At 53.9% G+C, this 57,671-nt stretch carries 48 protein-coding genes, 1 tRNA gene and 6 pseudogenes (2 of these 55 running past the window's edge); 31 read left to right on the top strand and 24 right to left on the bottom strand.

Annotated features, from left to right (window positions below):
* The 3 genes from B3511_RS02840 to B3511_RS02830 all read left to right on the top strand — a co-directional run.
* Nucleotides 1-399, top strand: the final stretch of a protein-coding gene (locus B3511_RS02840) for an MFS transporter (protein WP_286775673.1). The gene continues 912 nt to the left of window position 1, outside the view; only the last 399 of its 1,311 coding nucleotides appear in the window; its start codon lies beyond the left edge, outside the window; its stop codon occupies nt 397-399.
* Between the two features lie 142 nt (nt 400-541).
* Nucleotides 542-1,945: a hexose-6-phosphate:phosphate antiporter gene (uhpT, locus tag B3511_RS02835; protein WP_286775672.1), complete on the top strand. Its 1,404-nt coding sequence runs from the start codon at nt 542-544 to the stop codon at nt 1,943-1,945.
* Between the two features lie 374 nt (nt 1,946-2,319).
* Nucleotides 2,320-2,802 (top strand): Hcp family type VI secretion system effector, encoded by a 483-nt coding sequence (locus B3511_RS02830; RefSeq protein ID WP_286775671.1) that lies wholly within the window; start codon nt 2,320-2,322, stop codon nt 2,800-2,802.
* 24 nt (nt 2,803-2,826) lie between these two features.
* Here the strand turns inward: B3511_RS02830 and B3511_RS02825 are convergent, their stop codons facing one another.
* Together B3511_RS02825 and B3511_RS02820 are read right to left on the bottom strand one after the other, a co-directional pair.
* Nucleotides 2,827-3,144, bottom strand: a complete 318-nt coding sequence (locus tag B3511_RS02825; RefSeq protein WP_414671870.1) for a DUF1493 family protein — start codon at nt 3,142-3,144, stop codon at nt 2,827-2,829.
* Nucleotides 3,144-3,596: an STM2901 family protein gene (locus tag B3511_RS02820; protein ID WP_286775669.1), complete on the bottom strand. Its 453-nt coding sequence runs from the start codon at nt 3,594-3,596 to the stop codon at nt 3,144-3,146. Before B3511_RS02820 ends, B3511_RS02825 begins: the two co-directional genes overlap by 1 nt.
* Nucleotides 3,597-3,885: 289 nt before the next feature.
* On the opposite strand from B3511_RS02820, the gene B3511_RS02815 reads away from it, so the two are divergent.
* The 4 genes from B3511_RS02815 (at nt 3,886) to B3511_RS02800 (ending at nt 6,225) form a co-directional block, all read left to right on the top strand.
* Nucleotides 3,886-4,338: a DUF1198 domain-containing protein gene (locus tag B3511_RS02815; RefSeq protein WP_040077773.1), complete on the top strand. Its 453-nt coding sequence runs from the start codon at nt 3,886-3,888 to the stop codon at nt 4,336-4,338.
* A 132-nt stretch (nt 4,339-4,470) separates the two neighbouring features.
* Complete coding sequence (nepI, locus tag B3511_RS02810) at nt 4,471-5,655, top strand: purine ribonucleoside efflux pump NepI (RefSeq protein ID WP_207292697.1); 1,185 nt, start codon at nt 4,471-4,473, stop codon at nt 5,653-5,655.
* 56 nt (nt 5,656-5,711) lie between these two features.
* Nucleotides 5,712-5,987: a type II toxin-antitoxin system Phd/YefM family antitoxin gene (locus tag B3511_RS02805; RefSeq protein ID WP_233803349.1), complete on the top strand. Its 276-nt coding sequence runs from the start codon at nt 5,712-5,714 to the stop codon at nt 5,985-5,987.
* Entirely contained in the window at nt 5,959-6,225 is a 267-nt protein-coding gene (locus B3511_RS02800; RefSeq protein WP_286775668.1) for a Txe/YoeB family addiction module toxin, read from the top strand. The genes B3511_RS02805 and B3511_RS02800 overlap by 29 nt, the downstream gene beginning before the upstream one ends.
* 183 nt (nt 6,226-6,408) lie before the next feature.
* Here B3511_RS02800 and B3511_RS02795 read toward each other — a convergent pair whose 3' ends face one another.
* From B3511_RS02795 to B3511_RS02770, 6 genes are all read right to left on the bottom strand, one after another.
* Complete coding sequence (locus B3511_RS02795; protein ID WP_207292700.1) at nt 6,409-7,314, bottom strand: EamA family transporter; 906 nt, start codon at nt 7,312-7,314, stop codon at nt 6,409-6,411.
* A gap of 526 nt (nt 7,315-7,840) precedes the next feature.
* Entirely contained in the window at nt 7,841-9,220 is a 1,380-nt protein-coding gene (locus tag B3511_RS02790) for a carbohydrate porin (RefSeq protein WP_046886332.1), read from the bottom strand.
* A 139-nt stretch (nt 9,221-9,359) separates the two neighbouring features.
* A complete protein-coding gene (locus B3511_RS02785) occupies nt 9,360-9,662 on the bottom strand; it encodes a PTS lactose/cellobiose transporter subunit IIA (protein WP_040077777.1) in 303 nt (100 codons plus the stop codon).
* A gap of 6 nt (nt 9,663-9,668) precedes the next feature.
* Complete coding sequence (locus B3511_RS02780) at nt 9,669-11,057, bottom strand: glycoside hydrolase family 1 protein (protein WP_286775667.1); 1,389 nt, start codon at nt 11,055-11,057, stop codon at nt 9,669-9,671.
* 17 nt (nt 11,058-11,074) lie between these two features.
* Nucleotides 11,075-12,400, bottom strand: coding sequence for a PTS sugar transporter subunit IIC (locus tag B3511_RS02775; RefSeq protein ID WP_040077779.1), 1,326 nt, complete (start codon nt 12,398-12,400; stop codon nt 11,075-11,077).
* A 12-nt stretch (nt 12,401-12,412) separates the two neighbouring features.
* Nucleotides 12,413-12,727, bottom strand: a complete 315-nt coding sequence (locus B3511_RS02770; RefSeq protein WP_040077780.1) for a PTS sugar transporter subunit IIB — start codon at nt 12,725-12,727, stop codon at nt 12,413-12,415.
* A 292-nt stretch (nt 12,728-13,019) separates the two neighbouring features.
* On the opposite strand from B3511_RS02770, the gene B3511_RS02765 reads away from it, so the two are divergent.
* The gene (locus B3511_RS02765) at nt 13,020-13,973 is read left to right on the top strand and encodes a LacI family DNA-binding transcriptional regulator (protein ID WP_040077783.1); all 954 of its coding nucleotides are present in this window, start codon (nt 13,020-13,022) and stop codon (nt 13,971-13,973) included.
* 27 nt (nt 13,974-14,000) lie between these two features.
* On the opposite strand, the gene B3511_RS02760 is transcribed toward B3511_RS02765, so the two are convergent.
* Nucleotides 14,001-14,297, bottom strand: a complete 297-nt coding sequence (locus B3511_RS02760) for a YicS family protein (RefSeq protein ID WP_040077784.1) — start codon at nt 14,295-14,297, stop codon at nt 14,001-14,003.
* Between the two features lie 221 nt (nt 14,298-14,518).
* Between B3511_RS02760 and B3511_RS02755 the strand changes: the two genes are divergently transcribed.
* Complete coding sequence (locus B3511_RS02755) at nt 14,519-14,935, top strand: GNAT family N-acetyltransferase (protein ID WP_286775666.1); 417 nt, start codon at nt 14,519-14,521, stop codon at nt 14,933-14,935.
* Here B3511_RS02755 and B3511_RS02750 read toward each other — a convergent pair.
* Nucleotides 14,932-15,579: a TetR/AcrR family transcriptional regulator gene (locus B3511_RS02750; protein ID WP_040077788.1), complete on the bottom strand. Its 648-nt coding sequence runs from the start codon at nt 15,577-15,579 to the stop codon at nt 14,932-14,934. The two genes, B3511_RS02755 and B3511_RS02750, sit on opposite strands and share 4 nt — an antisense overlap.
* 78 nt (nt 15,580-15,657) lie before the next feature.
* Between B3511_RS02750 and B3511_RS02745 the strand changes: the two genes are divergently transcribed.
* From B3511_RS02745 to B3511_RS02720, 6 genes are all read left to right on the top strand, one after another.
* Nucleotides 15,658-17,145, top strand: coding sequence for an MDR family MFS transporter (locus B3511_RS02745; RefSeq protein WP_040077789.1), 1,488 nt, complete (start codon nt 15,658-15,660; stop codon nt 17,143-17,145).
* 93 nt (nt 17,146-17,238) lie between these two features.
* Nucleotides 17,239-17,376 carry a hypothetical protein gene (locus tag B3511_RS02740; RefSeq protein WP_412098722.1) on the top strand — a complete coding sequence of 46 codons (138 nt, stop codon included), beginning with the start codon at nt 17,239-17,241 and terminating at the stop codon, nt 17,374-17,376.
* Nucleotides 17,377-17,494: 118 nt separating this feature from the next.
* Nucleotides 17,495-18,295, top strand: coding sequence for a lipoprotein NlpA (gene nlpA, locus B3511_RS02735; protein WP_414671868.1), 801 nt, complete (start codon nt 17,495-17,497; stop codon nt 18,293-18,295).
* Nucleotides 18,296-18,646: 351 nt separating this feature from the next.
* Nucleotides 18,647-20,284 carry a ShlB/FhaC/HecB family hemolysin secretion/activation protein gene (locus tag B3511_RS02730; RefSeq protein ID WP_286777518.1) on the top strand — a complete coding sequence of 546 codons (1,638 nt, stop codon included), beginning with the start codon at nt 18,647-18,649 and terminating at the stop codon, nt 20,282-20,284.
* A gap of 14 nt (nt 20,285-20,298) precedes the next feature.
* Nucleotides 20,299-32,544, top strand: coding sequence for a hemagglutinin repeat-containing protein (locus B3511_RS02725; protein WP_286775665.1), 12,246 nt, complete (start codon nt 20,299-20,301; stop codon nt 32,542-32,544).
* Nucleotides 32,545-32,554: 10 nt separating this feature from the next.
* A complete protein-coding gene (locus B3511_RS02720; protein ID WP_207292709.1) occupies nt 32,555-32,806 on the top strand; it encodes a MafI family immunity protein in 252 nt (83 codons plus the stop codon).
* 55 nt (nt 32,807-32,861) lie between these two features.
* Here the strand turns inward: B3511_RS02720 and B3511_RS02715 are convergent, their stop codons facing one another.
* On the bottom strand, nt 32,862-33,047 hold the full coding sequence (locus B3511_RS02715; protein WP_286775663.1) for a SymE family type I addiction module toxin: 186 nt from the start codon (nt 33,045-33,047) through the stop codon (nt 32,862-32,864).
* 251 nt (nt 33,048-33,298) lie between these two features.
* Here B3511_RS02715 and B3511_RS02710 point away from each other — a divergent pair, with 251 nt between their 5' ends.
* From B3511_RS02710 to B3511_RS02700, 3 genes are all read left to right on the top strand, one after another.
* Nucleotides 33,299-33,517, top strand: a complete 219-nt coding sequence (locus tag B3511_RS02710) for a hypothetical protein (protein ID WP_286775662.1) — start codon at nt 33,299-33,301, stop codon at nt 33,515-33,517.
* A 333-nt stretch (nt 33,518-33,850) separates the two neighbouring features.
* Nucleotides 33,851-34,099: a hypothetical protein gene (locus B3511_RS02705; RefSeq protein ID WP_286775661.1), complete on the top strand. Its 249-nt coding sequence runs from the start codon at nt 33,851-33,853 to the stop codon at nt 34,097-34,099.
* 613 nt (nt 34,100-34,712) lie between these two features.
* Nucleotides 34,713-34,943: a hypothetical protein gene (locus B3511_RS02700; RefSeq protein ID WP_286775660.1), complete on the top strand. Its 231-nt coding sequence runs from the start codon at nt 34,713-34,715 to the stop codon at nt 34,941-34,943.
* 79 nt (nt 34,944-35,022) lie between these two features.
* On the opposite strand, the pseudogene B3511_RS02695 reads toward B3511_RS02700, so the two are convergent.
* Nucleotides 35,023-35,742: pseudogene (locus B3511_RS02695) on the bottom strand (IS3 family transposase); the annotation flags it as partial.
* On the opposite strand from B3511_RS02695, the gene B3511_RS02690 reads away from it, so the two are divergent.
* Nucleotides 35,692-35,949 carry a hypothetical protein gene (locus B3511_RS02690; RefSeq protein WP_233803377.1) on the top strand — a complete coding sequence of 86 codons (258 nt, stop codon included), beginning with the start codon at nt 35,692-35,694 and terminating at the stop codon, nt 35,947-35,949. The pseudogene B3511_RS02695 and the gene B3511_RS02690 sit on opposite strands and share 51 nt — an antisense overlap.
* A gap of 41 nt (nt 35,950-35,990) precedes the next feature.
* On the opposite strand, the gene B3511_RS02685 is transcribed toward B3511_RS02690, so the two are convergent.
* From B3511_RS02685 to B3511_RS02670, 4 genes are all read right to left on the bottom strand, one after another.
* Nucleotides 35,991-37,079 (bottom strand): AAA family ATPase, encoded by a 1,089-nt coding sequence (locus tag B3511_RS02685; protein ID WP_286775659.1) that lies wholly within the window; start codon nt 37,077-37,079, stop codon nt 35,991-35,993.
* Nucleotides 37,080-37,224: 145 nt separating this feature from the next.
* Nucleotides 37,225-38,184 carry a YbgA family protein gene (locus B3511_RS02680; RefSeq protein WP_207292712.1) on the bottom strand — a complete coding sequence of 320 codons (960 nt, stop codon included), beginning with the start codon at nt 38,182-38,184 and terminating at the stop codon, nt 37,225-37,227.
* Nucleotides 38,185-38,310: 126 nt separating this feature from the next.
* On the bottom strand, nt 38,311-38,721 hold the full coding sequence (gene uraH, locus B3511_RS02675; protein WP_040077801.1) for a hydroxyisourate hydrolase: 411 nt from the start codon (nt 38,719-38,721) through the stop codon (nt 38,311-38,313).
* 86 nt (nt 38,722-38,807) lie between these two features.
* Nucleotides 38,808-39,533, bottom strand: coding sequence for a MerR family transcriptional regulator (locus tag B3511_RS02670; protein ID WP_286775658.1), 726 nt, complete (start codon nt 39,531-39,533; stop codon nt 38,808-38,810).
* A 111-nt stretch (nt 39,534-39,644) separates the two neighbouring features.
* On the opposite strand from B3511_RS02670, the gene B3511_RS02665 reads away from it, so the two are divergent.
* From B3511_RS02665 to B3511_RS02630, 8 genes are all read left to right on the top strand, one after another.
* Nucleotides 39,645-40,169: a lipocalin family protein gene (locus B3511_RS02665; protein WP_040077803.1), complete on the top strand. Its 525-nt coding sequence runs from the start codon at nt 39,645-39,647 to the stop codon at nt 40,167-40,169.
* Between the two features lie 87 nt (nt 40,170-40,256).
* Nucleotides 40,257-41,258: a class I SAM-dependent methyltransferase gene (locus tag B3511_RS02660; RefSeq protein WP_212478189.1), complete on the top strand. Its 1,002-nt coding sequence runs from the start codon at nt 40,257-40,259 to the stop codon at nt 41,256-41,258.
* 201 nt (nt 41,259-41,459) lie between these two features.
* The gene (locus tag B3511_RS02655) at nt 41,460-42,293 is read left to right on the top strand and encodes a GTPase (RefSeq protein ID WP_080346633.1); all 834 of its coding nucleotides are present in this window, start codon (nt 41,460-41,462) and stop codon (nt 42,291-42,293) included.
* An 11-nt stretch (nt 42,294-42,304) separates the two neighbouring features.
* Entirely contained in the window at nt 42,305-42,841 is a 537-nt protein-coding gene (locus B3511_RS02650; RefSeq protein WP_286775657.1) for a hypothetical protein, read from the top strand.
* A gap of 16 nt (nt 42,842-42,857) precedes the next feature.
* A complete protein-coding gene (locus B3511_RS02645; RefSeq protein WP_286775656.1) occupies nt 42,858-44,687 on the top strand; it encodes a dynamin family protein in 1,830 nt (609 codons plus the stop codon).
* 1 nt (nt 44,688) lies between these two features.
* Entirely contained in the window at nt 44,689-46,338 is a 1,650-nt protein-coding gene (locus B3511_RS02640; RefSeq protein WP_286775655.1) for a GTPase, read from the top strand.
* Complete coding sequence (locus B3511_RS02635) at nt 46,335-46,598, top strand: YkgJ family cysteine cluster protein (protein WP_286775654.1); 264 nt, start codon at nt 46,335-46,337, stop codon at nt 46,596-46,598. Before B3511_RS02640 ends, B3511_RS02635 begins: the two co-directional genes overlap by 4 nt.
* A 46-nt stretch (nt 46,599-46,644) precedes the next feature.
* Entirely contained in the window at nt 46,645-47,085 is a 441-nt protein-coding gene (locus tag B3511_RS02630) for a GNAT family N-acetyltransferase (protein WP_286775653.1), read from the top strand.
* A gap of 14 nt (nt 47,086-47,099) precedes the next feature.
* On the opposite strand, the gene B3511_RS02625 is transcribed toward B3511_RS02630, so the two are convergent.
* The 5 genes and pseudogenes from B3511_RS02625 to B3511_RS02605 all read right to left on the bottom strand — a co-directional run bounded on the left by B3511_RS02625 (nt 47,100) and on the right by B3511_RS02605 (nt 51,476).
* Nucleotides 47,100-47,399: a helix-turn-helix domain-containing protein gene (locus B3511_RS02625; RefSeq protein ID WP_040077811.1), complete on the bottom strand. Its 300-nt coding sequence runs from the start codon at nt 47,397-47,399 to the stop codon at nt 47,100-47,102.
* Complete coding sequence (locus B3511_RS02620) at nt 47,383-47,745, bottom strand: type II toxin-antitoxin system RelE/ParE family toxin (protein ID WP_286775652.1); 363 nt, start codon at nt 47,743-47,745, stop codon at nt 47,383-47,385. Before B3511_RS02620 ends, B3511_RS02625 begins: the two co-directional genes overlap by 17 nt.
* A 423-nt stretch (nt 47,746-48,168) precedes the next feature.
* The gene (locus B3511_RS02615) at nt 48,169-49,794 is read right to left on the bottom strand and encodes a TIR domain-containing anti-phage reverse transcriptase (RefSeq protein ID WP_286775651.1); all 1,626 of its coding nucleotides are present in this window, start codon (nt 49,792-49,794) and stop codon (nt 48,169-48,171) included.
* Nucleotides 49,795-50,326: 532 nt separating this feature from the next.
* Nucleotides 50,327-51,256, bottom strand: a pseudogene (locus tag B3511_RS02610) (DNA primase family protein); the annotation flags it as partial.
* Nucleotides 51,190-51,476 (bottom strand): annotated as a pseudogene (locus B3511_RS02605) (AlpA family transcriptional regulator). The pseudogenes B3511_RS02605 and B3511_RS02610, both read right to left, overlap by 67 nt.
* Nucleotides 51,477-52,021: 545 nt before the next feature.
* On the opposite strand from B3511_RS02605, the pseudogene B3511_RS02600 reads away from it, so the two are divergent.
* The 3 genes and pseudogenes from B3511_RS02600 to B3511_RS02590 all read left to right on the top strand — a co-directional run.
* Nucleotides 52,022-52,730: pseudogene (locus B3511_RS02600) on the top strand (glycoprotein 3); the annotation flags it as partial.
* A gap of 2 nt (nt 52,731-52,732) precedes the next feature.
* Nucleotides 52,733-52,975 (top strand): ogr/Delta-like zinc finger family protein, encoded by a 243-nt coding sequence (locus tag B3511_RS02595; RefSeq protein ID WP_286775649.1) that lies wholly within the window; start codon nt 52,733-52,735, stop codon nt 52,973-52,975.
* Nucleotides 52,976-52,985: 10 nt separating this feature from the next.
* A pseudogene (locus tag B3511_RS02590) lies at nt 52,986-53,552 on the top strand (phage polarity suppression protein).
* A gap of 520 nt (nt 53,553-54,072) precedes the next feature.
* Here the strand turns inward: B3511_RS02590 and B3511_RS02585 are convergent.
* The 3 genes and pseudogenes from B3511_RS02585 to B3511_RS02575 form a co-directional block, all read right to left on the bottom strand.
* A complete protein-coding gene (locus B3511_RS02585) occupies nt 54,073-55,170 on the bottom strand; it encodes a serine/threonine-protein kinase (RefSeq protein WP_286775648.1) in 1,098 nt (365 codons plus the stop codon).
* 27 nt (nt 55,171-55,197) lie between these two features.
* A pseudogene (locus B3511_RS02580) lies at nt 55,198-56,374 on the bottom strand (tyrosine-type recombinase/integrase).
* 159 nt (nt 56,375-56,533) lie between these two features.
* Nucleotides 56,534-56,628 (bottom strand) — tRNA-Sec (locus B3511_RS02575).
* Between the two features lie 291 nt (nt 56,629-56,919).
* On the opposite strand from B3511_RS02575, the gene B3511_RS02570 reads away from it, so the two are divergent.
* Nucleotides 56,920-57,671, top strand: the 5' portion of a protein-coding gene (locus B3511_RS02570) for a glycoside-pentoside-hexuronide family transporter (RefSeq protein ID WP_286775647.1). It continues 640 nt past the right edge of the window; only the first 752 of its 1,392 coding nucleotides appear in the window; the start codon lies at nt 56,920-56,922; its stop codon lies beyond the right edge, outside the window.

The raw sequence follows: 57,671 nt of genomic DNA, 5'->3' as shown, positions 1-57,671 counted from the left end.
TGGGGATCGGACAAACTGTTTAATGGCAACCGCGGACCGATGAACCTGATTTTCGCCGCCGGCATTTTGCTCTCCGTTGGCTCGCTGTGGCTGATGCCTTTTGCCAGCTATGTGATGCAGGCGGCGTGCTTCTTCACCATCGGGTTCTTCGTCTTTGGCCCACAGATGCTGATCGGCATGGCGGCGGCAGAGTGCTCGCACAAAGAGGCGGCAGGTGCGGCGACGGGCTTCGTCGGACTCTTTGCCTACCTCGGCGCATCGCTCTCTGGCTGGCCGCTGGCATGGGTGATCGACCTCTGGCACTGGAGCGGCTTCTTCGCGGTGATCGCCATCGCGGCGGGGATCTCTGCTCTGTTGTTGCTGCCGTTTTTGCACGCGCAGGCTCCGCGCGAAGCGTGACGCGCCTCACCTTTTGGCGCCGAGTGGCGCAAAACTAAGAAATTTTCCCGGTTTCACCTGGACGCTGTCTCAGGCGTCGCGCCCGGCTGATTTTTACAATGCCTGCCATTCGCAGGTATAAAAATCAGCTCAGGAGCAAACCATGCTGGCCTTCCTTAACCAGGTGCGCAAGCCGACCCTGGATCTGCCGCTCGATGTGCGGCGCAAAATGTGGTTCAAACCCTTCATGCAGTCTTACCTGGTGGTCTTTATCGGCTACCTGACCATGTATCTGATCCGCAAGAACTTTAACATCGCGCAGAACGACATGATCTCAACCTACGGGCTGAGCATGACGCAGCTGGGGATGATTGGCCTGGGCTTCTCCATCACCTACGGCGTGGGGAAAACGCTGGTGTCGTACTACGCGGACGGCAAAAACACCAAGCAGTTCCTGCCGTTTATGCTGATCCTCTCCGCCATCTGTATGCTTGGCTTCAGCGCCAGCATGGGTTCAGGCTCCGTCAGCCTGTTCATGATGATCGCCTTTTACGCCCTGAGCGGCTTCTTCCAGAGCACCGGTGGGTCGTGCAGCTACTCGACCATCACCAAATGGACCCCGCGCCGCAAGCGTGGCTCGTACCTCGGCATGTGGAACATCTCCCACAACCTTGGCGGAGCGGGCGCGGCAGGCGTGGCGCTGTTCGGCGCTAACTATCTGTTCGACGGTCACGTCATCGGTATGTTTATCTTCCCGTCGATTATCGCCCTGATCGTCGGCTTTATCGGCCTGCGCTTCGGCAGCGACTCCCCGGAATCCTACGGCCTCGGCAAAGCCGAAGAGCTGTTCGGTGAGGAGATCAGCGAAGAGGATAAAGAGACCGAAGAAAACGAGATGACCAAATGGCAGATCTTTGTTGAGTACGTGCTGAAAAACAAGGTGATCTGGCTGCTCTGCTTCTCGAACATCTTCCTGTACGTGGTGCGTATCGGTATCGACCAGTGGTCAACCGTATACGCCTTCCAGGAGCTGAAACTCTCGAAAGAAGTGGCAATTCAGGGCTTTACCCTGTTTGAAGTGGGTGCGCTGGTCGGCACGCTGCTGTGGGGCTGGCTCTCTGACCTCGCCAATGGGCGTCGTGCGCTGGTGGCCTGCGTTGCGCTGGCGTTGATTATCGCCACGCTCGGCGTATACCAGCACGCCAGCAACCAGTACGTGTACCTCGCCTCCCTGTTCGCGCTCGGCTTCCTGGTGTTTGGTCCGCAGCTGTTGATTGGCGTGGCGGCGGTCGGTTTTGTGCCGAAAAAAGCGATCGGCGCCGCCGATGGGATTAAGGGCACCTTCGCTTACCTGATCGGCGACAGCTTCGCCAAGCTCGGTCTGGGGATGATCGCCGACGGCACACCGGTCTTTGGCCTCACCGGCTGGGCAGGCACCTTCGCCGCGCTGGACGCCGCCGCCATCGGCTGTATCGTCCTGATGGCGATGGTCGCGGTGCTGGAAGAACGTAAGATCCGCCGTGAGAATCGTGCGCAGAAACAGAAACAGAAATTGAAAGCAGCCTGAGTGTGCAGGTGACCTCTTTGCCCGGTGTGATGCCGGGCTTTTTTTCCTTCCCGCTCCCCCTCAGAAAAAAGATTACGGCTCAATTTTTACTCCACCCGCAGCCTGTCGCCAGAGGACCGGTTGTAATACGGTTTTTTCTGAAGCCTTCGTAACTTTACTTATTGATATGGTTAAAAAATGCCTGGTTAATATCTCAAAAAGAGATCGACCAGACGTAAACATGACCTGGCTTGAACTTTAATAGCCGCACAGGGCATACGCTGGGGGAGATAGGCGCCCTAAAAAAAGAACAGGAATGAAGTTTTCAAGCCAACCACTAGCCAGAACGCAACCCGGTGTTTGACTATTACAACTTGCTCAAGGAAAAAATTAACATGGCCATACCCGCTTACTTATGGCTTAAGGACGACGGTGGAGCATTAATCAAAGGCGGAGTTGATGTTCAGCACAAAGAATGCAGTATTGAGGTAAAAGGATTCCATCATAACCTCATGATCCCAACAGATAACGCCACCGGCAAAATAACCGGTACGCGCATCCATTCACCTATGTTGATCATTAAAGATTTTGATTGCTCAAGCCCATACCTCTATAAAGCGGTAGCGACAGGGCAGAGCCTGGTCTCTGCTGAGATAAAATGGTACAGGATTAACTACTCCGGCCAGGAAGAAGAGTACTTTAATATGCTGCTCGAAGGTGTCAGGGTCGTTTCTATCTCACCCGCGATGGCACCAGGCGATAACCCTAACGAAAACCATATGGAAACGGTTGAACTACGTTACGAGAAAATTACCTGGAAGCATAACGACGGGAACATCATCTTTAGCGATGCCTGGAACGAGCGCCAGTCAGTGTAAAAAACCTAAGGGGCAAGCAGCCCCTTAATCATATAACCAGCGCCCGGACTTGGCAGACTCAATAATCATTTCAAGCGTTAGCGGCTTATACTGGCGATCCCGAAACTTTTTTCTAAGTCCAAACTGGAACCAAAACAGCTCTGGCTCAAAATAGTTGTCCAGCACAAAGTTGCTGTACTCAATCCCATAACGATTGAAAAGATCAAGCAGCATGTCCTCAAGATCTTCAGGAACGAGGTTGAAATGTTCCTGGAAGGTCCATTCCTTCTGGGCGGGACGTTTCAGTTCACTGTAGTTATTAGTGATGTAATCTAAAAATTCTTGATCATCAGGCAATAACATTAGAAGTACGTCCATTCGATCCGATCTTTCGGTCGGGCTATCAGGTTGTACTTGTTTCTGGTTTCTTGGGCCACAAGGGCAAATACAATGACTGCCTGGGCATAGCCGACGAACGGAACAGCTCGTCCAACTACTGCCCCAACCTTATTTGTTTGTCTTGTTATACCCATACCGATAGTGGTCTCCACCCTCATACCTCCAGGGAAGCGGACTCCCTTTAATATGCGACGTGCTAGTTTGGAGGCAACACTTGTACGCGAGCCTGACGCACCTAACACCTTACGCTTGGGTATTAGAGGCTGACCTGCAAGGATTGTTGCAGCAGTCTCTACCGTTACGCCCAGATGGTTCGCCAGACCCTCAGCGAATATCAGCAAAAATAGCTCTTGTGGAGTTACATTTGAATTCCCGTGATAGAAATACGTTCCACCTGATTCCTCTATTGTATCCATAGCACCATCCTTAGTTCTGTTTAAGCAAGGTTATAACCGTGATTAATATAAGGATAATGAGGAGGTAATAATTTTTTGAAATTAAGAAAAGTGCCCGCAAACAGTATATTTATCGAGTATGAGGTCGTGATATCGGCACGCTTTCAGGAGACGCTGCTGAAAGGGCTGAAGCGCAGCGATCCACTTTCAGAATGATTTTCCAACAGTTTTCACTGCACTAATAGCGATTTGCGAGCTGTCGAGGCCATGAGTTTCCCGCTATGATAAGCGACTATTCGTAGGAGAACTCATGATCTGGATAATGCTGGCGACCCTCATAGTCGTGTTTGTCATAGGATTTCGTATCCTGACCTCCGATTCTCGCCGCGCCATCAAACGTTTAAGTGAACGTCTGGGCATTTCGCTGGTGACGGTCGAGTCGATGATCGACCAGTTTGGTAAAACGTCCGGAAATGAGTTTATCCGCTACCTCGAGCGCCCGGACGAGGCGCATCTGCAAAACGCGGCCCAGGTGCTGTTGATCTGGCAGGTGTGTATTGTTGATGGCAGTGAACAAAATCTGCTCAGCTGGCACCGCCTGCTGCGTAAAGCCCGTCTCGCCGCACCGCTCACCGATGCGCAGATCCGCCTGGCCCTTGGCTTTATGCGCGAAATGGACCCCGATCCGCAGGAGCTGAACGCCTTCCAGCTGCGCTATAACCAACTTTTCCTGCCGGAAGAGGGTGTGTTTTATCTTCACTGAGGCCTTGCAGGCCGGGGCCAGCACCACCTCATCCGGCAAACCCCGGCAAAAGTTGTCGAAACGTTAAATTCGTCACACTTTTGATGATAAACTGCGCGACTTTTCCGCACATTTTTATCTTCAGGTGACGTCATGACAGAACATATTCAGCCCGCTCCCCACGCTAAAGAGGTCGCCCGGCCCAACTGGTCGGCGGTTTTCTCGGTGGCGTTCTGCGTGGCCTGCCTGATTACCGTTGAGTTTCTGCCGGTCAGCCTGCTGACGCCGATGGCGCAGGATCTGGGTATTTCGGAAGGTGTGGCGGGGCAGTCCGTTACCGTCACCGCCTTTGTGGCGATGTTCGCCAGCCTCTTTATTACCCAGGCGATTGGCACCATCGACCGCCGCAAAGTGGTCATTCTCTTCAGCGTGCTGCTGACGGCATCCTGCCTGCTGGTCTCCTTCGCCAATAGTTTTAGCCTGCTTTTGCTCGGGCGCGCCTGTCTGGGGTTAGGGCTCGGCGGCTTCTGGGCGATGTCCGCTTCGCTCACCATGCGCCTGGTGCCCGCCCGCACGGTGCCTAAAGCGCTGTCGGTGATTTTCGGCGCGGTCTCCATCGCGCTGGTGATTGCCGCGCCGCTGGGCAGTTTTCTCGGCGGGATCATCGGCTGGCGTAACGTCTTTAACGCCGCGGCGGTGATGGGTCTGCTCTGCATTGTCTGGGTATGGAAAGCGCTGCCGTCGCTGCCGGGTGAAGCGGCGCATCACAAACAGAACATGTTTACGCTGTTGAAACGTCCGGGCGTGCTGGCGGGGATGACCGCTATCTTTATGGCCTTCGCCGGGCAGTTTGCCTTCTTCACCTACATCCGCCCGGTGTTTATGACCATGGCCGGCTTTGACGTGGATGGCCTGACGCTGGTGCTGCTGAGCTTCGGTATCGCCAGCTTTGTCGGCACCTCGCTGTCGGCGCAGTTCCTGAAACGCTCCCTCAAGGTGGCGCTGGCCGGTGCGCCGCTGGTGCTGGCGATCAGCGCCGCCGTGCTGATTCTGTGGGGCAGCGACAAGTGGGTCGCCTCGGCGATCGCCATTATCTGGGGCTTCGCCTTTGCGCTGGTGCCGGTAGGCTGGTCGACGTGGATCACCCGCTCGCTGGCCGATCAGGCGGAAAAAGCAGGGTCGATTCAGGTAGCGGTGATCCAGCTGGCGAACACCTGCGGCGCGGCGGTGGGCGGGGTGGCGCTCGACCATCTGGGGCTGACCTCACCGCTGGTGATTTCCGGTACGCTGATGCTGATGACGGCGCTGCTGGTGGCAGCGAAGGTGAGGGCGCGTTGATTGATAAATAGTCACTCCGGCGATATACTTGTACCGTAACTTGTACAGGAGGGAATATGCAGGTTGTGACCTTTACTGAAGCACGAAGCCGACTCAAAGATGTGTTGGACGACGTGAATGACAATGTGGAGACGACAATCATCAGCCGCCGCAACGGCGGGGATGCGGTTGTTATGTCTCTTCAGCACTACAACTCGATGATGGAAACGATCCATTTGATGAGTTCGCCTGCTAATGCCAGCCGACTGATGGAGTCAATCGCACAGGCAAACACGGGTAAAACCACGCAGAGGGATCTGATTGATGACCAGGCTACTGATTTGGACAGATAACGGCTGGGACGATTATCTGTGGTGGCAAGAGCAGGATAAGAAAACGCTTTGCAGAATCAACAAGCTGATTGAAGATGCGAAGCGCCAGCCTTTCAAAGGACTGGGAAAGCCTGAACCGCTCAAAGGGAATCTTTCTGGTTACTGGTCCCGCCGGATAAACGATACTGACCGACTGGTTTACGGCGTGTCGGATAGCGCACTCACTATTTTGATGTGCCGCTATCACTATCATGTGTAATTCAGGTTAATGCCTGAACCCGTCTTCTCGAATTTATCGACGGCGTTGCTGGTGGCAGTGAAGGTGAGGGCGATGTTGTAAATTACCCCTCACCCCGGCCCTCTCCCCATAGGGACGAGGGTGAAAAGATCGCACCGGGCAATCCCCTCGCCCCTTTGGGGAGAGGGTTAGGGTGAGGGGATATCAGGCTGATGTCTGAACCCGCCTTCTGGAATCCATCGAAATCAGCACCACCGACGAGACAATCAGCAGCGTGCCCAGCCAGTCCGGCAGGGTGAAGGCCACGCCCAGTAGGATCACCGACAGCAATGCACTACTCAGCGGTTCGGCGCAGCTCAGGATGCTCGCCTTTGGCCCGCCGATCATCTGTGCCCCTTTCAGATACAGGCTGAACGTCAGCGCCGTACCGATCACCACCAGATAGAAGAACGCCAGCAGCAGGCTACCGTCGAACGCAAAGGTGGTGCCGCGTCCCGCGTAGAACGGCGTCAGCACCAGTCCCGCAATCAACATGCTCCAGCCGACGATCGGCAGCGTACCGTAGCGGGCGATCAGCGTTGACGGGTAGGTGGTATAAAACGCCGCAGCAAAGGCCGAGGCGATGCCGAAGAACAGCGCGGCAGGCGAGATTGAGAGCGACGTCGGGTCGCCGTGCGTCACCAGCAGGAAGGTGCCGACAAGCGACGTGAATATCGCGGATAGCACAAACAGGCCGGGGCGCTTTTTCCGCGCCAGCGCGAACCATGCCACGATAATGGTTGGTGACAGGAACTGCAGCACGGTGGCGGTGGCAGCGTTGGATTTTTCAATCGTCAGCAGGAAGGTGAGCTGCACGGTGAGCGCGCCGACCAGCGAGAAAAATAGCAGGCTGATGGCGTCCTTACGGTTTTTGATGACCGAGAAAATTTTGTCGCCGTGAACGAAGGAGAGCGTCAGCAGGATCACCCCGGTAAACAGCAGGCGAACCATGGTCAGATAAGGTGAAGAGATGTGGCTTTTCTCCATGATGTACTGCGCGCAAACGCCTGAACTTCCCCATAAAACGGCGGCGATCAGGACGTTGAGCATCCCTTTACGTGTGGAACCCATGTTCTCCCCTGGTATGTTGGTTTTTTTGTAGCATAACATGAGGATTGGTGGGTTTGGTGCGGTCTGATGCCCTCACCCCGGCCCTCTCCCACAGGGAGAGGGGGCAAAGACTAAAAACGGCAACTGGCGTTGCCGTTTTGCATTTACCTTGTGCGGTCTGATGCCCTCACCCCAGCCCTCTCCCACGGGGAGAGGGGGCAAAGACTAAAAACGGCAACATGGCGTTGCCGTTTTGCATTTACCTTGTGCGGTCTGGTGCCCTCACCCCGCCCCTCTCCCACGGGGAGAGGGGGCAAAGACTAAAAACGGCAACTGGCGTTGCCGTTTTGCGTTTACCTTGTGCGGTCTGGTGCCCTCACCCCGGCCCTCTCCCACAGGGAGAGGGGGCAAAGACTAAAAACGGCAACATGGCGTTGCCGTTTTGCGTTTACCTTGTGCGGTCTGATGCCCTCACCCCGGCCCTCTCCCACGGGGAGAGGGGGCAAAGACTAAAAACGGCAACTGTCGTTGCCGTTTTGCATTTACTTTAGAACCAGGCTTCCCACATGGCGCCGACGTTGAAATCGTCAAGCGTCTCGTCCTGGGTGCCGTTCACGCGGGCGGTACGTTCGTTATCCACCTTGCCGCCGGTGACGTAGAAGCGCAGCATCGGACGGAACTCTGGGCCCATGGCGATAGACATGTTCTGCGACAGGGTCAGTTTCCAGCCTTTGTTATCGCCGCCGTTGTCGTAATCAACGTGCTGCCAGCCCGCTTCCAGCCAGGTCGAGTGGACGTCGTTCCACCAGTGCATTGGGCGAACAATGGCGTTGTAGTTCTTGCGGTTATCGGTGCCGTCGCGGCTATTATCATAGTCGTGGAAGGCGAGGATGTACTCCACCTGGGTGGCCTGGGTGAATTTATGCAGCCCTTCGAAGCTGGCGTAGACCGTGGTCAGATCCTCGGTCTTGTTGAAGACGCTGTTATCCGAGTTATCAGAGTAACGGGCAATCACTTTGTTCACGCCGCTGTCGTTGGTGTGGCTCAGCACCACGCCACCCTGCCAGGCCTTCAGACGCTCTTCACTGTCGATCGCTTTCGAGTCAAAGCCGTAGTTCGCATACAGCTCCAGGTCGATCGGGCCGAGCTTCATGCCGTGGATTTTAGAGGTTGCCGCGTAGTTACCTTTGTCGCCCGTGCCGGAACCGCCGGTACAGGTGATGCGCGATGGGTTCGCTTCGTCTTCCATCACTTCCGGGCTACAGGACTCCACGGCCGCCACGGTCGCCACGTCAAACTGCACGCCGCCAATGTCGAAGTTCTTCACCCCGGCGCCCTGGCCATCGTGGTTCATCCAGAAGTAGTCGTTGATACCCTGCTGCGGACGCTGGTGGAAGTCACGACCGGCCCAGAAGTAGGCGTTCGGGTTGGACGCCATAATGTTGGTGACGCCCGCATAGGCTTTTTTCAGGTTAACTTCGTCGCCCCAGTGGTCGATCATCACGTTGATGTCCCAGATGGCGCCGTTATCGCCTTTAAAGGCTTTGGAGAGCTGGAATTCACCGCCGTTGCCTTCGTTACCCAGACGACCAATCGCCGACGCACCGTTATAGGAGCCATCCACCGCTACGTATTTTTGATCGGCGGCCTGGAAATGGGCGCCATAGCGGGCATAACCGGTAAATTTAACCCCGAACGGGATAGCCATATCCGGCGACTGCGCCGCACTTTGCGGCTCGGTGACCACGTCGGCTTTTTTTGCCACCGCAGCATCCATTTTTGCCTGACGTTCTGCCAGGGCTTTATCCACCGCTTTGGCCACAATGGCGTCGATTTGCTCTTGAGTGAACTCCTGTGCGAGTACAGAAATTGGGCAAAGCGCGGCGATAACCGCCATTGTTAATGGAAGTTTTTTAATTGTGTTCATGGTTATCTCAATATAGTTTAATTTTATTCAGACAATAACCATCCCGCTCCGATCTGACAGAATATGTCGCTATCATCAGAACAAGTGGATTTCTATTATTAGGTACAGAGGTATTACATTACCGTTTTTTCGCCATAGATTATCTCTGATATAAATGAATAATTTCTTCGGATAATTCACGCGCCAGTAGCGAGTTCATTAAATGATCCTGGGCATGCACCATAATTAACGTCATCGGCTGACGGGCTTCGCCTGCATCCTGCTCAATGAGTTTGGTCTGCATATGGTGCGCCTGGCGCGCGTAGCCATCGGCTTCGCGCAGTAGGCTTTTGGCTTCATCAATATCGCCATTACGTGCGGCGTGCAGCGCTTCAAAGCACAGACTGCGCGACTGACCGGCGTTAACGATAATTTCCATTACGGCTTCTTCTAATGCGATCATGAGTGATTACTCTTTTTCAAAACCATTATTCAGAGAGGTAGCGGCAAACCACTCTCCACTTTTCTTTATCGTGCGTTGCTGCGTCGTTAAATCCAGCTGAATAAAGCCGTAGCGGTTTTTATACGCATTGCACCATGACCAGTTATCGATAAATGTCCACATATGGTAGCCAAGGCAGTTTGCCCCTTCGCTAATGCCTTTATGCAGCCATTTAAGGTGTTCGGAAATAAACTCGATACGATACTGGTCGTTTATTTGTCCGGCTTCGATAAATCGTTGCTCGTTTTCTACGCCCATGCCGTTTTCAGAAATAAAGCAGCGCGGGTTGTCATAATTATCACGCAGATTAACGAGAATATCGTAAATACCCGGTTCATAGATTTCCCAACCGCGATACGGGTTCATCTTCCGACCGGGCATTTCGTAGTTATCAAAGAACCACTCCGGCATAAACGGCGCCTGAGGGTTCACCGCACTGTCACGACACTTCACGCGACGCGGTTGATAGTAGTTAATGCCCAGCAGATCGATACGCCCGTCGGCAATCAGGTTGCTGTCCTCAGGCTGGCAGGCAGGCAGCTGATCGTAAGACTTCAGCAGCGCCACCAGGTCGGCCGGATATTTCCCGCGCAGCACCGGGTCGAGGAAGCTCCGGTTAAACATCAGGTCGGCAATATGCGCCGCTTTCACATCCGCCGGATGCTGTGAACGGGGATATGACGGGGTCAGGTTGAGTACGATCCCAATCTCACCGGCATGGTTTCCGGCGCGGAAGGCGCGCACCGCGTGGGCGTGGGCCAGCACGGTGTGATACGCCACGGTCGCCGCACGACGGAAATCCACCACGTTGGGATAGTGGAAATCGTACAGATAGCCCCCTTCAACCGGCACAATCGGCTCATTGAAGGTAAACCAGTGCAACACCCGGTCGCCAAACAGTTTGAAACAGGTCTGCGCATAGCGGCCATAGGCGGCCACCACATCGCGGTTCTCCCAGCCGCCAATCTCCTGCATCGCCATCGGCATGTCGAAGTGGAACAGGCAGATAAACGGCGTGATGCCCTGCTCAATCAGTTCATCGATCACCTGATTGTAAAACGTGACCGCCTCAGGATTCACTTCACCGATGCCATCAGGGATCAAACGCGCCCAGCTAATCGAGGTGCGAAAGCTGTTGTGGTTCAGCGTTTTCAGCAGCTGAATATCCGCTTTCCAGTTCTGGTAAAAGGTCGATGTCTGTTGCGGCCCTATCCCCTGATGGAAACGGTTTGGTTGCTGGCTAAACCAGTGATCCCAGGTGGTCAATCCCTTGCCGCCGCCCTGGCTCTCCCCTTCGGTTTGCAGCGCGGAGCTTGCGCTACCCCACCAAAAGTTCTCGGGAAATGAGTAGTTCATAATGCTTCCTCTTTAACTTAGTTACTGGCCGGCTCAGCGCCTACAACAGCCGCCTGGGCTTTTTGCTCTTCGTTTTTCACCAACGTACGCTCATAAGCGCGCAGGAAAGGCAGGTACATCAGCGCCGACATCACCATGCACACCACGCACATCACCACCGGGCTCAATGCCCAGTTGGCCGCCCATGAGGCGCCAATCGGTGCCGGCGTGGTCCATGGGGTTAACGACACCACCTGCGCCAGCCAGCCGAGCTTAGTGGCACCGTAGGCCAGACACGCATTCACCAGCGGCACAAACACGAACGGGATAAACAGCATCGGGTTCATGATGATCGGCGCACCGAACAGGATCGGTTCGTTGATGTTAAAGAAGCTTGGTACCACGCCCATTTTGCCAATGGTACGCAGATGGGTGACGCGGCTGCGCAGCAGCAGGAACGCCAGCGGAAGGGTAGAACCGACGCCGCCAATCAGCAGATAGTGATCCCAGAAGCCCTGCAGGTATACGTGCGGCAGGGCAGCCCCTGCGGCCAGCGCGGCCTGGTTTGCAGAGAGGTTTGCCATCCAGAACGGGTTCATGATGCCGGTCACAATCAGCGAGCCGTGGATGCCCGCGAACCAGAAGATCTGGCACAGCAGCACAGAGAGCAGAATGGCAGGCAAGGAGTCAGACGCCGAAACCAGCGGCTCCAGCAGGTGCATAATCGCCTGGGGAATGATCATGCCGGTCTGCGCTTCAATGAACAGGTTCAGCGGGTGCAGCGTACCGATCACCACCATCACCGGGATCAGGATCTCAAACGAACGGGCCACCCCGGTCGGCACCTCTTTTGGCAGGCGGATGGTGACGTTGTTCTGCTTCAGCCACGCATAGACGCGGGTGGAGTAGATGGCGGTGATCAGCGCGGTGAAAATCCCCTGGCCCGACAGATACTGGGTGGAGATTTTGCCATCGGCATAGGGAGCAGCCACCAGCAAGAATGCCATAAACGCCAGCAGGCCAGACATCACCGGGTCGAGGTTAAACTGACGACCCAGGCTCGCGCCGATACCCACCGAGATAAAGAAAGTCATTACGCCCATACTGAGGTTGAAGGGCAGCATCAGCTGTTCGCGGTAGGTCTGGGAGAAATCCAGCCAGCCGCGGGCAAAGCTGTTGGTGGTGTCCGCTGAGAACGGCGGGAAGATAAACACCAGCATAAACGAGCCGATGATCATGAACGGCAGCGCGGCGGTAAAGCCGTCGCGGATGGCAATCACATACTTCTGCTGGCCAAGCTTCGCCGCCAGCGGGGTAATGGACTGCTCAATGACGGCAACCATAGACTGATATAACGAACTCATGAGAACACCTTCTTAGTGTGCCGCTTCAATGAGCGACAGAGCGTAATCCAGCACCTTATCACCACGCTGCATGCCGTAGTCCATCATATCGATGGCCTGCACCGGAATGCCTTGCGTAGCAGCCTTGTCTGACAGCGTCTTTATCATGTATTTCACTTGTGGTCCGAGAAGTACCACCTGGTATTGCGGAAACTGCGTATCAAATTCGGCCACGCCGTACGCATCAATCTTCACCGGCAGACCTCGCTCATCCGCCGCTTCAACCATTTTCCTGACCAGCAGGCTGGTGGACATTCCGGCAGAACAACACAGCATTATCTTGAACATCGACGACCATCCTCTAAATGTAAAAAGTTATTGCGGGTCTGATTGGACATCATGCGGAAACCGGTTTCCATTTATAAAAGACAGAAGTGTGACAGCTATCAATATCCGTTACTTATGGCGCTAATTATCACGATCGGTGTCACACTATTTGGCGTGTTTTGCATCAAAATGAGTGGAAACGGAAAATCGGTTTCCATAGAAAACGGAAACGGATATACTTCTTTTTGGCTAAAATGTGAGCCAATGCGGTAATGGAATTTGCAGGGCGGGGCCGTCCTGTCAGGGGAGAAAGATGTCTACAATCAACGATGTATCACGTCTGGCCGGGGTGTCCAAAGCCACGGTATCACGGGTGTTGAGCGGGTCGCGCGGTGTAAAGGAAGCCAGCCGTCAGGCCGTTTTGAAAGCGGTGGATGAGCTGAACTATCGACCCAATGTGATTGCGCAGTCGCTGCTGAGCCAGTCAACCGGCTGCATCGGCGTGATCTGTGCGCAGGATAATATCAACCAGAGCACCGGTTACCTGTACGCGCTGGAAAAACAGCTTAGTCAGCATCAAAAGCATCTGCTGTTGCGTTTTGCCAACACCAAAGCCGAGGTGATGAACGCGCTTGAAGAGCTTTCGTGTGGGTTGTGCGACGACATTCTCATCATTGGCGCGCGTTTTCCGCTGAGTGTCGATCAGGAAAATGTCATTCTGGTGGACTGCATGCAGGCGGCGGATAACGTCAACAGCATTCAGTTCGATCACGCGTTCGCCGCAGAAACCGCCTGTAATTTCCTCACCAGCCAGGGGCGCCGCCAGATAGCGCTGATCCATCCGCAGGGTAGCGGCTTTGCCGATCAGGTGCTGCTGGGCTACAAACACGCGCTGGAGAAAAACTTCCTGCCCTTTAATCGCAACCTGGTCTTTATGGAGGCCACCTCGTCATCCGTGGCGTTGCAGGAGTTGCTGAATAATGCGAGCACGCTGAACTTCAACGCCTTACTGGTTGCTGATGAGCAAGAGGCGCAGCGGGTGATACCGCAACTGCAGGCGTTTAACAAGTCCGTACCGGGTGACATCATGGTCTTCAGTCTGGCCGGCTCCCTGCATTTACCGGGTATCCCAACCATTCCGGCGATTGAATACTCGATGGATGCGATGGCTGCACGCATTGTGAGCTGGCTGAACGAAAAAACCCAGATGCTGGAATCCTGGGTTCTGCGGGGCGATTTAATTATTCCTGAAATACGTAAACGCTAATCAGCAAGCGTGAAGCCCGCTTCACGCTTAATAATCCTCCATGCAGTCCATGCGGCTGACGGCGTCCCAGTAGGCCTCCTGGTTGTTACGATCTACCGCCAGCATGGCGTTGCGCATCAAGAGCTTATTCGCCTCTGAAGACATAATCATCGCCTGCCACTCCGAGTCAGACTGTTTACGCTGCGGGGCGCAGGCTTTTTTCACATCTTTCAAAATCAGCTGTTTTTTCTGTTCGAGTTTGGCGGGATCGTCGTTGTCTTGCGCATGGGCGAAGGCGGCAAAAAGCAGACAGACTATCAGGCAAAACAGGTGTGCTGACTTCATGTTGACCTCCGGTTGATAACCACGGCATTCCATTTGAAATATATCGTTACATTCGCCGATGCGATCCAGGTGGAAAGTATGAATTTGCGCATTCCGGCGACTAAACGTTAAAAGCGTAGCCGCACTTTTTGCCAAATTCTTGGGCGCCAACAAAAATTTATTGTCTCCTTTCTGCCGTTGCGCGAACTTAGGGTAACGATAAAAAAATGAGGGAAAACAGGATGCAGCTAGACATTGTCGATAACATCACCGCCGACGATCAGGAAGCGTTATTAACCGGGCTGCGCGCCTATAACGAGCAGTTTGTCGATACCCGCACCTGGGGCGATCTGGCGGTCTTTGCCCGCGATGACGACGGTACCCTCATCGGCGGGGTTATTGGGCGTCGCAAAGGGGAGTGGCTGGATATCAGCTATGTGTGGGTGAGCAGCGCGGTGCGTGGCAGTGGTGTAGGCAGCCAGATCATGCTGGCCGCCGAAGAAGAGGCGAAGCGCAAAGGGTGCCTGAATGCGCTGGTGGATACCGTCAGTTTCCAGGCGCGGCCCTTCTACGAAAAGCTGGGCTATCAACTCCAGATGACGTTGCCCGATTTCCCGAACCAGGGGATGCAGCGCCACTATCTGACCAAAGCGCTTTAAGCGCCAATGCCCTGGCCCATCACCGCTAAGGCGTGGCGCACAATCTGTGCAGACGAGAGAGCGCTTAGCCTCTCGTCATTACGCCTTCTCGCGAAGGGCACCAGCACCAGGCTTAGCAGCGTGGTAAACAGCAGCTCCGGAGCCAGCTCGCGGTTCAGTTTCCCCTCCTGCTGCCAGCGCTTCAGCGTGGCAAGCGTCACGGAGTAGTTATCTTCACCCACCCGATTTCGCAAATGGGCGCGTAAAACCGGCATTTCACCGATCACCTCCTGCATCCACAGCGGCGCAAACCAGTGATGCTGCCCGGCGAGGCTCGCCAGCGTTTGGACCATCAGGGTCAGGGAAGCCACCGGATCGTCGGGATGGGCGCTAAAGGTGGCGGCGATGGTGCTGCGCAGCGGCAGAAAACGCTCCTCAATCATCGCATCCAGCAGCTGTTCGCGTGAGTTAAAATAGTAATGCAGCATCGCGGGCGTTACGCCCGCCTCTTTGGCGATGGCGTTTAGAGAGGTGTTGGCGATCCCCTGACGAGAAAAGAGATCCAGCGCAATGTCCAGCAACTGCTCGCGGCTGGTGGTGGCGCGTTTGCCCCCGCGGGGACGACCGGGGCGGCGCGGTTCAGAATTATCTTTATGTGCTGACATGCTGGAGCGATCCCTTGACCGTATTCATAACTTCATTGAATATTAATTATCTCATTAATTAATTTCAAGCGGTCTCTTATGATGCCTGACGCGCAAAAGCCCCCTTCGATAAAGCTCTTGTTCAGCGCGCTACTGCTGGTGATGCTGCTGTCTGCCCTCGATCAGACCATCGTCTCCACGGCGCTACCCACTATCGTGGGTGAGCTGGGCGGGCTGGATAAACTCTCCTGGGTTGTGACGGCCTACATTCTGAGCTCCACCATCGTGGTGCCGCTGTATGGCAAGTTCGGCGATCTGTTTGGCCGAAAAATTGTACTGCAGATTGCGATTGTGCTCTTCCTGCTGGGCTCGGCCCTGTGCGGACTGGCGCAAAACATGACGCAACTGGTGCTGATGCGTGCCCTGCAGGGGCTGGGCGGCGGCGGACTGATGGTGATCAGCATGGCGGCGGTGGCCGATGTGATCCCGCCTGCCGAGCGCGGCCGCTATCAGGGGCTCTTCGGCGGCGTATTTGGGCTGGCAACGGTGATTGGGCCGCTGATCGGCGGGTTTATCGTGCAGCATGCCTCGTGGCGCTGGATCTTCTACATTAATCTGCCGCTGGGGCTGTTTGCCCTGCTGGTGATCGGCGCGGTGTTCCACAGCAATACCAAACGAAACAAACATGAAATCGACTATCTCGGGGCGATTTACCTCAGCATGGCGCTGCTCTGTATCATCCTCTTCACCAGCGAAGGGGGGACGGTACGCCCCTGGAGCGATCCGCAGCTGTGGTGCATTCTGGCCTTTGGCCTGACGGGGATTGCCGGATTTATCTATGAAGAGCGTCTGGCCTGGGAGCCGATTATCCCGCTCTCGCTCTTTCGCGATCGCAGCTTCCTGCTGTGTAGCCTGATTGGCTTCATCATCGGGATGTCGCTGTTCGGTTCAGTGACCTTCCTGCCGCTGTATCTGCAAATTGTGAAAGAGGCCACGCCAACCCAGGCCGGATTACAGCTGATCCCGCTGATGGGCGGTCTGCTGCTGACCTCCATCATCAGCGGGCGCATTATCAGCCGTACCGGCAAGTACCGCCTGTTCCCGATCCTCGGTACCCTGCTAGGGGTGATCGGCATGGCGCTGCTCACGCGGATCACCATCGACTCCCCCACCTGGCAGCTGTATCTCTTCACCGGCGTGCTGGGGATGGGTCTGGGGCTGGTGATGCAGGTGTTGGTGCTGGCGGTGCAGAACAGCGTCTCGTCCAGCCAGTACGGTGTGGCGACGTCGGGTGTCACCTTGTTCCGCTCCATCGGCGGGGCGATTGGCGTGGCGCTGTTTGGCGCGGTATTTACCCATCAACTGCAATCAGGGCTGATGGCACGCATCCCCGAAGGCAGTGAACTGCCGCGAGGGCTGGATCCTGACGCTATCCACCATCTGCCGGATGCCCTCAGGGCGGACTATCTGGATGCCTTTGGCTCCGCCATTCACGCGGTATTTATCATGGCGGCAGGGATTATGGTGCTGGCGTTTGTGCTGTCATGGTTCTTGCGCGAAGCGCCGTTACGCAAAAGTCAGGCGTAAGCGAGCGCAAAAAAAATGGTCGTCCATTTTTCGGTTGTGAGCACAGAGGTGAAAACGCCACTCTGGACTCACTGCTCACAACCGGAGAGACCCATGAACTTTACGACCCTGGATACGCCGGGCAGCCTGTTTCAGCAGGCCGTCTGGCAAGGGATTGCCCGCGTCGGCTACGGTGAGACATCGCATTACCAGGCGCTGGCGTCGCCCGCAAAGCGTGGCTGCTTGCCATGAGAAAAAGCATCGCTGAGCGGCATATATCTTTTTCTTCTGTTTGATTCCTTTTCGTTTTTTAGCCTGCCGCTGGGTTACCGATATAGTCGGGTAAACATTTATCAAAAGGAACCGGCTGGTGAAACGTCGATTGGGTGCACTTCTTCTTGCGGGCCTGCTGCTGGCGGGCTGCGATCAGGGCAGCAGTAATGCTAAACACATTAAAGTCGGCGTGATTAACGGCGCCGAGCAGGAAGTGGCAGAGGTCGCCAAAAAAGTGGCGAAAGAGAAATACGGCCTGGATGTGGAGCTGGTCGGCTTTAGCGGCTCGCTGCTGCCGAACGATGCAACTGACCACGGCGAGCTGGATGCCAACGTCTTCCAGCATCGTCCGTTCCTTGCGGAAGATAATAAAGCGCACGGTTATAAGCTGGTGGCGGTGGGAAATACCTTTGTCTTCCCGATGGCAGGCTATTCCCGCAAGATCACATCGGTGGCTGAACTGAAAGATGGCGCCACCATCGCGATTCCCAACGACCCAACCAACCTCGGGCGTGCCCTGTTGCTGCTGCAAAAAGAGAAGCTGATTACCCTTAAACCGGACATCGGCCTGCTGCCCACCGCGCTGGACATCACGGCTAACCCGAAGAAGCTGAACATCATGGAGCTGGAAGGGGCGCAACTGCCGCGCGTGCTGGATGATCCAAAAGTCGATGTGGCCATTATCAGCACCACCTATCTGCAACAAACCGGGCTGTCGCCGGTGCATGATGGGATATTTATTGAAGATAAAAACTCGCCCTATGTGAATATCGTGGTCGCACGGGAAGACAATAAAGACGCCGAGAACGTCAAAGCGTTTATTCACGCTTACCAGTCGCCGGAGGTGGCGAAAGCGGCGGAGAAGATCTTTAATGGCGGCGCAGTGCCCGGCTGGTAATCACGTGAATAACCCGCTGCTGAATTTAGCGGGTGTTAGCATGACTAAAGTATCAATAAAGCGAATCTGAATAATTCAGGAGGGTGATTTTACTCTCCTCCTGAAAATACGTTATTGAGTAAGAACGAACTGAGGATATATTAAATATCCTTCTCGCTAATCTTATTAAAACCTGACGTAATTCACATAATTAATTTTAGTCGGTGACATAAGTTAAATTTTATATAACTCAAATTAGACTCGTCCTATATTAATAACTCTATTTTATTAGGGTTTATTTTCAGGGCACGGATGAGCACCCTCATGCACAAAGGTGGAATAATTTCCGCCAGTAACTATATCCTTATCTTGATGGTCGCACTTTTATCTCTCCCGGTAAAAGCGGCCCCGCTGTCGCCTGCCGATCGCGATACCATTCAGCAGCAACAACAACAGCTTTTAATACAAAATCAGCAGCAGCGAGATGAACTGGAACGCAGTATCCCCCTTCCAGCCCCCACCCGGCCGCAGCCCGCCGCGCAAGGCTCCGGGCCTTGCTTCACCATCCATACGATTACTCTTTCAGGCGCTACCGTAATCGCTGAAAAAGCCCGTAAGCGGCTGGTAGAGCCCTGGCTAAATCGCTGTCTGGATCAGGTGAAAATAAACGAATTAACCACCCATATTTCTGACTGGTATATTAGCCGCGGCTATATCACCAGCCGGGCATTTTTGACCGAACAAGATCTCTCCCACGGTCAGTTAAATATTGTAGTGCTGGAAGGGAAGCTGGAAGCGATTCGCCTTGAGGGCAAAACCCCGCTAATGCTAAAGATGGCTTTTCCGGGTCGGACAGGGCGCATCCTCAATTTACGCGATATCGAACAAGGCATGGAGCAAATTAACCGTTTGCGTGCCGAGCCGGTGCAGATCGATATATTACCCGGATCGCAACCGGAATATTCAGTGGTAAATCTTACGGCGAAACCCGAATTTCCGTTAAGGGCAACTATCAGTCTGGATAATAGCGGGCAAGAGAGTACCGGAGAGAATCAGCTGAATGGTGCGCTGTATGCCAATAATATGTTAGGTCTGGCAGACCAGTGGTTTATCAGCGGCGGTCGAAGCAGTGATTTTGCCACCCGCTACGACGCGCAAAATTTCCAGGCGGGAGTAAGCCTGCCGTTCGGCTACGGGCTGCTGGATTACAGCTACGCGTGGAGCAACTACCGCACCACCATCAATAATATGGGGTTTGACTGGATCTCGACCGGCGATACCAAAACTCACCGTGTTAATGCCTCCTGGGTCGTCTATCGCAATGGCGATATTAAAACCGGTCTCGCGGCGGGTGTGGTGCAGCGCTCAAGCCGTAACTGGCTGAATGACGCCCCGCTGCAAAGCAGTACCCGCAATCTTTCCAGCCTGATCCTTGGCATCACACACACGCAAAAACTGGCGGGCGGCGTCGCCACCTTCAACCCCACCTGGAGCCACGGCATGCCCTGGTTCAACGCCGAAACGGACGAAGATAAAACCGGTGATGAACCGCGCGCCGAGTTTCGCAAATGGAGCCTGAACGCCAGCTTCCAGCGTCCGCTCACCAATAACTTGTGGTGGTTGACCAGCGCCTACGGTCAGTGGTCGCCGGATCGCCTCTACGGCGCCGAGCGGCTCACGCTGGGGGGAGAAAGCTCAGTGCGTGGGTTTAAAGAGCAGTACCTCTCCGGTGATAACGGCGGCTACTGGCGTAATGAACTGGGCTATTCGCTGTTTACCCTGCCGTTTATCGGCCAGGTGAACGCCACCCTGGCGGTGGATGGCGGCTGGCTGGAAAAAGATCGCGAAGACCGTTTTGCTTCCGGCACCTTGTGGGGCGCGTCGGTGGGCTTAAGCAGCGCCGGACGCGGGTACAGCAGCCAGATCTCAGTGGGCACACCGCTGCACTACCCCGACTGGCTGGGCCCGGATCATGTGACTGTTAACTGGCGTATCGCCTTTATGCTTTAAGAGAATTTACGACTATGGAAACCCGTCATCCTCCCGTTCGTTTCTCACAGCGCCTGATTAGCTGGGCTGTCTGCGGCTTAATGGCCTGGCAGCCGATGGCGCCCGCCATGGCGGCGGTGATGACGCCGACCGGCAACACCACTATGGACAAAGCCGGTAACGGGGTGCCCATCGTCAACATCGCCACGCCAAACGGGGCGGGTATTTCGCATAACCAGTTCAACCAGTACAACGTAGGCAAAGAGGGGCTGATCCTTAATAACGCCACCAATAGCCTGAATCAGACCCAGCTTGGTGGGCTAATCCAGAATAACCCGCATTTGCAGGCAGGACGTGAAGCGAAGGGGATCATCAACGAGGTGACGGGCGGCAGCCGGTCGCAACTTCAGGGCTATACCGAGGTGGCCGGGAAAGCGGCCAACGTTATGGTGGCGAACCCTTACGGCATCACCTGTAACGGCTGCGGATTTATCAATACGCCCAATGTGACCCTGACCACCGGCAAGCCACAGCTTGATGCCAACGGCAACCTGCTGGCGCTGGATGTGACGAAAGGGGCCATCACCATTGAGGGGCAGGGGCTGGATGCCAGCAAAAACGATGCCCTCTCTCTGATTGCGCGCGCCACCGAGGTGAACGCCGCGATCCACGCCAACGATCTTACCGTGACCGCCGGGGCCAACCGCGTCGCTGCGGATGGGCGTGTCAAATCCCTTACCGGCGAGGGCGCAGCGCCCAAAATCGCCGTGGATACCGGCGCGCTGGGCGGTATGTATGCCAACCGCATCCGTCTGGTCTCCAGCGAGAAGGGGGTGGGTGTAAACCTGGGCAACCTGAATGCCCGCCAGGGCGATATTCAGCTCGACGCCAACGGCAAGCTGACGGTCAACAACAGCCTGGCCAGCGGGGCGATTACCGCGAAGGGTGCGGGCGTGACGCTCAACGGCAGCCATCAGGCGGGTGGGGCACTTGATGTGACCAGCTCGCAGGGAATGACGCTTAACAACAGCACCCTCGCCAGCGGCGGCGAGATGCGCCTCACCAGTGACGGAAAACTGCAGATCACTGGCGGCGGTACCGACAGCAAACGGGGCCTGACGATAAACAGCGGGCAGGATATGGTTCTGCAGGAGACCTCGCTGGTTGCCGCCAACAGCGCCACGCTGAACAGCCAGGGCAAGCTGACCCAGACCGGGGGCGGCGTCTCTGGCAAAGGCGGGGCATTAAGCGTGACGGGTAAAGCGGGAGTCGCCCTCTCGGATGCCACGCTGGTCGGGCAGGGAAATACCACTCTGGCCACCGACGGCGCGCTGTCGGTGAAAGGCAGTTCGCTGACGAGCAAAGGGGAAATGAACGTGCGCGGCGGGCAGGATATCACCCTGACCCACGCCACCGTCGGCAGCGATGCCCGCACCACCGTCACCAGCGGTGGCACGCTTACGGCCTCTGACAGTGCGATCGCCGCCGGCGGTGATTTGACCCTGAGCGGGGCAGGACTGACGCTGAACGGTCAAAGCCGGGCGGATGCCAGCGGCAATATTGCCCTGAGCGGGAATACGATAACGCATCAGGGCCAGGTGAATGCCGGGAAAGACGTTACGATCACCGGTAAAAATGTGGTGAACAGCGGCCAGTTAGCGGCGAAAGGAAAATTCTCTGCGCAGACGGACTCCTTGACGAACAGCGGTACGCTGCAGGGGAATGACGTCACGCTTCAGGGGCGCACGCTGACTAACAGCGGGGCAGTACAAAGCGGCGGCCAGCTGACCGTAAACGCAGATACCCTGAACCAGCACGGCACGCTAAGTACTAAAGGCGATGCCAGCCTGGCGGTTAACGACGGGCTGACCAACACTGGCTCTACCCTTGCCGAAGGCACGCTAAACCTGAAGGCAGCCACGCTTACTCAACAGGGCACGCTGTCCGGGACGAAGGGGCTGACGGCAGAGACCGGGGTGCTCACCAGCGGGAAAGCGTCCCTCACCACCAGCCAGGGCGATATACAGCTCACCGCCCGCCAGCGTGCGGATCTGAATGGCCTGACAGATGCCGCAGGCAACCTTGATCTCAACGCCGCAACGCTGACCACGCAGCAACAGGCGCGGCTGCAAAGCGGCCAGCGACTGAGAGTGCAGGCAGACAGTGCGACGCTGAACGGCATTCAGGCCGCGAAGGGGTCGCTGGACCTCTCTGCCGACACTCTGGTTCACGGTGGCAAATCCACCGGGCAGACGCTGGATTTCCGCGCCGCGCAGGCGCTCAGCAACAGCGGCGAGTTAACCGCCGATACGATAACACTTAGCGGACAACAGCTCTCCCAGAGCGGGATCGCGAAGGCGGACAGCCTGACCCTGACGGCCCCCGAGTGGATCGCCAACAGCGGCACGCTGGTGGCCAATACTCTGTTGTTAGAGAGCCGCGCCATCAGCAACGGCGGGCTGTTGCAGGGCAACTCGCGGTTTACCCTGCAGGCCGACACGCTAACAAACCTCGCCCAGGGCTCGCTCTACGGCGTGAATGACCTGACGCTGAACATCCCCACTTTTACTAACAGCGGCCTGATCACCACCGACGGTACGCTGCGGCTGAAGGGAACCTCGCTGGTCAATCGGGGCGAGATCAACGGCGCCAGTCTGGAGAGCGATTACGTCAGCCTGAGCAACCTCGGAGCAGGGCGACTGCTGGCCGATGACCAGCTCACCCTCAACGGGACGACGCTGACCAACGAAGGGAGTATTGCGGCGAATAACCTGCATCTTACAGGGAACAGCCTGCAAAACAGAGGATTGCTGCAGGGCGATAACGGCATCACGCTGGAGGTCGCCGACACCACCAACAGCGGCACCCTGCAAAGTGGTGATGCGCTGAAACTGGACGGCAACACCCTGACCAACAGCGGAGAACTGAGCGCAACATCGCTCCTGCTCACCCTGACGCAGCAGGTCACTAACGACGCGACCGGGCGGGCGATTGCCCGGGACGGGTTAACTCTTACCACGGCGGCGCTGACCAATGGCGGACTGCTGGCGGGCAAAAATACGCAGCTCAACAGCGAGGCCCTCACCAACAGCGGCACGTTACAGGGCACGGCGACGCTGACGGCGATCGGTAACCAGTTGAATAACCTGCAGGCCGGGAAAATGCTCGCAGGCGGCGGGCTGGATCTGCAACAGGTTACGCTCAACAACGCCGGTTTGTTGCAGGGTAAAACGCTGAATCTGGCGACCGGGGAGTGGATTAACAGCGGTAATGCGCTTGGTGAAGCGGGCGTCACCGCGAAGGTAACAGGTCAGTTCACCAACCAGGGCAAGGTACTGAGCCAGCAAAACCAGGAGGTGGACGCTGCCAGTATCGACAACCGCGGACAGCTGATGGCCAAAGTGCTGGCCCTGCATGGCGATCTGCAAAACAGCGGCCTGCTGCAGGGGAGCAGCGATTTGCGCTGGCGCGGTAATGCCTTCACTAACCAGAGCCAGGGCCAGGTGACGGGCGGCGACACGCTGAGCCTGACCGGGAAAACCCTCACCAATCAGGGGCAAATGCAGGCGCAGCGTGCGACGCTGAGCGCCGATAACCTGACCAACAGCGGCGCGGTGCAGACCCTGGATAACCTGACGCTCACCCTTACGGGTAAGGCAGAGAACCAGGGGGCATTACTCAGCCAGAATCTCTTTGACCTGACGGCGGCGCAGCTCTTCAACGACGGACAGCTGGCCGGAAAGGCGCTCTCTCTTCATACTCCTGAGATCACCAACACCGGCATTTTGCAGGGCAATGAGCGTCTGCAGCTCACCACCCGGACATTGCTGAATGACCAGCGCGGACAGCTGGTGAGCGGTAGCGGACTGGATCTGAACCTCGACAGGCTGGATAACGCCGGGCTGCTGCTGGTGGGCGATGACTTTACTCTGCAGGGTAACGCGCTGACCAACCGGGGCGATATTCAGGCCGAGAACCTGAACCTGCGCCTGACCAACACCTTTACTAATCAGGGCAACACCCTGGCCAGCAACGCGGCCACCCTCGCTGCGGCGAACCTGACCAACAGCGGTACCGTGGCGGCTAAAACCCTGGATCTGACGGCGACCGAGCTACGCAACAGCGGCCTGATGCAGGGCACTAACGCCATCGACGCCGCCGCTACGCGCTTCATTAACGAGACGACCGGGAAAGGGCTCTCCGGCGGGGCACTCACCCTGCAGGGCGGACAATTCAGCAACGCGGGGATCCTGCAGGGCGATACGCTGGCAGTGAACGGCGGTGCGCTGACCAACAGCGGCACCCTGAATGGCCTGTCGGGGCTGACAGGCACCTTTACCGGCACGCTGACCAACACCGGGCTGATGCAGAGCGCGGGCGCCACGACGCTTGCGGCGGATGCGTTGCTCAACCCTGGCCGCATGATGGGCGGCACCCTGGCGCTCAGTGGCCGGGATCTGAATAACGGCGGGCTCTGGCAGGGGGCTAACGGCCTGACCCTCACCGGGGATACGCTCACCACCGGGGCGGCATCACGCACCCTGACCAGCGGGCAATTAACCCTGGAGGCGGGGCAACTGACCACCCAGGGCACACAGCAGGGGAACGGCATAGAGGTAAGCGCCGCGGAGTGGACGCACAGCGGGTCGCTACTAAGCCAGGGGACACTCACCGCGAACACCGGTGGAACCCTGACCTCCAGCGGATCGCTAATGAGCCAGGACGATACGACCCTCACGGCCCAGACGCTGGATAACCGTGGGCAGATCCTCAGCGAAGGCGACGTCACGCTCGGCGGCGGCGCGCTTAAAAATAGCGGCACGGTACAGGGTAAAACCCTCGCGCTTCAGCAGCGCAGCATTAACAACCAGGGCACCCTTACCGGCCTGCAAAGCCTGACGCTGCAGGCGCAGCAGCGGCTGATGGCACGTATGGCGATGGCTGCGCCGCAGCAGGAGCTGATCAACGGCGCGAACGGCAAGTTGCTCACCCAGGGTACGCTGAACATCACCTCCGGTGCGGTGAACAACGCTGGCAGCTGGCAGGCGCAAAACATCCTGCTAAACGCGCAGTCGCTTAACAACAGCGGCGCCGTGCAGAGCGCAGACGGGCTGCAACTGACGCTGACGGATACACTCACCGCTACAACAGGCAGCAAGATCACCGCCCTGGGGGCGGCGACGCTGCAGGCCGCCTCACTTACCAACCAGGGGCAGTGGGTTGCAAAAAACCTGACCCTGAAGGGCGGCTCGCTGAGTAACAGCGGGGCGGTGAGCGGAGTGAATGGTCTGACGCTGAGCCAGACGGGAGCGGTTAATCAGCTCGCCGGCGGCACCATGCTGACCGGCGGGGCGCTAAATCTCAATGCCGCCTCCGTCGCTAACGCAGGCAAGATCCAGGGGGCCACGCTCGGTATCACCACCGGCGTGTTGACTAACAGCGGGCGTCTGCAGGGGGATAACGGCGCGACCTTCACGCTGGGCGGCACACTCACCAACAATGCAGGTGGGGAGATTGTCAGCCGTCAGGGGCTGACGGTGACGACCCCGACGCTTCTGAATGACGGGCTGATTCAGGGGGGCGGCGAGACCCTCCTGAAGGCCACCAGCCAGGCGCGTAACGACGGTAAACTACTCTCTGGCGCGCGCCTCACGCTGAATACGCCGCAGTACACCGGCAGTGGCTGGCTGCAGGCCACCGATCTGATCCTCAACGCCGCCAACGCCGCCAACGGCGGCGGCACCTGGATTGCCGACCGCGCCACGCTGACCGGCACCACCTTCACCAACCAGGGCACCACTCAGGCGGGCACCCTGGCGGTAAATTACGGCCAGCTTACGAATGGCGGGACGCTGCTCGGCAATTCTCAACTGAATATCGACGCGGATTCGGTGACGCAAAGCGCCAGCGGCAAGCTGTTCAGCGGCGGCGACCTGTGGCTGGAGAGTAAAGGGCTGGATCTGGTGGGGCAACTGGTGTCGCTGGGTAATCTGACCCTGAAGCTGACCAACGCCTTCACCAGTAAAACCGCCATTGCGGCGGGGAAAACCCTCGCCATCACCAGCAATGGGGGGATCGATAACCGCAGCGTACTGCAGGGCCAGGCCGTCAACCTGACGGCGGGCGGGCAGCTTAGCAATAACGGACAGATCACCACCGGCAGCGGTTCCAGCACGCTCTCTGGTAGCAGCGTGGCACTGAATAGCACCGGATCGGTTCAGGGCGGCGGAGATATCACCGTTGCCAGCCGTGGCAATATGACGGTGGACGGTTTCACCGGCACGCGCGGCTCGCTCACCCTGAGCGCACCGGGCTCTATCATCAATACTGCCCTGCTGTACGCGGCCAATAACCTGGCGCTCTATGCCAATAGCATCACCAACCAGCGCGGCGACATCATGGCGGGCAATAACCTGTCGATGCAGAGAGATGCGGCCGGGAATGCCAGCGCCCAGATCGTGAATACGTCGGGGAATATTGAGACGCAGAACGGTGATATTACGATTAAGGCGGGGAGCCTGTTAAACACTCGTGACGGGTTAACGGTGAATACCTGGACCGAGACGTCGCAACTTGCCGAGAACGTAGGCGATGCCACGATCGAACTTCTGGTCAGGAATCTTCCATCAAGTTCTTACGAGCTAAGGCATAGTATCGGTAAAGGCTATCGCAACTGCACCTGTGCGATTGAGTACGATATTTACAGTTCTTCGTATGCTCCGACGGCTGAAGCCATGGCCATGCAGTTTGCGGGTTCCGTTACGCATGTTGAGGCGAGCGCAAGCGGTGGCGCGGGACGTATCTCCTCCGGGCGCGATATAAGGATAGATGCAGGTAACCTTGAGAATAAATCCAGCCTGATCCTCAGTGGACGCAATGCTACATTAACAGGCTCTCAGCTAAATAATGAGAGTTATCAGTCCGGTACAACAGGAAGTTACTATAATTACAAATTCTTCGGCAGTACGGGCGGAACGTCGTCGGAGTGGAACTATACCTCACCGAGCGGTAGTTCGACTTTCATCTACAAGCTTGAGGGTATTACAACCAAAACCGTGCAAGGCGAGACGCTCCGCGCCGTCATCCAGGCCGGTGGCAATGTTACCGCCAACTTCGCCAATAACATCAGCAATACCAATACCACTGCCAACGCGGGCGGCGTCAGCAACGTTATCTCTACGCCTTCGCTGAACACCCTCAGCAACCAGACCATCGCCAGCGGAGCGCAAAAGCAAAATCTGACGAACACCGGCACCGTGGCGGTCGGCTCGCCCCAGTGGCAAGATCAGCTGCAGGGCGCCCTGCAACAGATTAACGGCGGCGGTGCGCTGGACAATAACAGTGCCGGCAGCACGCCTCTCAGCAACATCGGCACCACCCAAAAAGGTAACGCCAACCTGGGGCAGCTGGGTGCGCTGGCAGACGCGGGCGTAACCACTGCCGACCTCAATATCGCCAAAGGCAGCGCCAGTGGGCAGTACCAGGGCCAGCGCGTCGATACCAGCGCGTACCCGCTGCCGTCGGGTAACAACGGCTATTTCGTTATTTCAGATAATCCAAAAAGCCCCTATCTCATCAGCGTTAACCCCAAACTCAACGAGCTGGGGCAGCTAGACCCTGCTCTGTTTGCCGATCTGAACGCGATGTTAGGCAATAAGCCTGCCTCCAGCGCCCCGCAGGAGACCCGGGCGCTCTTTACCGATGAGAAGCAGTTCCTCGGCTCCTCTTACATGCTCGGCAGGCTGGATCTGAACCCGGACTACGATTACCGCTTCCTGGGCGATGCGGCCTTCGATACCCGGTACGTCTCAAATGCACTCCTGAACCAGACCGGTAACCGCTACCTGAACGGCATCGGCTCCGATCTGGAACAGATGCGCTACCTGATGGACAACGCCGCAGCGGCGCAGCAATCGCTGGGGCTGCAATTTGGCGTCTCGCTGACGGCGGAGCAGATTGCCGCCCTCGACCACAGTATTTTGTGGTGGGAAAAAGCCGTCATCAACGGCGAAACGGTGATGGTGCCGAAGCTCTACCTCTCACCGAAGGATGTCAGCGTCAATAACGGCAGCGTCATCGCCGGTAATAACGTCACCCTGAAGGGCGGCAACATCACCAACAGCGGCAGTACGCTGCTGGCGGGCAATAACCTGACGCTCGACAGCCAGAACAGCATCAGCAACCTCAACGACAGCCTGATAAAAGCCGGAGGCGATCTCAACCTGAGCGCCATTGGCGATATCAACAACATCAGCTCCACCATCAGCGGCAAAACGGTGGCGCTGGAGAGCACGGATGGCAGCATCAACAACCTGACGCTGGCCGAGCAGATCGATATCAACGCCAAAGGCAAATACAACAACGTCAGCATTAAAGACACCGTTCTGGGCAGCACAGCGTCAATTACGGCGCAGGATTCCTTGTCTCTGGAGGCGGGGAAAAACATCACCGTTACTGGCGCGAGCCTGGCAGCAGGCGGCGATATGCTGCTGAACGCGTGGGGCGATATCGCCGTGAATGCCAATCAGGTGAACGACGCGTACAGCTCAAATCGGGCAAATACCGCACGCTCATCCGTCTCTTATGCGGGTAGCAGCCTCAGTGCGGGCGGTAATCTGGTGGCCAACGCCGGGAACAACGTCGATATGACCGCCAGCGACCTGAAAGCGGGCGGCGGTCTGGGGCTGAGCGCAGGTCATGACCTTAATCTGAACGCAGGGCAGACCAGCGGAAGCAACCGCAGCGGCAAGAGTGAAACTCATAGCACCGGGCTCGATCGCACCACCCTGGCGGCGGGCGATAATCTGGTGTTGAAAGCCGGGCAGGATATCAACGCGCAGGCCGCAGCGCTGGCCGCCGGGAAGAGCGTCGGCCTGCAGGCGGGCCGCGACGTAAATCTAAACGCAGAGGCCACCACAGAGGGCGACAGCTACAAAGCCAGCAAGAAAACGGTCATTAACGAGTCGGTGCGTCAACAAGGTACCGAGATTGCCAGCGGCGGCGATACGGCGATTATTGCCGGACGTGACGTGACAGCCGAAGCCGCTCAGGTGACGGCGAAGGGCGATATTGCGGTGGCAGCGGGTCGCGATGTCGATCTTAATACTGCTACCGAGAGCGATTACTACTACAAAGAGCAGACCAAAACCAAAAGCGGGTTCCTCAGTAAAAAAACCACCCACACCATTGAGGAGAGCAGCGCAACGCGTGAAGCGGGCACGCTGCTCAGCGGAGACAACGTACAGGTGACGGCAGGTAACAACCTGCTGGTGCAGGGGTCGTCCGTGGTGGGCGACGGAGCGGTCGGCCTGACGGCGGGCAACAATGTCGACATCGTTGCCGCCACCAACAGCAATACCGACTGGCGCTTCAAAGAGACCAAAAAGAGCGGCCTGATGGGCACCGGCGGCATCGGCTTTACCATCGGCAGCAGTAAATCTACCCATGATCTGCGTGAAAGCGGCACTACCCAGAGCCAGAGTTTTAGCACCATAGGCTCCACGGGCGGAGATGTGAGCATCACGGCGGGTAATCAGCTGCATGTGGGCGGCGCGGATCTGGTGGCGGGCAAAGATATGTCGCTCATCGGCGATAGCGTGATGATCGAGCCGGGTCATGATAAACGCACCCGGGATGAGACCTTTGAACAAAAATCCAGTGGCCTGACGGTCGCGCTATCTGGCGTCGTTGGTAGCGCGATCAACAGCGCGGTGACCACGGCGCAGGAGGCAACCAAAGAGAGCGACGGTCGACTGGCCGCGCTTCAGGCAACGAAAGCTGCACTTTCCGGCGTACAGGCGGGGCAGGGTGCAGTGGTGGCCCAGCAGACGGGCGATCCTTCCAACGGATTTGGCGTCAGCCTTTCCCTGACCACGCAAAAATCCAAATCGCAGCAGCATGCCGAGAGCGACACGGTGGCGGGCAGTACGCTGAATGCCGGGGACGATCTGACAATCACTGCGACGGGGAAAGGCACCAGCGCCAACAGTGGTGACATTTTGATCGGCGGCAGTCAGATGAAGGCGGGAGGCGATACGACGCTGAATGCCGAAAACGACATCCTGCTGACGGGTGCGGCGAACACGCAAAAAACGACCGGTAAAAATAGCAGCAGCGGCGGTGGCGTAGGCGTCAGCATTGGTGCCGGTAGCGGGGGGGCGGGCATCAGCGTCTTTGCCAACGTGAATGCCGCTAAAGGTAATGAAAAAGGCAATGGCACCGCCTGGACCGAAACCACGATCGACAGCGGCGGCAAGGTCTCTATGACCAGCGGGCGCGACGCCATACTGAACGGCGCACAGGTCAACGGCGAGAAGATTGTGGCCGACATAGGCCGCGATCTCTGGCTGAGCAGTCAGCAGGATAGCAACGATTACAACTCGAAGCAGACCAGCGTGGCGGCGGGCGGCAGCTTTACCTTTGGCAGTATGACCGGCTCCGGCTACATCAGCGCCAGCCAGGACAAGATGAAAAGCACCTTCGACTCGGTGCAAGAGCAGACCGGACTGTTTGCTGGCGACGGCGGCTTTGACGTGACCGTAGGGCGGCATACCCAACTGGACGGCGCGGTGATCGCCTCGACGGCGACGGCGGATAAAAACAGTCTCGATACCGGCACGCTCGGCTTTAGCGATCTGCATAACGAAGCGGATTACAAAGTCAGCCATACGGGGGTGAGCCTGAGCGGCGGCGGCAGCTTTGGCGATACCTTTAAAGGCAATTTGCCTGGCGGCATGATCGCGGCGGCAGGCAGCAGCGGCCATGCGGAAGGTACCACCCAGGCGGCAGTGGCGGATGGCACCATTACCGTTCGTGATAAGGCTAACCAGCAGCAGGACCTGGCGAACCTGAGTCGGGATACGGTGAATGCTAACGACAGCATTAGCCCAATCTTCGATAAGGAGAAAGAGCAGAATCGCCTGAAAGCGGTGGGGCTGATCAGCGACATTGGCAGCCAGGCGGCAGATATCGCCCGCACTCAGGGTGACATCTACGCCCTCGAGGCTGCGAAGAAAAAGATGGCGCCGCTGAAGGCCAACGCCACGGAGAAAGAGCGCCAGGATTACGTTGCTGCCCTGCGTAATTCCCCGACATACCAGAAAGAGATGAAGAGTTTCGGTACCGGCAGCGAACTTCAGCGCGGTATTCAGGCCGCGACGGCGGCGCTGCAGGGGTTAGCGGGCGGTAACGTGGCCGGCGCGCTGGCCGGCGCATCGGCACCGGAACTGGCGCATCTTATCAAATCCACCGAAGAAGACCCGGCGGTGAACACCCTCGCACACGCCATTCTCGGCGGGGCGGTGGCGGCACTGCAGGGCAATAACGCAGCGGCGGGTGCGATGGGGGCGGCTGCGGGTGAGCTCGCGGCAAAAGCGATAATTGCGACGATGTATCCGGGTAAATCGGTCAATGACCTGAATGAATCAGAAATGCAGACCGTCAGTACCCTGGCATCGATATCCGCAGGCATGGCTGGTGGGCTGGTGGGAAACAGCACGGCCTCGGTGGGTGCGGGGGCACAGGCCGGGAAGAATGCGGTTGAGAATAACTCGCTGAGTCCTGAAAGCTTCGGAAAAGGCATGGCTGATATGGGGTTATCCCAGCAGTCGCTTGCTGTCAGTATGATCCAGAATGGCGCTACAGCAGATGAGTTAACAGAAGCGCTGATTAAAAACTCACAGGGTCAGATACCTGAAGGGCAGGATGCAGTTAAAGGTCTGTTAACCGCCTGGGGCGAGTTCTTTGGGGTTCCGGTCAGTGCGTTGACGGCTGATGGAGAAATGACGCCGCAACGGGCAGCGGAAATCCTGGCGAGTGGTGTGCCGACCAGTGAAGCAAAACTGATTCAGTATGTAGCAGCTAAAGCGTTTTTATCTGTTGCGAAAAGCTCCGATCTTGGATTATCACCTACAAACCAGAAATATGTGGATATCCTTTCGCCGGAAGCGAAACAGCATATTTTATATGGGGATAGCCCTACACAAGGTGGACATCTGTATCCCGGAAATCCAGGAAAAACAGTTTTCCCTCAAAGTTGGTCAGCAGACAAGGTTGTTCATACTGTGGGTGATATAGCTACTTCACCCGATACCAAATGGTTTGCCCAGACCGGAACGGGCGGGACGTATACAAATGCAGGGAGACCAGCAAGATGGGTTGCCTGGGAAGAGCGAGAGGGTGTTAGAGTTCGTGTGGTATACGAGCCAGCTAGTGGGAAAATAGTAACAGCGTTCCCGGATAATAATCCGGCTCCTCCAGCTTTAAAGGCAATTAAGAAATAGTGTGGGCGCGATGGATATTAATGACAAAATTAGATCATTAGGTGAAAGGTTAAAGGATCGGTTGGATCCTTCGCTAGTTGACTTTGCCCTAGATTATATTGGGTTCTCAGAGAACGTATTAGCATTCGAAACGCTATGTGATCACATCGCTGATCATGATGTTGTGATTAGCAAAGATGAATACACACAAGTGCTTAAAATAGCTAATGATCTTGGACTAGAAATAAATAGTAGATATACATATATCAATCCAGAGAAATAACATCCTGATAGCTATGACTAATCCCGGCCTCAGGCCGGGATCTTCTTCTTAACCATCAGCCCTTAACCGGCTCGATCACCAGTCGTCCCGGTTCCACGCTGACCGTAACCGCCCTGTCGGTGCTGAATCCCGCATCTGCCAGCCAGTTACCGTTCAGGCGGAGGCTGGGGCTGCGGGAATACCAGGTGGCCAGGTGGTTGTGGTGATAAAAATGCCGGATGCTGACATAACCGATCTTCATCCGCCGCTGCGCTTTGGAAAGGTTCTCTGTGACGTAGAATCGCGTCTAGCCATAATGACGACCTCTGACTAGTTGTTGTTGAGAATAATGCGCTCAATGATATTGCGCAGGCACAGTCTGAAGGTAAGACGCTGGAGCAAAAAGCCGAAGAGCACGTAAAAGCCGAAAACGAACGCTATAAGCAGGAAAACTGTGCCGGAATGAGCGCTGAAGCTTGTTCGGTACAGATGTACACTTAACGGCGTGAAGCGTTGAAAGGCTCGGTTTCACTGGGTGTAGATTTTGTGCCTGTGGTCGGGGATATCAAGAGTTTTGCGGAAGCGCAGAGTGCGATTGATTACCTTGCGGCAACCATCGGGTTAGTACCGTTGGTTGGTGATGTCGCTGGCGACCTTGAGCAAGCATCCAAGCTCATTAATGATGCCAGCCATGAGATAACGTTAAATGGGTTGATGAAAATGCCGGAATGAGTTCAAGAGCTGGAGACTATAATGATTCTGCTTCTGGTGCTCGTTCAAATATTGACACCTAAAAAGGACAGGCTCCAACGATCGATCGAATTGATGACGCTGGAAAAAACAGACCAGTTCGATTTGATGGTGTTGATGGTAATGTTGTGATTGTCAGAAAAATATCAGTTGTAACAACACCAAAAGCTAAAATTCAGGCGATAAGGCAGTCTGAGGCCTTGAAAAGTAATGGAATAACTGGACGTTGGGAAGTCCCAAATTAAGCTCAGGCTAATCGAGCTCAAAAAATGTTTGATGAATTAGGTATCAAAAATATAGAGGTGAAAATTGTCCATGAATAGTGATGCTCGCTTGGTGAAGATAATAGCTGACATGGCTATTTTTCTTGAGTTCTCTGATGAAAAGTCTTTAGATCCTGATATTGCAGTAGGAATGATGGAAAGTATTGCGGCTGAACTACAACTTTTAAGTCTTGATGATAAAATGAAAGTAGCAAATGCTTTTGACCTGATATCAAAAGAATATCAAGGAGATCATGCAATCTATATAAAAGAGCTTCCTGAATCACTTGGCTTGATATAGTTGTATGGTAATTGGTCCCGCCCATAGCTGGCGGGATTTTTTGCCCTGAATCCCTTTGCCAGCAGACAAAACAATCTCGTCAGGGCGCTCCCCTGATACCCACAAACTATCAGTCACATACAGACGCTTCCGGGCGTTGTGTGGTAGGTTCTGCTGTACGTGGCTGATATGATGGTGCCGGCGCTACAATCGCAAATGTTCCTTCCAGTGGTAAGTTGGCTGGAAGCCAAATGGAAGGGAGTAAAATCCTGGAGATTCCACCTCAGATGAAACCAATTCTACAATCAGTTATTAATGCGGCTAAGCAAGCTGATGTCATTATCCGAGATACTAATGGGAAGGTTTACAAATAATGGACAAGGTTTTTTATTGTAAAAAATGGTCCGTTGGTTATAAAGAATCAATGAATCCTCTGAGCGAGAATGAAGCCAAAAAAAAGCATTCTCGCGGGATGCCATATACTGCACTTATCGGTTCTGATGTAAAACCATCACATGTTATTCAGGTCACAAAAAATGCTGGCTAGATTAGTGTCGGTTTTTTAGATGAAGAACTAAGAGAATATCTTCTTTATAGCTTTAAAGTTCTGGATAATGAGCGACTTTTTCTTTCAATGGCAGTTCACCGAGAGTTTGCCGGGAGCGAAGGTGAAGGCGCTGGTTTTATGAATTTTTCTAATGGTACGACTTATCTTTTTAAAGAAGACGGTCATACCGTTATCAGAGAAGAACGTTTTAACCCACATCTTTTGGATGAAAGTGAAACAAAAGTGGATGTTTCCGGGAATTATGAAAATTTCCCTGTATTTGGAAATTACCAATCGATTATAAGAAAAGAACGATAGTTTGAATGTTAACCATCTCCACTACCTCGCGAGTGAGATAGCAATGATGTGGGAGAGGGCCTGAATCGCCACGGATAATTTAGACACTTCTGAGCCGTTGGTAATATAGGTTTTTATATTCAGCCGGTGGCATCTGCTCGCTCGAACCATGCCGATGCTTACTGTTATAAATCATTTCGATGTAATCAAAAATATCGCTTCTGGCTTCGTCCCTTGTTTCGTAGATCTTTTTCTTAATCCGTTCGCGTTTCAGTAGCAGGAAAAAGCTTTCCGCAACCGCATTGTCGTCGCAGTTACCGCGACAACTTATGCTGCCCTCCAGATCATGTGATTTCAGGAACGACTGCCACTCATGGCTCGTGTACTGACAGCCCAGATCAGAGTGAACCAATACCTTTTTTTGAGAATTATGCCTCCATACCGCCATAAGTAATGCGTTCAGGACAATCGCTTATGTCATGCGGGGTTGCATTGACCAGCCGATAACCTTACGTGAGAACAGGTCAACAACCACGGCCAGATACCGCCAGCCTTCGTGGTCCCTTATGTAGGTTATGTCCGTTACCCAACGCTCATCCGGAGCATCCGGATTGAACTGTCGCTGGAGCCTGTTGGGCGACACGATGCTGGCTTCGCCTTTACGTGCCCGTGGGCTACAGTACCCAACCTGAGCTTTTATTCCGGCACGCTTCATCAGCCGCCAGACCCGGTTCACTCCGCACTGTTGCCCGGTATTACGCAGAACCAGATGGATCTTGCCATAACCATAGACGCAGCCAGACTCAAGCCAGAACTGTTTGTCTACTTATTTATCTGCTGCCTGATATTTTTCTCTCTGGCCCTGATTGCCATTAAATTCATTATCCACCATGAGGTTGTGATTGAACGGGCAGATATTAAGCAGGTGGCTGTCGTAAGCGCGATTGCAGCAACCGCGGCAGCCTTCAGATCGTGGTTATTCGCCCTCCTCGATGAGCGGAAGAGGCGTAAAAAACCGCCTGAGTAACGGACCAGAAGGCAGCTATTTCGCTATTGAGCATAAGGTTCCTAACCCAGCCTCTCCATCCGCGTCTCGCCCTCCACCATCGACAGCTGGTACAGCGAAAAAGAACGGTGCTTCTCAATTAAGGTCGCCAGCTCTGGCGAGTGGCTGGTCAGCCAGATCTGCGAATAGTGGCTGGCTTCGGCGATCAGGCTTGCCAGCGCAGGCAGCATCTGCGGGTGCAGGCTATTTTCCGGTTCGTTGAGGGCGATAAACGCTGGCGGACGCGGGCTGAGCAGCGCCACCGCCAGGCAGAGAAAGCGTAGCGTACCATCAGAAAACTCAGCAGGCTCCAGCGGGCGACTTAGTCCCTCGCGCTGCATCATCATCCGAAAACGGCCGTCGCGGTTGTCGCTGTAAAACACGCAGCCGGGGAAGGCCTGATCGAGAATTCGCATCAGCAGCAGCTCGTCGCCAATCTCCACAATGGTCTGAAAGGCCGCCGCCAGGTTTGCGCCGTCGCTCGCCAGCACCGGAGAGCGGAACCCCACCTGCGGGGCGCGCATCGCCGAGCCAGAAGCCACCGAAAACTCATGATAAAAACGCCAGTTGCGTAGCGATTCGCGCATCTGCGATACCTCAGGGTACAGATGCGGCTCCCCCAGTTGACCAAACACCGACTCATTCTCATACAGCGTGCCGCTGTGGGTCACTTTTTCGTGATGCACGTTGTTCAGGAACACAGTCTGGTTTTTACGCTGCATCAGCCGCGCCGACGGGCGGCGGTGCTGCTGGCTCAACCAGATAGTCTCCTCTTTTATCACCGGATCCAGCTGAAACTGCGACGGATACGGCAGTCTCTCAACAAACCCCACCTGCAGCTCGTACTCGTACGTTTCGGTCTCTACCGCCAGATTCATCCGCCGCAGCTGGTCGCTGCGCGTCTTGCCGGCCCAGAACACCTTTAAAATCCCGCCCTCGTTCGCCAGCGCCTGAGAAAACTGCCCCTGCGCCGCGCTGTGCATCAGATGGATAGCTTTATAGATGTTTGATTTACCGGTGCCGTTTGGCCCGAAAACGATATTAAGCTGCTCCAGATCCAGCGACAGGCGGCGGATGGAGCGGTAGTTTTCGATATGCAGCGTCTTGATCATGGGCATTCCCGAAGCGGCGAAAAGGCCTGTATATATTGCCAGTATTCTTGCGCAAAATGCAAAAAAAAGACGACAGTGAGGGTGTCGTCTAAAGGGGTACAGTATGGGCCTCTGCGGGTCAACGGGGCCTTCGCTTCATTGATATTTAGCCAGTAGCAAGACGTAAACCTAAATGATTAGGGTAGGGATCAAAGTAGTTTTGCGTCAGCAGATAACTGTGTGGGTGTTCCGCAAGATAATGTTTCAACAGCGTCAGCGGGGCGAGGATCGGTAACAGACCGGCGCGGTAGTTAAGGATCACTTCGCGTAACTCGTCGCGCTGGCGGGCGTTAAGCTGATTACGGAAATAGCCCTGCACGTGCATCAGCACGTTAGTGTGATTCTTGCGCGAGGCGGGTTGCTTCAGGATCGCCATCAGCTTATCCCGGTAAACCTCGAAAAAGGCGTTCAGGTCGTCCCACTCATACAGCGAGGCGACAAAAGGCCCGATAGCGCGATATCCCGCCTGATGGTGGGACAACAGCTGCAGTTTATAGCGGCTGTGAAAATCCAGCAGGGCACGGCGGCTCAGGCCGTTTGCGCGCAGGGTATTCAGTTCATGCAGGGCAAAGACCCGCTCGACAAAGTTCTCGCGCAGTACGGGATCGTGCAGGCGACCGTCCTCCTCGACGGGCAGCCATGGATACTTCTCCATCAGGGCGGCGGTGAACAGCCCGGTGCCGGCTTTCGCCCCCCGGTTGCCTTGCTCATCGTATAACCGTACGCGTTCCATGCCGCAGCTTGGGGATTTGGCGCAGACGATAAACCCGGCAAAGTCGCTGATACCCGGTAGGTAGCTGGCGGCAAAGCTCGCCATTTTCTCTGATACGTCTTCGGTGCTGTCCTTGCTAAAACGCATACGCGTTTCACCGTCGGTGGTCTGGACCAGCCTCAGCGCCGGGCGCGGTACCGGCAGGCCAATCGCCATTTCAGGGCAAACCGGTTTAAAGCTTACCCATTGGGCCAGCTCGTTCATCACAAAGCCCATGCGTTTATGACCGCCGTCGAAGCGCACGGCGGACCCGGTTAAACATCCGCTAATTCCGAGTACGGGTTTCGTATTCATGGTGTGCTACCTCCTAAGCCTTTCTTAAAACTTACACACCATGAATAATTTGTCCAAGTATTCGCAGAATTATTTTATTATAACTTGCGATATCAGTAGGTTACGAAACCACTTTTTTGTAAGCGATCAGCTGCCTTTGTAGGTTGAATAGCCATACTGGCTAAGCAGCAGGGGGATGTGCAGTTTTTCGTTGGTGCGGGTAACGGTGAAGAGCACCGGGATCTCAGGGAAGAAGCTGTCGGCCTTCTGGCTTTTGAAATAGTCGCCCGTTTTGAAGACAACGCGATAGACGCCCGGCTCCATCTCCTTGTCCTGCGGATAGAGTGATTTGATGCGGCCATCCTGGTCCGTTTTACCGCTGGCAAGCTGAGCCCAGTTACCCTGCTGCTCTTTTTCCAGGGTAACGGTCACGTCAGACGAGGGGACACCTGTCTGCTGATTAAGAATATGCACGCTAAGCGTACCGACCGGGGCGCTAAAGGCGGCAGGGGCGAAAGCGAGGGAGGACAACATCAGCAGTGCGGCACTTTTTTTCATCATGAATTCCTGTGTTTTGATAAGTAACAGGAAAACGTTAGCACTCTGGCGAAAAGAAAATATTCAACTTTTCGTGATAACTGACGCTAGAGGATGACCACCTCAAGCGCGACCGCCTGCTGCCACTGCTCTATCTGTTTTTTTCGTGCGGCGCTCAGTTTGCCGCTGGCGATCAGCAGCCATTTGCGCTCCGGGAATATCTCGGGTGCCAGGGCGGCTGGTGGGATGGGCAGCACATCGATACGGTGACCCTGCCCGGTGCGTTTTAAGGCTTCGAGCCAGATTTCACAGGGATCGCTCAGGTGCCAGCCGGTGATTAAATAGTTATCGCCAGGGGCTTTTTTATCCCCTTCAAGGCAGAACGAGGTGTAGGCAATGATAATGCCGTCGAGGATCTCACGCAGGGTCATCATCGCCGGCACGCGCGCCGAGACCTGGCTGCGCAGCGGACGCAATACTTCGGTGACCAGCTCTGGTCTGGGGTATTCCCGGCCGGCGTTGTACACCAGCTGGCGCAGGGCATCGATTTTGCCCTCTTTCAGACGCTGCAGCATGCTCTCCTGGAGCGTCTGCCAGTTGTTGGTACGCCGCGCGGTAGGGCGCTCGAGCAGGGGTTTAACCTGGCCAATCGGCACCCCTTTTTTTACCCAGTCGAGGATTTTAAGCGCTTGCTGAACATCCTCTTCGCTGTACTGACGGTGGCCGCCATCGGTACGCAGCGGTTTAAGCAAACCGTAGCGGCGCTGCCACGCGCGCAGCGTGGTGGCTGTAATGCCACAAAGTTTAGCGAATTCGCCAATGGAGTAAGCCATGCGCCTGTCCGGTGAGAAAGAATAATCTCAATATACTACGAATATTTGCATCCGGAATGAAGCAGTCGACCTCTGCACTACACTTACATCACGCAAACGAAAGGAGCTCACATGAAATTATGGCCAGTTGTGACCGGTGTGGCGATCGCGCTGACGCTGGTAGCGTGCAAAACGCCTACCCCGCCGAAAGGGGTGCAGCCCATTACCCATTTTGATGCCTCGCGCTATCTCGGCAAATGGTATGAAATCGCCCGCCTGGAAAACCGCTTCGAACGCGGACTGGAGCAGGTGACTGCCACCTACGGCCAGCGCAGCGACGGCGGTATTAGCGTGCTGAACCGGGGTTACGATCCACGTAAACAAAAATGGAACGAAAGCGAAGGCAAAGCGTACTTTACCGGTGCGCCGACCACCGCCGCCCTGAAGGTGTCATTCTTTGGGCCTTTCTACGGCGGGTATAACGTGATTGCCCTGGATGATGAGTATAAATATGCGCTGGTAAGCGGCCCGAACCGTGATTACCTGTGGATCCTGGCGCGTACGCCAACCATCCCGGATAAGGTGAAAGACGATTACGTGCGCATCGCCCGTAGCCTCGGCTTCCGCGTCGATCAGCTGGTCTGGGTGAAACACTAACCCAGGCGGGAATTCGTGCTTTCTTCGTAGGGTAATGCTGCCAGGCATGAATACACTTCCGTTATCGGCCAAACGGGAGACAACAACATGACCTGGCAAGCCTATCGCGGTAAAGCACCTGCAAACATGACCATTTACAGCGCCTCGTTTCCTGATGTCAGTGATAAATGGCCGATGAAAGACGAAACGACCCGTGAAATTAACGCCATCGATCGGGCGCTGAAGGCCGACCCGTCCCTGCAGCCGCCGCTGATTGAGCAGGGAGACCGCGGTGAGTTAACGCTGATCGCCCAACATGCCTGGTCGCAGGAGGCATTCCGTCATCGCCCGGCGCTGGCGGCCTGGCGCGTGCGGTTAGTACCCTCAGCGCTGGCGTTGTTTGCGGTGCAAAACCCTCTGGAGGATAAACTGCCGGAAGGGACGGTGATGGACAGCGCCAGCCGCCAGTGGTTTATCCACGCCAACGATGCCATTGGCGTGCGCTCCCGCGCCCGGGTGCTGGCGACGCTGGTGGACAAATACATCCATAACGATATCGAGAGCGACTGGGTAAGCCTGGCCAGCGGCGCGGCCATCCCGGTGCTGGAGGCGCTGTGTGCCGCGAAGCTCGATGGACAGAAGGTGCATCTTTCGCTGGTTGATGACGACCCCGTCGCCCTGCGCTGGGCCGAGACCATGGCGGCTCAGCAGGGGCTGGTCGTGGGCGAGCAGATCACCCTGCTGCGCCGGAATCTGGTGTATCACCTGATCCGTAACGACGATCTGGTGCTGGAGCTGGGGGAGCAGCAGGCCGAGCTGGTGGATGCTCTGGGCATCTTCGAATACTTTAACCATGACGATGCCGTGACCTTTCTAAAACGCGCTCTGCGGCTGGTGAAGCCCGGCGGAGCGGTGATCCTGTCAAACATGCTGAATACCAGCCCACAGATCGACTTTGCCCTGCGCTGCATTGGCTGGCAGCACCTCTTCCCACGTTCCTTAGACGAGCTGCAGGAGATCCATCTCGCTGCTGGCGTGCCGGTAGAAAATGTCACCGTGGTCGTGCCTGAAGATGGGGTCTATGCGGTGATGGAGGTGCGGGTGCCCTGAGCTGCGCGCAGATAATCGCTGTTTCGTTGCCTAAAACCCGCTTTGCACTGACACGGACTGTCAGCGATCTGTCTTACTCTTCTCGCTATCGTTACCACCAAAATTCGCAGGGTTACTGCAGTTTTCGGATGGTATGCCGTTAATAACACTTAATACGCAACGTCCTCAAAAATAACTCATTAACGTAGCGAGATATTTATCATGGCTGATGTCAGTACCTCTCCACACGCCTCGTTATTACACAAGGCGGATGCCTTGCTGGAACAGCAACTCGCCCCCGGAAAACCGGTTGTCGCCGCCTGGGGATTAATGAATGCCGGTAAAAGCTTCCTGTTGAATATGTTAACGAACCATATTCAGACGGAATGTTTTCGCACTAACGACATTCGTGAAACGGCGGAACTCAAAGAGTGTGAGACCGAAGATTTTATCTTTCTGGACACCCCAGGCCTGGATGCTAACAACGCCGACGATCTGATTGCCCTGCAGGGGGCGGCAAAGGCCGACATCGTGCTATTTGTCCACCAGCCCCAGGGTGAGCTGGAAAAGATTGAGATCGATTTTTTGCGCCAGTTAAAAGACTCTTTTGGCCAGTATGCCGAGCAAAACATCATCCTTGTACTCAGCAAAGCGGACGTAGAAAGCGCCGAAAGCATTGCGGCGATTGAAAAACGCATGCTGGAACAATGCCGCGACGATCTCGGTTTTACGCCGCGCTGCTATGCCCTGTCTGGTTCCCGTTTCCAGGCCGGGGTGACGCAGAAACAAGACGGCCTGATCCGCGCCAGCCACCTTTTCGATCTCGCTCAGCATCTGGATGCGCTGAACACTGACGCCTACGCCGTAAAACGCGAGCGCCAGCGGGTGGCGATTGAAGAGATCCTCGCCGAGTTTATGCAGGCCGAGCACGCGCTGCAGGAGAAGCAGGCGCAAATTCATCAGCAAATCAACAGCGGTTTCCAGCCCTTCAATACGATCATGACCGATTTCCGCGGCTGGATGAAAAACACCCTCAAAAAATTCCCGGCTGTCTAAGGAGCGCGAAAATGGCATTACCCTGGTTAATTGGTGCAGCGGTGCTGGGCGTGGGCGCATTAATCGCCTCTTCCTCCAGCGATGATGACAGCTCGAATGGCAATGGCGACGACGAAGAGCGCAAACGCCGGGAACGAGCAGAACGTGAGCGCCGCGAACGCGAGCAAAAAGAGGAGCGCGAAACCATTAAGGCCTCGCTTCAAAACGTCGGCACGCTGCGCGCTGACGACTTAAAGCAGGCGCTCTCCGGCTGGGTTGAGGTGCACTTCCAGAGCACATCGCCCTTTAAAGCCAACGTGCTGGCAACGGGTAAGCAGTATCAGCGCGTGGTGGCAGAACATTTTACCGAAAGCCATGAGCTAACCTTCCTGGACGCCAAAACGCGCCAGAACCTGAATGCGCTGGAATCCTGCTACGACGTGGAACTGACCATGACCGAAGACTTTTATGACGTGGTTGATACCCTGATAGATTGCCAGGTCCAGCTTGAGACACTGCAAGTTTATCGCGAACAATTTGAACGTATTCGCCAGCATTTGCGCGGCTAAGCAGACAGGAATAAAGATGAGTAACGAGATGCTTCGCGAGGATCTTCTAACCTCTTTCGAAACGCTGGAGATGCAGTTCGCCTCTTCATTAGAGCAGGCTAAAGAGCTGGATAAAGCCTTTGCGGCTCACTACAGCCAGTTTCATTCTAACCTTGCCGGGCTGCTGGCCGACGCGCAGGAGAAATTACCTGAGACCAGCCCGTTAAGCCAGTCGCTGGCGGGGTTTATCAACGGCCTGAAAGAGATCGACAGCGGCTGGAAAGCAAAGCTGGAAAATCAGAACAAGGGGCTGAGTTTCCGGAAAAACTTTGAAGATTCGCTGCTGGTCTATGTCTACGGCAAGGTGAAGTCGGGTAAAAGCTCGCTGGGCAATTATATGGCCTGGGGCCATACCAACCCGACTCCGGCTCAGCAGGCCGGGAATACCACGCTGAAATACGACTCCCACGTCAATACGGACGCAGAGAACGGTGATGCGCATAACGAAGCGGCACTGCAGGGCAAATTTCGCGTGGATGCCACCGAGGCGACCAGCTCGATTCAGAGCTTCCGTCTGCCGGGGCTGACCTGGGTGGACTCCCCTGGCCTGCACTCGGTGCGTTCGCAAAACGGCGAACTGGCGAAAGCGCACGCCGACCATGCTGACCTGATCCTCTACACCATGAAATCGGATGCGCCGGGACGCGCCAGCGATTTAAACGAGATCCGTCAACTGCTGGGGAAAGAGAAGGAGATCATGTTGCTGCTGACGGGCAGCGATAAAAAGCAGCATGGCTGGGATGAGGTCAATGAGGTGCCTGTCGATATCTGCGTGATGAAACCAGCGCAGGATCGCCAGATGCAGCAGGATTTCGTAAAGCGCGAGCTGGAGGCAGAGGGCGTTGATACCGGGCGTGTGCAAGTACTGTCCCTTTCCGCCCGCTATGCCGAACTGCACGGGAATGACCCGGCGGCCATCGCCGACAGCGGCATGGGGCAGCTATTTACCCGCCTGAAGCAAATCTCGCAGGAAGAGGGCGTCCGCATGAAGCGTGCGGTGCCGATGACGAATTTCAAAAACTTCCTCTCCGGCTGCCTGGTGGAAGTGGAGAAGTATCAGGCGTTGACGGCATCTCTGGCTACGATGATTGCGACGGTCGACCAGGATGTAAAAAAACAGATTACCCCGGCCGTACGCCTTGCCCAGTCTGAATTACGTCAAACCATTCAGGCCAGTTTTAACGAGCTGGCCGCCAGCCGCGACGACGAAGCCGGGCTGAATAGCGCCCTGCTAGCCGCGCAAAAAAGATGGGACAGCCGGATGGCGGCCCTCACCGGGGATGCGCTGGAGGCGATCCTGAACAAGGCGATGAAGGCCTTTAAATCAGCGGTTGTCACCACCTGGACCTCCTCCTCGCTCACGCTGCCTGCCTTCTCGGTAGAAAAAGTGACCGAGCAGATCCCTGAAGGCTACACCAAAAGCACGCGTAGCCGTAACGGTGGGCTGGGGGCATTGATCGGCGGCGGCATTGGGATGCTGCTGGGGCCTGCGGGCGCGGCCATAGGCGCCACTCTCGGGGCCGGGCTGGGATCGATGACCGGAGACAGCGCCCAACAAACCACCCGCACCATTGAAATGGTGGTGGGAGATAACCTCAGCGAAGTCCGTAACCGGATCCTGAGCCTTTACCTGGACGGCATTGAAAACGAGATCACCACTCAGGTTGGTACGCTCTTAAGCACCTTACTCAACGAGATGGAGGAGGACTGTAGCCGGCTAAATTATGAAGTGGAACAGTTTAAGCGTGCGATTGGCAGACTGAAACAGCAAGCAGAGCAGCAATTAACGAGTGAGGGGAACGCGTAACATGGCGATGTCAGCGGCAGAACTTTTTGAAACTTACGACCTGACGGCGAAACTGGCAAGCCAGTATCCTGCGCTGGCGGTAGAATTTGCGCCTGTGCAGAAACAGTTTGAAGACAAGCGCAACCAGCCAGACGCCAGCATTATGGTCTACGGCGTGTATAACGCCGGCAAAAGCACGCTTATCAACGCTCTGGTTGGCGAATGCGTGGCAGCGACCGGCGATGTTCCGTTAACCGCCTCTGTTGACTCCTACTGCTGGAATAACAGCACCATTCTGGACACCCCGGGCGTGGATGCGCCGCTGGATCATGAAGAGGTGACCCGGGAACAGATGCTGAAAGCGGATGCGGTAATTTTTGTGGTAAACCCGTCCGGTGCCGCCGAAGAGGAGAAGACACTCAAGGTGCTGGTCGAGATTTTACAGGCCCGGAAAAAGCTGTTCCTGGTGCTCAACGATAAAGATCGCATGGACGTCGAGACCTTAACCCGCCTTAAAAACGACATTCGTATTCGTCTGCAAAGCCTGGCGGAAGCGCAGGGTCTGCAGGATGTTCTGCAGGATATCCCTATTCTGCGCGTTAATGCGGAGATGGCGCTGCAGGCGAAACTGAACAATGTGCCGGGGCTGCTGCGCGCCAGTGAGTTCCCGATCTTCGAAGAGGCGCTGACCACCTTTATCGCCAGTATTGATAGCCAGCATATCTACCGTCGACTGGGCGCGACGCTGAACGGTTTCCTCGACAGGTTGCTGCACACGTTAGAGCAGCAGACCACCAGTGACACCGTGCGCAGCTTCGATACCCTTTTGAAAAATATCGTTGCGCAGCAGCAGCTTTGCCGTAACGCGGTGATCGATGAGGTGAAGAACCAGCGTGAGGTCATGTACCGGGGCAGCAAGGCGGCATTGCGCCAGGATCCTGAACACGCGCAGGCACACATCGAGGCGCTTTTCCGGCAGGCCAGCGGTGAGGTGGAAGCGGCGCAAAACCGTGAGATGACCTATCTGGTGCAGCGTTTTGCCGACGATGTCGACAGCCTGCAAGCGGCGATCGCCCGGCAGGCAGAACAGGGTGCCTCGCAGTCGATTCCGCACATGCCGGGTGCGCAGGCAACTCAGGAGCAGGGGGTATCGCCAGAGTCCGGGGGCATTAACGCCGAGATGATGAACCACGCGGTCAATACGCTGGGTTCGATGGCAAAACCGGAACACGTGGTCAGCGGCCTGAAAGTGGTGAAAGAGTGGCTACCGTCTCTGATGAAGGGCATTGGCCCAAAAACCATGGAGAAGTGGGGTACGCTGGTGGTGGGCAAATGGCTGCCGTACGTAGGGCCAGCCATTACTGTAGTCAGTTCGCTGTGGGATATCTTCGCAGAAGATCGCGAAACCAAACAGGCGCGTGAACAAAGCGAGCAACAACGCCGCGAATGGGAGCGTTATCAGCAAGAGATCGACGATTTTGCCTTCACGACGGCCGCACAGTTTGAATCCGGTGCGTTACGGCTGGTGGATGAGTCGCTGAAGCCCTGGTTCGCAGAGTTACTGGACAAAGTGAAAGCCGCGCGGGATATCGCCAGCCAGCAGGATCGTGAGCTGAGCGATCGCATCATAGAAGTACAGCGCCTCGCTTCGTCGTTATGTACGCAGGCATGAGTGACGACGCGTTAACGCCTTTCCCCTGCAATGCCTGCGGCAAGTGCTGCCGCAGGGTCAACGCCAGCCCCGAAACCGCGTTTCTCGATCGCGGCGACGGGGTGTGCGGCCATTTCGATGAAACAACCCACCTGTGCGCCATCTACGCCACCCGACCGCTGGTCTGTCGCGTAGAGGACTACTACCGCGCCAGGCTGAGCGAGGTCATTGCCTGGGACGACTTTGTCCGGCTGAACCTGGCGATTTGCGAGAGATTGTAAGGGGCAGGAGGTTGATTTTATGGCGGCTGACACGCATCGTTAGCGGATGAAAATCGAAACCGCACTGCCCTCACACTTCGAGCGTCTGGCCGCGATCTGGGAATCCTCCGTTCGTGCCACGCACCATTTCTTGCAGGAAAGCGACATTGCGACGTTACGTCCGCTCCTGCTCAATGCTTATCTGCCGAATTTACAGGTGATCATTGCCCGCGATGAGCAGGGCAGTATTCACGGCTTTTTAGGCGTGGACGAGAACCGCATCGAAATGCTGTTTGTGGATGCTGCGAGCCGGGGGAAAGGCGTTGGCAAACTGTTACTGACCTGTGCGGTTAATCATTTCGGCGTCAACGAAGTGGATGTGAACGAGCAAAACCCGCAAGGGGTGGCTTTTTATCAACACATGGGGTTTGTGCAGGTGGGGCGCTCGCCCCTGGACGGGCAGGGGAACCCGTTTCCGCTGCTGCATATGCGGCTGGCTGCTCCCTGATTTAACCGTTCTTCTCAAATATGAAAGGCAATACGTTTTCCGGTCGGTAGTTCAACGTCGATACTCAGTTTTCCACCCATCGCTTCGATATAGCGTTTGAGCGTTGCGATTTTGAGTTCGTTACCTCGTTGCTCCAGTTGCGTAATGGCAGGCTGACTGATACCCATTAATTCAGCAAGCTGCTTCTGTGACAAATTGAGTTCCTCCCTCACCAGTTGCAAACCGGTTTCGAGGATCATTTCATCAGCCGTCTGTTGAATACGCTGTTGGCTTTCAGGCGAACGAGATGCAATCGCTTCATTTAGGGTTTTCATTTAACGTCTCCAGGACAGTCATGTGAAGAGAAAAGGCTTCATCTGCAATGCGAATAAGGTTGTCATAGAATCTTTTGTCATTACTTTTATCCCCTGCGCACAGCACGATGGCCCGGCGTAGTGGATCGAAAGCAAAAAGCGCGCGCACCGGACGGCCAGCATACTGAATTCGCAGCTCCTTCATATTTTTATGCTGTGATCCCTTAACCGTGTCGGCATAGGGCCGGGGAAGACGCGGCCCGTAAACTTGCAAGTTAAGCAAAGCAGCCAGGACTTTTTCCTGTAGCCCTTCATCTTGCGCATTCAGCCATTGTTCGAAATGCGCTCCCAACAGAATCGTCCACATGCTTTCGTCCATGATAAGCTGTAGCTTATATACCAGGCAATATAAGCTGTAGTTTATAATTGTAATGAATGCCGTTGGCAGCCATTTTTTCTGGTGAAGCGAGTATGGCAAAGAGCGCAATGGAAGCAGATTGCGTCTTTATGACCGTGCGAGCACGCTTCAAGAATTTATCATTTGGCGAGCTTTAGCTTTGGCTGAATGAGGAAACGATCGGAAAGGCAGAGGTACTTTTAATCAGGGAAAGTAGTAAAGAGGCGGAACACTAAAAATTATCTTCATAAACAAGTGTTTATTAAGCATTTTGGCGGAGATTACAGGAGTTCGGAATCGCTACTAACTGATTGATATGTATAGAAATGCACTTTTATTGCCACTGTGTGTGTACACATTTCTATACATTTAAGATTGTTGGTTATTGCTTGCCTAATTATCAAGCATCTTACGCACTTCATCTGCTATAAAATCTGCATTGTCATCATAAACCATATATCTTTTATCATGCGTAAGCGGGATTTTGTCTGCGATTGCCTCTTCATCTTCCTTTTTCACTAGTGTAAGTAATTTAACTTTTCCATTACTTATCTCTCTTGCTAAAACGCTATTTAACTCTTTTTTTGGCCACTCTTTTTCGACAGAGTTTTCAGAGAGTATTGCGACAACATATTTAGCTTTAGCTAAGGCATTATTAATTTTATCGATTAATGAATCACCCCAAGCAATTTCAACATGATCGATAAATGTTGGGATATTTCTGTCGCATAATGCCTTATATAAAGGAATGGCTATTAAATCTTTGTCTTCACTTGCATGACAGATAAAGATATCATATGTTTCAGTTTCACTCATTGCTCTTCTTCCTTCGTTGGTCTTTTTAGGATCGCTGTGACTCATTCTTGACATTAATTTCAGATATGTAGAGAAATTTTTCCCCCTAATCATGCGGATAAAACTTAATCTACCATAAATATGATTTCGGAATATACTAATCGCATGATTATTATCTCTAGTCTTTATTCCATGTGTAGCTGTATACATTAACGCTGCTGTTGTTTTGTCCTGTGACCATTTATGTATCATTGAACGAGTCAATTTAATATATTTTTTATTAATATTCACTTTATCATTGACTGTCAGACCTGTAACAACTTGCTTATTATTCCTCTTTTGAACTCTAAACTTATCTTGGTTTATTTTAAAACCATTTTTTTCTATAATACTTATTAGTTGATCACCTATCTCATACTTTTCATCTTCACTTAATTTTATAACTTCATTGATACCATTTTGTTTGAATGAAAATGTAATATCATCTGCATATCGTGTATAAGTAATATTCTTTCTTTTGGCTAAATGTGTCAGCTGTTTATCTAAAGATGCTGATACCAAGTTCGCGAGCACTGGAGAAGTACACGCACCTTGAGGCAATTTACCTTCATGTGTACAGAGTTGAGCTAATACTGTAGCAGCTGGATGGGAAAAGTTAAAAGGTCTACTTTTAAAAATGCCATAAATTCGTGGGAAAGTAATTGTTCCGAAGTAATCTTCAAGATCAAGATTGACAACATATCTCTTTTTTATATGTTTTTCGGCATTAGAAATAATACTTTTATCTTTTATGAATCCATGCGCGGATTTTTTTGGCCTGTAAAAATAATCAAGTATTAATTTTAATCTTTGTTGTAATATAGCCAATCCTGAATAGGGTGAATTTATGATTCTATTATTACCATTTTTCTTTTTTAAAATAAAACTTCGATAATTATTTTTTCTCTCATATAAAATATATAGTAACTGCCCTGTTGGAACTTCTAATAAGTTTGCAACATCAGTCGGAGAGCTAATTATTATCTTACTATTCTCAATGCCCGAGAGGATTTTATTTCTCTCATCATTAGTAATCAAAGAACGATTTGATAATTTTTTATTATCCCACTCTGTTTTGCTGGGCGAAAGATTTGGTTGTGGCTCTACTTGCGGTAAATTTGGTAGTAAATCAGCGTTATTTGTCGAAGTTAGATTATTTAATAGTATTTTTATGTGTAACGACATTACGCTCCCTCGCAATTTGAACAAAAGTTACGGCTCTGCCCAATCACCTTGCGCAACTGGAGGTAATCCAGAGAGTGCGACAAGCGGTCATCCAGAGTGGCGGATGCGTGATCTTGCTTACATTAGATAATTCGAGGCGAAACAACCTCGCAGATTTAAGGCAGAGCCGTAAAAAAAATTTAGCACAACAAATCATGCTTAGGAAGAGTTAAGTCAAACAATTTTTATTGTATTTTCCGCAATAATTTGAGCGTGGTCTCTGACTTTTACCTACAGATAAAATTGTATGTTTTTCATTCTATCTTTAAAATTCCCAATAGTCCCGAGGAGAAATTTTAATTTAAGACCAAGATAAACTTTGTTTTGACTGCTCACTCTGTTCACTATGATTTATTTTTCAATAAAATCAATGTGATAAATGGTGAATGAAGAACGATCAGTGAAAAGTTGAATGTTCATTAAGGCGTTCATTTAATAGTAAATTTATAAAAAAACCTGCTTGCGCCGGTTTATCAGGTAAAATTACGAGTGTGTCATCACATTTGGGTAGCCAGTCGGAATTGCTCTCATCCGTCAGCTTAATGTTAGTTTGCGTCCCCTGCCGGGCATGTCGTTTCTAGTAATGCACCCTGTACTCTTTGAGCATCAGTGGTAGCCCCAGCCCGAACATTTTCAGGCTGAGGACATTCTTATAACCGTTGGCTTCCATGTAGACCAGATAGGCGTGGTAAAGGTAATTGCGGGGCTGTCGTGGGACGATATTAGCGTTACCCATAAACATCCCGTTTGGCTGTTCCAGTGCTTCGAGATAGCCACAAAAATCAAAGGCTGGGTCGGCGTCACGTTTGATGTTGATCGCCTCCTCAGAGTTCTGCTAAGACTGAAGTAGCGTCCTCGTCGTCATAGGGTTACTAAACTGCTGCATAAGCTAGCGCACAATGACGGCCAGCTCACTGGCAATTTTATCTTTCAACTGTGGATCGCGTTCCTACGGGGCGATGTGCTCCGGGAAATGCATAATCACCATCCGTCGTGACACGCCGCCGCTGCGATCGGTGAAGCGCATCGGATTGTTGTTCACGGCCAGAATCACTGCCGGAATATGAGTGGAGTACGCATCGCGGTATTTCGGATCGACCGAGACAGCATCGCCACCTGTGATGGCTTTTATACCGGCACCATCCCCCCTCCACTTCTCCTGATCGGGGAGAATAATCAACGAGTAACCAATTACAGCCGCACGTTCTCTCGATGATTCCAGCGTTTCGATAGTAGCTGAGGTAGTATTATCCTTCCCGGCGAGCATGGTCGCAATCTCGGCCAGAATACTTTTTCCGCTCCCGCCGGGACCGGTCACTTAGAGAAAGAGCTGCCAGTCGAATCGATTTGCCAGCATCATAAACAGCGCGGCAAGAATAATATCGCGTTTTTGAGCGTTTCCCCCGGCTGCGCGGTCGAGCCAATGCCGGTGATTTCAGACTGCGCCCACGCTACATTTTACCCCCAAGCGAGATTTGCTTAGGGAAAGCCTCCCGACTGATAAGATCATAAATTGTGGAGCGTGAAAGGCCGCACAGGTGGATCACTTCAGGCAGGCGAATGAAGCGGTCCAGAACGGTTTCAGAAACCGGCAACAATGGGTCGGCAGGGGCAGAGGACGGGGAAAAAAAAGCGGTGTGCATCGGGCTACCTTATAAAGTCCATACAGTGCCGGTCGTGTCTGTCCGGCTTCAGGTAGCTCCTTATTATGGTTAAATTTTTCCTCAGGTCATGTAAGATTTTCATGAAAACTAACATTGACTTTTAGCATATAAAGGCAATGGCAATCGTTGACAATTATTGATAACAAAATGCACATCGCTGATTACTTTTATTTATATATTTCCATTTTTTAATGGCCGAAAGGTCTAATGGACTGATTAGCTTTAAAAATTGAAGGGTGAACATTTGTGAACAGTCAGTTCCTCAACTGTTAACCCTTTAATTAACTGTATTAATTATCTTTTTTCTTGAGGTGAACAGTGGTCAATAGTTATCAGTAAAAAAACAATCAGTGAGTAGGGGTTTCCTGCGACCTTTCACTGGCAAGCCGGTTTTTTGGGTGCAGTATGTGCCAGAGCAGCCACAACCGGAATGAGTCGAGTTGTTGTGCGGGGCGCGGCAGAATCTCCTCATCTTGATATCACTGAGGAGCATGACCATGACCGACACTTGCGTCCCTGATTAGTTGAAACCCGCATTCAGCCGTCTCGATAAGGCGAAAGCCACCCATACCGAAAAATGCCCGTAAGCTGGATGAAACCACCACCGCCATAGCCCGTACCGCTGAACAGAAAGCAGGGCTGGAGCAGGAGAGCGGCAGTGACATAAGCGAATGGCGCAGTGCCTTTCGTGCCGCCGGTTCGGTGTTGACTGATGAACTCAGAAACCGCCATCTGATGCGCGTTGCCTCCCGCGATCTGGCGCAGGAGTGTGACGCACTGGCAGGGGGGCTCGCCTTTGAACGTGACAAGCTGGACGGAGCCTGCGGCGACTCAGCCAGAGCTTACCGTCAGGCGCATGAGCGCGTTCTAAGAGAATATTCGTCACATGAGCTCGACAGGGCCCTTCGTGAGAGTTGCGGGGCGTTTGTACGCGCGATGAAGCTGAAACTGATGGCACGCAGTGGTGCACTTGAGAATGAGGCTGCAGCGGCGGTTGGTTATGAGGAGCCGGAAAAAGCAATTATGAACGAGTTGGCCGCATGGCTGAAAAATGCCGCTCAGGCGTGTCACATCCGTCTGAATCATGAACCCGTTCTTTACCGCACCGGCCTGTCGGCTGAGACACTCCCGCACATGGATACGACCAGAGCATCCACCCCGGCAGCCCGCTACAAATTCCACCAGGAGATGCGCGATCGAGAGGCAGACCTGAAAGCGCGGGGGCTGCTGTCAAGATGCGTTGCCCGTTCTGTCAGAATGCCGCCCACGTGCGCACCAGTCGCTATCTGTCAGATACGGTCAAGCAGACCTATCACCAGTGCGTAAATGTCTTCTGCTTGGCTTTCTTTCGTACGCTGGAATCCCTCGACAAGGTGATAAGCCCGCCAGCGGAGAAAGAGGAGGAGGCACCGGCTCAGGTAACACCCGCAGCCGCACCCCGGATTGCAGACCGCGCTCGCTCGTCCGTGCGCCACTGAGGAAAACAGGATGAATGAGATAACACTGGCGCAGGCCTTTAATACCTGCCAGAAAAATAAAAACACCCGGCTTACCCGTAAAAATGAACTGGCGGAAGCTGAGCGGGTATAGCAGGACATATTTGCGACCGGGAATGACAGCGGTGCACGGTCACTGCCAATGCTACGCGACATTATTGATGTGAAGAAATGGGAGGTGAACCGGAGCGCCGGGCGCTATATCCGCTCACATGAGGATATGCAGCGCATCAGCATCCGTAACCGGCTGGATGATTTTATGATGTCGCACGGTGCCGAACTGGCCGCCGCGCTGGCACCTGAATTGATGGGCTATAACGGGCAGCACAGCGCCGTAAAACAATGCGTCATGCAGCATTCCGTTGAATACCTGCGTGAAGCCCTCGTGGTCTGGCTGGCCAGAGGCGAAAAAATTAATTATTCAGCAAAGGACAGTGAATTATTAACGGCAGTCGGATTCAGGCCTGACGCGGCTTCGCGGGCTGACAGCCGTGAAAAATACACCCCTGCGAAAAACCAGAATTACGTGATTAAACGCGCCAAACTGAACGCCCGGTAGCCCGGAAAAAAATACCTGAAAATTCCGCCATTTTTCCAGAAACAGCCATGCACGCATCAGGTGCATGGTTTTACATGCGTTTTTAACCCCTCAAAACTCTCTCCCGTGCCAGACCTGCCGCGGCCTGAGCCAACTGATGCACCTGCATTAAAAGCGACACATCAAGCGGGCAGGCGTGGCGGGGAGAGCATTGCGCGCCAGCAGTAAAGTGTTTATTTAAATTGGCTGCCTGCGTGTGTCGCTGCGCTGCGCAGGTTTTGAGTGCGTGTCTGTGGCAGGTGTGATGCTGTTTGAGGATATAGCGAATGGTCAGATGAAGGGTAATAATACGCTGCCTCAAGGCGGCGGAAATCGGTCACTTTCACTGCCAAGTGATATAGATTTTAAAGCAGACATTTCCTGTTTTGCCCTCGATCATCTCGCGCGGTCTTGTAACGACATGAGCCCATCTACGTACCTGCATGAAAGCAACCCCATGACGCGGGCAGGTTTGGATCACTGCACGCTGTATTCTAAATATTTACTTTTCTAATACCTTTTCAATATAGCTCCTTACAGATTCAATTGTTGGCCTTTCGCTTGGGTTAAACCGTGTACATTCAGAAATAGCAGAATCCAGATAATTTATATTTTCCATTTTACAATAAGTTGATAGTAGAGCTTCAGGACGGTCTATACGCAATTCGCCTTCAATCGGAAATTTGGACCCGCTCAAAAGTACCCATAGCGTTTTAGCAAAGCTATATATGTCTGCACTCTCCCCCGAATATTGTTCTGGAGTCATTAGCATTTCTGGTGCGTGAAAATATAAAGAGCCTAGTCTCTCTCCTTCCTTTGTGATTTTTTGCTTGCTTGGGAAAGTAGCAATCCCGAAATCACATAGACACCATTTGTTTTTATAAATAACAATGTTATCCGGCTTGATATCTCTATGAAATATTCCATTTTTGTGCATTGACTCAATAGTTATGCATATTTGGAGTAATCCTTTTAATATGCTCAATGGTGAGGAAGAATGCTTTTTAATGTAATTCTCTAGTGAGAATGCTATGGGCATTGCATACCATGGTGGAATGTCCTTCTCGTCTGGGTTGTAACTATCTATAATTTTGATTACATTTATTTTTTCATCATTTAAGCTTTCAATTTTTTTTAAAATTTGTATTTCGTCGTTGAAACGATTGATCGATGTTGTATTAGGTCTTTTTAGTATTTTTAAGGCATGTGTTTTCCCTTTGGAGTCTCTTGCCTCCCAAACCACAGCATTACCACCGCCACCAATTTTTCTTAAAAGGAAATACCATGATATAGTCATTCCTTGATATATTTTTCCGGGTTTTTTATCATCTGGTAATTCTTTGTAGAAATCTTCAAGTTTATTAAAATACGTTGTGGATATTTGTATATGCTTACATAATTTATTTTTTGAACCGAATGAATTAATGGCGTATTTAATTTCTGCTAACGCCCTTGTTCTACCGATTAAAATACCCCAATTCTCAATTTGGACGTTACGTGCGGCACCTGTTACTAGACTCCCTGGGCGATAGTATTTATTTGTTTGTTCAAAAGCCTCCACTAGGCCCCACTTAGGTTGTATTCTAAAGTATTTATCCATAAAACCCCGCTTGATTTAAAATTATTGTCATTTTTTAAGTCCATTGATTATGGTATTAGAATACCATTGCATCATATCTCTACGTTTTTCAATATATTGAGCATGGTTATAAGTACCTCGAATACTGTTTTTATCCACATGAGCTAACTGCATCTCAATCCAGGCACTATAAAATCCCTGTTCATGCAAAATTGTCGACATGGTATGCCTAAATCCGTGACCTGTTGCACGTCCTTTATAACCCAGTAATTCAATCACCTGAGACACGCTTTCTTTAGATATTGGTTTACTGCGGTTGTTTCTGCCAATAAAAATATAAGGGTAATGCCCCGTTATAGGATTGAGTTGCCTGAACAACTCAATCACCTGAGTAGAGAGCGGCACAAGATGAGGTCTGCGCATCTTCATCCGTTCTGCTGGTATTACCCAGACACCTTTATCTAAATCCACTTCGCCCCAGGTAGCAAAACGCATTTCCTGCGTTCTGACACCGGTAAGCATCACAATCTTTGTCGCATTCTTTGTGATAATGCTGCCGGTATAGGCTTCGAGATCCCGAACAAAATGAGGTAATTCTTCGGCAGAAAGAAAAGGATGGTTTTTTTGCTTGGGAACGGCCAGTGCGATAGCTAAATCAGGCGCTGGGTTATATTCAGCGCGGCCAGTTATGATCGCATATCGATACACCTCTCCGCATCTTTGCCGCACTTTTCTGGTTTTCTCCAGCGCTCCACGCTTCTCTATCCGCCGTAATACCTCAGGTAACTCCAAAGGTTTGATCTCACCGATAGGACGTTTGCCAATGAAAGGAAAACATCTTGCTCGAAAGTCTTAATGATTTCGTCACGGTATGCCACTGTCCATCGATCAGCCTTGTTTGCATGCCATTCTCGACAAATGGCTTCAAAGGAGTTTTCAGTGGAGAGCTGTTGTGCCAGTTTCTGGGCTTTACGTTCTTCAACCGGATCAGTGCCATTAGCAACTTGTTTACGAGCTCTATCGCGTTTCTCACGTGCTTCTGCGAGGCTCACAAGATCGTAGCTGCCAAATGACATTAGCCGCGCTTTACCTGCAAAACGAAAGCGGAAACGCCAGCCTTTTGAGCCGTCTGGATTGATGAGTAATAACAGCCTTGTCCATCGTTCATTGTGTAGGGTTTGTCTTGAGGCTTTGCTCGTTTGATTTGTATGTCTGTAAGTGCCATGTGTATAAGTCAAAAATGTGTATAAAAAATCTATACACATCACTATACATATTTTTCATGGATTCAGGGAACTTGTCGGACGGTTACGGATGAGTGATTTACAGTGTATATTGAAAACAAAGGACTTTTAGACGTTTTCGGATGGCAGCGGCGGAATTTTGGCGGAAGATCACAGGAGTCGAACCTGCCCGGGAACGCTGGCGCCCCCAACTGGATTTGAAGTCCAGCCACCTCACCGGAGATGACGATCTTCCGCGCCTCGATTGCTACATGGAGGCGGGGCGCATTATAGCTACTTTCAGACATTAACCACATACCCTGACACACTTATTTTCACCCCTGACAGGGCCTGCATTGATCCATTTCAGGTAAATCTCAACGAATTCCTCAGCTTAGCATTTTGTGCTCATCGAATTTTACCGCGATCACAAAAAAGAAGAATCGTAATCTGCTAACCAGAAAACAGAATACCCGCTTCATCGGCAATGGTTTACAACCTCTATAACCGGTCTCAGCGCCCCCTACAGCGTGAAGGATAAAAAAAGATGAGCGAAGTACTGTCTGTAAAAGAGAAAATTGGTTACGGCATGGGTGACGCCGCCAGCCACATTATTTTTGATAACGTCATGCTTTACATGATGTTTTTTTATACCGATATCTTCGGCATTCCCGCCGGGTTTGTCGGCACCATGTTCCTGCTGGCACGCGCGCTGGATGCGATTTCGGACCCCTGCATGGGGTTGATTGCTGACCGCACCCGCAGCCGCTGGGGCAAGTTCCGGCCGTGGATCCTGTTCGGGGCCATTCCGTTTGGCCTGGTCTGCGTGCTGGCCTACACCACGCCGGATCTCAGCCTCAACGGCAAAATGATCTACGCCGCCGTCACCTACACCCTGCTGACCCTGCTCTATACGGTGGTCAACATTCAGTACTGCGCGCTGGGCGGGGTGATCACCAACGACCCGACGCAGCGTATCTCCCTGCAATCCTGGCGCTTCGTGCTGGCGACGGCGGGCGGCATGCTCTCCACGGTACTGATGATGCCGCTGGTGAACCTGATTGGCGGCGACGATAAAGCGTTCGGCTTCCAGGGCGGGATCGCCGTGCTGTCGGTGGTGGCCTTCCTGATGCTGGCGTTCTGTTTCTTTACCACCAAAGAGCGCATTCAGGTGCCGCCGAGCACCACCTCCATGCGCGAAGATCTGCGTGACATCTGGCAAAACGACCAGTGGCGCGTCGTGGGTGTGCTCACCATCCTCAACATTCTTGCCGTCTGCGTGCGCGGCGGCGCGATGAT

Source organism: Leclercia sp. UBA1284 (assembly GCF_002308415.1).
GTDB classification, from domain to species: domain Bacteria; phylum Pseudomonadota; class Gammaproteobacteria; order Enterobacterales; family Enterobacteriaceae; genus Enterobacter; species Enterobacter pneumoniae.
Note: the sequence above shows the minus strand (reverse complement) of the source record. Positions and strands in the feature narration are given on the sequence as shown.

Coding starts and splice junctions, on each gene's coding strand:
- uhpT (WP_286775672.1), top strand. CDS start 542: ATGCTGGCCTTCCTTAACCAGGTGCGCAAGCCGACCCTGGATCTGCCG.
- B3511_RS02830 (WP_286775671.1), top strand. CDS start 2,320: ATGGCCATACCCGCTTACTTATGGCTTAAGGACGACGGTGGAGCATTA.
- B3511_RS02825 (WP_414671870.1), bottom strand. CDS start 3,144: ATGTTATTGCCTGATGATCAAGAATTTTTAGATTACATCACTAATAAC.
- B3511_RS02820 (WP_286775669.1), bottom strand. CDS start 3,596: ATGGATACAATAGAGGAATCAGGTGGAACGTATTTCTATCACGGGAAT.
- B3511_RS02815 (WP_040077773.1), top strand. CDS start 3,886: ATGATCTGGATAATGCTGGCGACCCTCATAGTCGTGTTTGTCATAGGA.
- nepI (WP_207292697.1), top strand. CDS start 4,471: ATGACAGAACATATTCAGCCCGCTCCCCACGCTAAAGAGGTCGCCCGG.
- B3511_RS02805 (WP_233803349.1), top strand. CDS start 5,712: ATGCAGGTTGTGACCTTTACTGAAGCACGAAGCCGACTCAAAGATGTG.
- B3511_RS02800 (WP_286775668.1), top strand. CDS start 5,959: ATGACCAGGCTACTGATTTGGACAGATAACGGCTGGGACGATTATCTG.
- B3511_RS02795 (WP_207292700.1), bottom strand. CDS start 7,314: ATGGGTTCCACACGTAAAGGGATGCTCAACGTCCTGATCGCCGCCGTT.
- B3511_RS02790 (WP_046886332.1), bottom strand. CDS start 9,220: ATGAACACAATTAAAAAACTTCCATTAACAATGGCGGTTATCGCCGCG.
- B3511_RS02785 (WP_040077777.1), bottom strand. CDS start 9,662: ATGATCGCATTAGAAGAAGCCGTAATGGAAATTATCGTTAACGCCGGT.
- B3511_RS02780 (WP_286775667.1), bottom strand. CDS start 11,057: ATGAACTACTCATTTCCCGAGAACTTTTGGTGGGGTAGCGCAAGCTCC.
- B3511_RS02775 (WP_040077779.1), bottom strand. CDS start 12,400: ATGAGTTCGTTATATCAGTCTATGGTTGCCGTCATTGAGCAGTCCATT.
- B3511_RS02770 (WP_040077780.1), bottom strand. CDS start 12,727: ATGTTCAAGATAATGCTGTGTTGTTCTGCCGGAATGTCCACCAGCCTG.
- B3511_RS02765 (WP_040077783.1), top strand. CDS start 13,020: ATGTCTACAATCAACGATGTATCACGTCTGGCCGGGGTGTCCAAAGCC.
- B3511_RS02760 (WP_040077784.1), bottom strand. CDS start 14,297: ATGAAGTCAGCACACCTGTTTTGCCTGATAGTCTGTCTGCTTTTTGCC.
- B3511_RS02755 (WP_286775666.1), top strand. CDS start 14,519: ATGCAGCTAGACATTGTCGATAACATCACCGCCGACGATCAGGAAGCG.
- B3511_RS02750 (WP_040077788.1), bottom strand. CDS start 15,579: ATGTCAGCACATAAAGATAATTCTGAACCGCGCCGCCCCGGTCGTCCC.
- B3511_RS02745 (WP_040077789.1), top strand. CDS start 15,658: ATGATGCCTGACGCGCAAAAGCCCCCTTCGATAAAGCTCTTGTTCAGC.
- B3511_RS02740 (WP_412098722.1), top strand. CDS start 17,239: ATGAACTTTACGACCCTGGATACGCCGGGCAGCCTGTTTCAGCAGGCC.
- B3511_RS02730 (WP_286777518.1), top strand. CDS start 18,647: ATGGTCGCACTTTTATCTCTCCCGGTAAAAGCGGCCCCGCTGTCGCCT.
- B3511_RS02725 (WP_286775665.1), top strand. CDS start 20,299: ATGGAAACCCGTCATCCTCCCGTTCGTTTCTCACAGCGCCTGATTAGC.
- B3511_RS02720 (WP_207292709.1), top strand. CDS start 32,555: ATGGATATTAATGACAAAATTAGATCATTAGGTGAAAGGTTAAAGGAT.
- B3511_RS02715 (WP_286775663.1), bottom strand. CDS start 33,047: ATGAAGATCGGTTATGTCAGCATCCGGCATTTTTATCACCACAACCAC.
- B3511_RS02705 (WP_286775661.1), top strand. CDS start 33,851: ATGAATAGTGATGCTCGCTTGGTGAAGATAATAGCTGACATGGCTATT.
- B3511_RS02700 (WP_286775660.1), top strand. CDS start 34,713: ATGGCAGTTCACCGAGAGTTTGCCGGGAGCGAAGGTGAAGGCGCTGGT.
- B3511_RS02690 (WP_233803377.1), top strand. CDS start 35,692: ATGGATCTTGCCATAACCATAGACGCAGCCAGACTCAAGCCAGAACTG.
- B3511_RS02685 (WP_286775659.1), bottom strand. CDS start 37,079: ATGATCAAGACGCTGCATATCGAAAACTACCGCTCCATCCGCCGCCTG.
- B3511_RS02680 (WP_207292712.1), bottom strand. CDS start 38,184: ATGAATACGAAACCCGTACTCGGAATTAGCGGATGTTTAACCGGGTCC.
- uraH (WP_040077801.1), bottom strand. CDS start 38,721: ATGAAAAAAAGTGCCGCACTGCTGATGTTGTCCTCCCTCGCTTTCGCC.
- B3511_RS02670 (WP_286775658.1), bottom strand. CDS start 39,533: ATGGCTTACTCCATTGGCGAATTCGCTAAACTTTGTGGCATTACAGCC.
- B3511_RS02665 (WP_040077803.1), top strand. CDS start 39,645: ATGAAATTATGGCCAGTTGTGACCGGTGTGGCGATCGCGCTGACGCTG.
- B3511_RS02660 (WP_212478189.1), top strand. CDS start 40,257: ATGACCTGGCAAGCCTATCGCGGTAAAGCACCTGCAAACATGACCATT.
- B3511_RS02655 (WP_080346633.1), top strand. CDS start 41,460: ATGGCTGATGTCAGTACCTCTCCACACGCCTCGTTATTACACAAGGCG.
- B3511_RS02650 (WP_286775657.1), top strand. CDS start 42,305: ATGGCATTACCCTGGTTAATTGGTGCAGCGGTGCTGGGCGTGGGCGCA.
- B3511_RS02645 (WP_286775656.1), top strand. CDS start 42,858: ATGAGTAACGAGATGCTTCGCGAGGATCTTCTAACCTCTTTCGAAACG.
- B3511_RS02640 (WP_286775655.1), top strand. CDS start 44,689: ATGGCGATGTCAGCGGCAGAACTTTTTGAAACTTACGACCTGACGGCG.
- B3511_RS02635 (WP_286775654.1), top strand. CDS start 46,335: ATGAGTGACGACGCGTTAACGCCTTTCCCCTGCAATGCCTGCGGCAAG.
- B3511_RS02630 (WP_286775653.1), top strand. CDS start 46,645: ATGAAAATCGAAACCGCACTGCCCTCACACTTCGAGCGTCTGGCCGCG.
- B3511_RS02625 (WP_040077811.1), bottom strand. CDS start 47,399: ATGAAAACCCTAAATGAAGCGATTGCATCTCGTTCGCCTGAAAGCCAA.
- B3511_RS02620 (WP_286775652.1), bottom strand. CDS start 47,745: ATGTGGACGATTCTGTTGGGAGCGCATTTCGAACAATGGCTGAATGCG.
- B3511_RS02615 (WP_286775651.1), bottom strand. CDS start 49,794: ATGTCGTTACACATAAAAATACTATTAAATAATCTAACTTCGACAAAT.
- B3511_RS02595 (WP_286775649.1), top strand. CDS start 52,733: ATGCGTTGCCCGTTCTGTCAGAATGCCGCCCACGTGCGCACCAGTCGC.
- B3511_RS02585 (WP_286775648.1), bottom strand. CDS start 55,170: ATGGATAAATACTTTAGAATACAACCTAAGTGGGGCCTAGTGGAGGCT.